Source organism: Streptomyces rubrogriseus (assembly GCF_027947575.1).
GTDB lineage: Bacteria > Actinomycetota > Actinomycetes > Streptomycetales > Streptomycetaceae > Streptomyces > Streptomyces rubrogriseus.
Genome location: NZ_CP116256.1, coordinates 4,769,407 through 4,825,031 on the forward strand (window position 1 = coordinate 4,769,407; position 55,625 = coordinate 4,825,031).

A 55,625-nucleotide genomic window follows, 5' to 3' on the forward strand; every position below is an offset into this window, starting at 1 on the left:
CGCCACGTGGCGCAGCTGGTACAGCCCGACGAGGGCGGCGGCCAGGGGCAGCTGGCCGTAGACGAGGTGGAGTACGTGGCCGCCGACCGGCTCGGTGGCCTCGACGAACCGGCCGACCAGCCACGAGGGGTTGCCCAGTGCCTGGTCGGCGGTGGCCACGTACGGGTCGAGCACCGTCTTGCGGGTCTCCGAGGTGATGAGCAGCCAGGTGTCGCCCGTCTTGTGCCCGGCCACAAGGAGCAGGCCCAGCCCGGCGCCTTTGAGCAGCAGGGCCCGTTCGCTGCCCGTGCGGCGCGTCACGGCGACGACCGCGCAGCCGAGGACCACCCACAGCGCGCCGTTGCCGAAGTTCGGGTCAGCGCCGACCGCCCAGCGCGCCAGCAGGAAGACGACGTCGATGCCGATCGCCGCGCCGGCCGCGACGAGGCGCTGGCGCCAGGTGAGCACCACCATCGTCAGGGCGAGACCGGCGTACAGCAGGGGCCCGGAGCGCGGGGAGAAGACCACCTCCCGCGCCTGGTTGGTGATCGGGCCCCGCACGCCGTAGTGGCGCGCGACGATCTCCAGCGCGATGAGGAAACCGAGGGTCACCACACCGGCCGCGGTCCACAGCACGGCCCGCGGCCGGCGCCACGCGGCGAACAGGGTGCCGAGGTCTCTTCGCGAGAGTATTCGTGTCGGTGTGGTCTTCACTTGTTGGCCCGTTTGCTAGGGGTCGGACGAATCGGTAGCTCGTACGGATCGTCACGAGCTCGAACATGCTAACGGCACCGCTTCGCCGACCCCCGGGCCCGCCGTCAGGCCGTGTGCTGGTATGCCGGGTAGGTCAGGTAGCCCGCGTCACCGCCCTGGTAGTACGTGGACTCGTCCACCGGTGCCACCGGCAGGCTCGTGCGCAGCCGCTCGACCAGGTCCGGGTTGGCGATGAAGCCGCGGCCGAAGCTGATGAGGTCGGCCCCGAGCCCGAGCCAGTGGTCGGCGTCCTCACGACCGGTCTGCTTGGGTCCCATCGGCAGCACCGGGTTCATGACGAGCGTGCCCGGCCACACGCGGCGCAGGGCGACCAGCAGGTCCTCGTCGGCGGTGGCCTCAAGGTGGACGTAGGCGATGCCGAGGCGCGACAGCTCGGTCAGCAGCTCGGTGTAGAGGTCGAGCACGTCGGTCTCCTCGACGCCCCAGAACGTGCCCGCCGGGGAGAGGCGGATACCGGTCCGGTCGGCGCCGACGGCCTCGACGGTCGCGGACACGGCCTCGACGGCGAAGCGGATCCGGTGGGCCACCGGGCCACCGTAGCGGTCGGTGCGCAGGTTCGCGTTCGAGGAGAGGAACTGCGAGATGAGGTAGCCGTTGGCGCCGTGCAGCTCGACGCCGTCGAATCCGGCGTCGACGGCGCGGCGGGCCGCTTCGGCGTAGGACCGGGCCTGTTCCGGCACTTCGGCGGTCTCCAGCGCGCGCGGCGTCGGCACGGGCTGCGGCCCGGTCGGCGTGAACACCTCCCCGACGGCCGGGACGGCCGAGGGGCCGACCGGCAGCATGCCCGTGGTGTCGGGGTGCGAGACGCGACCACCGTGCATGATCTGGGCGAAGATCCGTCCGCCGTTGGTGTGCACGGCGGCGGTGACGGGGCGCCACGCGGCCACCTGCTCGTCGGTGTGCAGCCCGGGGGTCCCCGGGTTGGACTGGCCGACCTCGTTCGGATGCACTCCCTCGGAGACGATCAGTCCGGCGGTGGCGCGCTGGGCGTAGTACGTGGCCATCGACGGCGTGGCCAGGCCGCCCCCGGCGGCGCGCACCCGCGACATCGGGGCCATGACCATCCGGTTGGGCAGCGTCAGGCCGCCGAGCCGGTAACTGTCGAAGAGGGACGTCATGTCAGGACTCCTTCGGTCCGCGGGCCCGGATCTCGGGCACGACGGCTACGCTAGAACCTGACACTGACGTCAGAGGCAAGTAAGTGTGCCGCGGATCACAGCAGGGAGCAGGACATGCGGATCGGGGAAGTGGCCTCGCGGGCCGGGGTCAGCGTCCGGTCGGTGCGCTACTACGAGGACCAGGGGCTGCTGGCCAGCACGCGCAGCGCCGGCGGCCAGCGCCAGTACACGGAGCACGAGGTCGAGCGGGTCCAGTTCCTCCAGCGGCTGTACACCGCGGGCCTGTCCAGCCGGACCATCGCCGAACTGCTGCCCTGCGTGGACGCGCCCAGCGAGGCCCATTCCGACGCCGCGCTGGAGCGCATGGCGCAGGAGCGGGACCGGCTGACCGAGCACATCGCCGACCTCGTCCGTACCAGGGACGCGCTCAACGCCCTGATGACGGCCGCCCGTGAGTACCGGGACGCCCAGTTTGCCTAATCACGTTAGGCAAGCTCATAATCTTGCCCGGCTGCCGGGTGAGCGATGCGGAGGACGGGTGTGGCTCGGGTAGGACTGACGACCGAGGGTCTGATCAGGGCTGGGGCCGAGACGGCCGACGAGATCGGCTTCGAGCGCACCACGCCGACGGAGCTGGCCCGGCGGTTCGGCGTCCGCACGGCGAGTCTGTACTCGCATGTGAAGAACGCCCACGAGCTCAAGACCGGGATCGCGCTGTTCGCCCTCGAGGAGCTGGCCGACCTGGCCTCCGAGGCGGTGGCCGGGCGGGCCGGCAAGGACGCGCTGACCGCGTTCGCGAACGTCTACCGCGACTACGCCCGTGAACACCCGGGCCGCTTCGCCGCCACGCAGTTCCCGCTCGACGCCCAGGCGGCGGCCGCCAGTGCCGGGGGGCGGCACTCCCAGATGTCACGGGCGATCCTGCGCGGGTACCGCCTGGCGGAACCGCACCAGACCCATGCCGTGCGGCTGCTGGGCAGCGTCTTCAGCGGCTTCGTCGGGCTGGAGGCCTCGGGCGGGTTCAGCCACAGCGCCCCCGACTCGCAGGAGAGCTGGACGGAGATCCTCGACGCGCTGGACGTCCTGCTGCGGACCTGGCCGACCACGTCCTGACCCGGCGCCGGGCAGGTGCGGCGTCCCCTTCGCGTCAGGACCGCGCGGCGGTGAGGGAGAGTGCGTACAGCGCCGTCGAGGTGAAGTCGTCCGCCGGTTCCACCGTCTGCCAGGCCCGCACGTCGTCGACGTAGCCGGCGCCGTGACCGTCGTACCGCGACCACGGCCCGCCCTCCGGCGCGAAGGAGCAGGGACGGCTCCCGTCGAAGGCGTCCTGCTCCTTCAGCAGGTCCGCGTCGTTGGGCCCGTTGACGACGGCGCCGCGCAGGATGTCGCCGCGGCCGGTGCGGCTCATCGCCAGGTTGGCGACCTGGTGCTGGAGGCAGTGCGGGTAGAGGTCGCCCGCGCCCACGACGAAGCTGGTGCCCCAGGCGTTGGCCCCGAAGACCCAGGCCCGCTGCTGGGCGGCGAAGTCGTCGTACCGGTGGTCGCCGGTGACGCGCGCGTACAGCTCGGCGGTCGCGAGCAGCCCGAAGGTGTTCGGCACCGCGTCGAAGTCGGTGGGTATGACGCCCGAGCGGAAGGGATCCTCGGCCGCGCGCTTTCGCCCCGCCTCCACCTGCCGCCGCAGTTCCGCCTCCAGGGCGGCCGCGAGGTCGGCGTCGGGGTCCGCCGAGGTGAGCACGTCGGCGTGGGCGAGGGCGCTGACGTCGGCGGGGCCCAGGGTGCCGCCGCGCTCCTCGCGCAGGGCCGCGCGGGCCCAGTCGACCGCCGCGCCGCGCCACCGCGAGGCGCGTGCGTCGCCCAGGGCGTGGGCGCCTCGGGAGAGTTCGACGGCCGCCCACTCCATGTCGTCGCGCCAGGAGTGCTCCTGGTAGTAGTCCGCGGGCACGGTGGTGACCAGGTTCCCCGCGTCCGGCCGGGTGTCCGCCCGCGCGTAGACGGCGGCGGCCTTGTCCAGCCACTCGCGGGCCTGTGCCGGATCGTCCTCGGCCCCGGTCTGCGCGGCGAGGGCGAAGGCCGCGGCCACCCGGCCCGCGAGGTTGGGGCTCAGGGGCTCCCCCGGTTCGTTGGCGCGGAAGACGGGCCGGTACTTGAGGAGGTAGTCCGGGTCGCCCGGTCGCACGGTGCGCCGGTCGTCCTGTTCGGGCAGCCGCCACACGTCGTGGTCGCCGCGGACCTCCTGGCCGCCCGACCCCAGCCCCACCTGGGCGTAGAGCGTGCCCGTCTCCCCGTCCCACATCCTGTCCAGCCAGCTCAGACCGTGCCGTGCCTCCTCCCGCAGTCCGGGCACCGCCGGTGTGTCGCGGACGGTGCTCAGCATCTGTGCCACCACGTAGGACGTCGTGTGCGTGAACTTCAGGAAGTCGCCCGCGTCGAACCAGCCGCCCGACACGTCCACGGGCCCGCCGACCTCGGCCGGCGGGCCGGTGCCCGCCGGCTCGTAGACGCGCGCCCGCTCGTCGGTCAGGTGCGAGGGCTCCCGCCCGGTCGCGTCGGCCAGTACGTCCCCGCCGTCCCGCTGGGTGCCGAAGAAGCGCACGCCGTCCGCGCGCAGCGGGTCCAGCAACTGCCCCGCCGGCGCCACCCGGAAGCGGACCTCGGGCTCGCCGCCCGCGCCGACCAGGCGCAGCCGGTAGGTGCCGGTGCGGTGCAGCGAGGAGAGGTCGATGGTGCGCACCGCCGTGTACGTGTCGTTCCAGCCGCCGAGGGAGGGCCCGAGGTCGCCCTGCCCGGCCGTGTCGCCGCGCTCGTCCAGGACCTCGAACCCGGCGTCCGCCAAGGTGTCCCGGTCGCCCATGACATAGGCGAGCTTCTTCTCACCGGCCAGGTAACCGGCCTGGTTGACGCGGATGGCCGCCGGCGCCTCGCCGCCGTCCCCGGAGCACGCGGTGAGGCAGCAGGCCGCCAGGACGGAAGCGGTCACGGCCGACACGGAGCGGGCCGACGATGAGAGGAAGCGGTTCATGGCGGACAGTCTGGTCGATGGCACCACCGCGGCGGGGGCCGAGGTGGTGACCGGGGGCGGGGCGGGGAAGTGGACGTTTGTGCGGGATAGGCTCTGATCCGCCAGCCCACCCGGACCGCCACAGGAGGAGTCGGCCATGGGCCAGAAGGATCCGCGGGAGGCACCGGCCGCCCAGGACACGGCCGAGCGACTCCGGGCGATCGGCGACGAGTTGTCGGACCGCTTCTACGAACGGGCCGACGTCGTACGGACGCTGCTGGTGACGCTGCTGGCCGGTCGGCACTCGCTGATCCTCGGCCCGCCGGGAACCGCGAAGTCCGAGCTGGCCAGGGAACTCACGGGCCGGATCGTGGGGGCGTCCTACTGGGAGATCCTGCTCTCCAAGTTCACCGCGCCGACGAGGATGTTCGGGCCGGTCGACGTCGCCGCGCTCGCTCGCGGCGAGTACCGCCAGGTCTACGAGGGGCGCGCCACCACCGCGCACGTCGCGTTCATCGACGAGATCTTCAAGTGCTCCACGGCGGCGCTGAACGAGACGCTGGGCTACCTCAACGAGCGGATCTACCACCCCGAGAGCGGCGGTGAGCCCGTCCGCTGCCCGCTCATCGGCGCCATCACGGCGAGCAACGAGCTGCCCGACGGCGAGGACTCGGCCGCGATCTACGACCGGCTCCTGGTGCGGATCGAGGTCACGTACCTGGAGGACCCCTCGAACTTCGCCGCTCTGGTCCGCTCCGCCGTCAGCCGCCCGGCCACGCCGAAGCGGACCACCGTGGACCTGGCCGCGCTGCGGCACGCCGTGGCCGAGGCCGTTCCCGCCGTGGAGGTGCCCGACGGGATCGTGGACGCCGTGTGCACGCTGCGGGCCGCCCTGCGCCGCAAGGAGCTGATCGCCTCCGACCGCCGCTGGCGGCAGGCGGTGGGCCTGCTCCAGGCGTCCGCGTACCTCGACGGACGTCCCTCGGTCGCGGAGAGCGACCTGTCGGTGCTGACCCACGTGCTGTGGAACTCCCCCGCCGAACGGCCGACGGTCGAGCGCGAAGTACTGCACCTGGTCAATCCGGACGCCAAGGAGGCGCTCGACCTCGCCGACACCATCGAGGAGCTGGAGACCCAGCTCGACGCCATGGCCGGGCAGTCCCGCGAGGCGCTGAGCGAGTGGGTCATCAAGAAGGCCCACAACCAGCTGGCCATGGCGGGCAAGCGGCTGGAGCGACTGCGCGCGGAGGCGGTGGGCGCGGGCCGCTCCACCACCGCCATCGACCGGGTCACCGGCCGCCAGCGCGCCGTCCGCGCCCGGGTGCTCACCGAGGCCCTCGGGGTGGACGCGAGCACGGTCCAGGCCCAGCTCTGAGCACCGCGGCGGACGGCACCATGGACGAGGACACGGCCACGGGCACGGGCACCGACACGGGCACGGCCACGGACACGGGCACGGCGAGGGACGCGGACACGCACGGGGGCGGAACAGCGAGCCGGCTCGACGTGCTGGCGGACCGCGCCGGAACGTGGCTGGCCCGGTCGGGCGCCGCCCCCGCGCGGCACACCGGGGCCGTGGCCGCGGACCGTTTCGACCGCATGGCCTGGCGCGACACCTACGAGCAGTCGCCCGCGCTGCGCGAGCTGGCGGGTGACCTGGGCGAGCACCACGCGCACACGGCCGACCTGCTCACCGACGTCTTCCTGGCCGCCTACAAGACCGCCCCTCGCCTGCGCGAGCCCGCCGAGCTGGAACCCTCCCGGCTGGTCAACCACCGTCTCGTCGCCGCGCTGCTGGAGTCTGCGGACTTCGCCGAGCTGCACCGGGAGACGGCCGGCGACCCGTACGCCGCGGCCATGGCCGTGCTCGCCCAGGGCAGCGCGCTGCGCCGGATGCTGGAGGACTCCCGGCCCGCCCGGGACCGGGACGAGCGGGCGGAGCGGGCCCGGCGGGAGGCCGAGGACGCGGCGGACGCCGTCGCCGAGGCGCTCCGGCAGGCCGCCGACGAGGCCGGCGAGGACGGCACCGTGCCGGGACCCGCCGCCGACGCCGTACGGCGGGCGGTCCGGGAGGCCGACGCCGCCGGGAGGCGGGCCGCTTCGGACGCGGCCCGGTCGCTCGCCGCGGCGGTCCCCGGCGTCCGTGCCGCCGCGCGCGGTGCGGTGGCGAAGTCGGCGGCGGCCGCGCGGGAGGAGACCGCGCTCATGCGGGCCTGGGGTGTCGGTTCCGGCGAGCTGGAGCGGATGCCGTTCGACGAGCGCGCCCGGCTGGCCGAGCGGCTGCGCACCGGACGGCTCGCCGAGTGGGCCGAACTGATCGGCCGTTTCCGGCAGATGGCCGAGGGCGAACGCGCGCGCAAGGTGCAGAACGCCACCGGGGAGCTGATCGGGGTCACGCTCGGCGACGACCTCTCCCGGGTCATCCCGTCCGAGCTGGCGAACCTCGGACTGCCGGAACTGCGGGCGGTGTTCGCCGCCCGCTACGCCGCCGGGGAACTGATGCTCTACGACAGCCAGGGGGAACAGGCCACCGGCCGGGGCGCCGTCATCGCCTGCGTGGACACCTCGCACTCCATGTACGAGGCGGGGCCCGGCGGCATCACCCGGGAGGCCTGGGCGAAGGCGTGCGCCCTGGCCCTGCTGGACCAGGCCCGTCACGCGGGGCGGGACTTCGTCGGCATCGTGTTCTCCGCCGCCGACCGGCTCCGTGTCTTCCGCTTCCCGGCCGACCGGCCCGCCGGTCTCGCCCGTACCCTCGACTTCGCGGAGACCTTCCTCGGCGGCGGCACCAGTTACGAGCGGCCCCTGTCGGCGGCGGGCGAACTGCTCGAGGCGGAGTTCGACGACGCCGCCCGCACGCGCGGCGACATCGTGATGCTCACCGACGACGACTGCGGTGTCACCGAGACGTGGATGCGGGGCTGGAACGAGGCCAAGCGCCGGCTGGGCTTCCGGGTCTTCGGCGTGGGGGTCGGCTCCCCGCGCGTGGCGGCGGCCGGCTCGGTCCTCGAGGCCCTGTGCGACAACCTCCGTTCCGTCGAGGACTTCACCGACGTGCACGCCGCCGCCGACCTGTTCCGCGTCATCTGAGCCGGCCGCCCGGCCCGGCCCGCCCGGCCGTCACGGCAGTCGGGCCGACCCGGCCCGCGGACCTCACGGCTTGCGCGCCACCGCCCCGTACATCGCGATGTCCTCGTCCCGGATGCCCTGCTCGCCGGTGCCGTCCGGATGCCACTTGTGGACCTGGACGATGCCCGGTGCGACCAGCTCCAGCCCCTCGAAGAACTCGTGCGCCTCGTCGATGGTCCGCAGCCGCATCGGCATGTCGCGCGCCGCGTACTCGCGCGCGACCCGGCCCACCTCCTCGGGGGCGAACTCGGCGGTGCCGATGGTCATGGCCAGGTAGCTTCCCGCGGGCAGCGGCTCCAGGAGGCGGCGGACGATGCCGACCGCGTCGTCCTCGTCCAGGACGAAGTGGACGATGGCGATCACGGTGAGCGCGACGGGCTCGCCCAGGTCCAGTGTCTTGCGGAACTCGTCGGATTCGAGAACGGCTTCGGGACGCTGGAAGTCCGCCTCGACGTACGTCGTCCGGCCCTCGGGCGTACTGGACAGCAGCCCCTGGGACAGGGTGAGGACGATGGGGTCGTTGTCCACGTAGACCACGCGTGACTCGGGGGCCACCGACTGCGCTATCTCGTGCAGGTTGGGCGAGGTGGGGATGCCGGTGCCGATGTCGAGGAACTGGCGGATCCCCGCCTCCTCGGCCAGCCAGCGCACCGCTCGGTTCATCCAGTCCCGGTTGGCGCGCATGTGCACGGGCAGGGCGGGCCATTCCCCGGCCATCGCGTCCCCCGCCTCCCGGTCGGCGGGGTAGTAGTCCTTCCCTCCCAGGATGTAGTCGTAGATCCGCGCCGAGTGCGCGTGTTCGGTGTCGATCCGGTCGGCCGGCCATCCGCTGTCGGACATCGTTCGCCTTTCTCCGTGGGGTCGTGCGGTACGGGTGGAAGTCCTCACAGCTCCTTGCGCAGCGCGCCGAGGAGTTCCTCGGTGCCTCGGGCCGGCACCGCCTGGGCGCCCAGCCGGTCCAGGGCCTCGCGGTGGACCACCACGTCGTCGCCCTTGTCCAGGTAGACGGCGCCCACCAGGCCGCCCAGGTAGACGATGTCGGGAAGTTCGGGGGCCCGGAACCGGAAGAGGTCGAACGCGCCGGCCCGCATGGCGGGGTGCGGGCCCGCGGCGAACGGCATGATCTGGAGCGTCACGTGGGGCAGCCTGCCCACCTCGATCAGATGGTCCACCTGCTGCCGCATCACCTCGGTGCCTCCGACGGGCCAGCGCAGGACCGTTTCGTCCATCACCACCCACAGGCGGGGCGGACAGGAGCGGGTGAGGATCTCCTGGCGCCGCATGCGCAGCGCCACCCGCCGCTCGGTGTCGACCGAGGAGGCGTGCGGGTTGCCGGCGCTCAGCAGGGCCCGCGCGTAGGCCGGGGTCTGCAGCAGGCCGTGCACGAACCCGGCCTCGTAGGCGCGGATGTGCAGGGCCGCCTGCTCCAGGCTCAGGTAGGCCGCGAACCAGTCCGGCATGACGTCGCGGTAGGTGTGCCACCAGCCGCGCTTGTTCGCCTCCCGCGCCGACTTCAGGAAGGTGTCGATCTCCTGCTGGTCGCGGACACCGTAGATCTGGAGCAGCTTCTCGACGTCCGGGAGGCGCAGCCGGGCCACCTTCGCCGCCTCGAGCCGGCGGATCGTGGAGTGGCTCACCCCGATCGCCTCGCCGGCCTGCTCGAAGGTGAGACCGGCGCGGGTGCGCAGCTCCTCCAGCTGTCTGCCGAGGATCATCCGCAGCACGGAGGGTGCTCCGCCCCAGTCGGTCTCCGCGGTCACACCGTCTCCCCTTCGCCGTCCCGCGCCCGGGCCCGGACACGCCAGTCTGTCACGGGCTCAGGCCCGCCGCAGGAGCATGCATCCAGTCAGCTGCAATTTTCAACTTGCCGGTTGCGCAGGGTTGTTGACGGATGACACAGTGGCTTCACCGCCCCCTGCGATTCCCGACCCCTCACCCGGACCGTCCTGCTGGAGACCTGACACCCACCCATGGGGCGATCTCGCCTGACAACGTTCTCCTGCCGTCCGTAGCGGCCAAAGGACCACCCCCCATGGACCTGCAGCACACCCGTGATCCACGTCCGTCCGCAGCCACCGTCCGTGACCGCCCGTGCCCGTCCGGCGCCGCCGCCCGCCCGCCCCGCCGACGCCGACCGGGCCCGGCCCCGCTCAGTCTCCCCGCCGGGCTCCGCGCCGACCTGGGGCATGACGCCGTGGGCACCTCGGCGTCCCACGGCGAACACGTCCTGGCCCGCCTTCCGCGTGCGGGCTGCGTGTTCGCCGACGAGGGGCGCTGGTGGTGGATCGTGCCCTCCGGATCCGACATCGGGATCGCGTGGCCGTCCGGCACCCACTACGTCGTCGGCGACCCGTCCTGGACCCGGCCGCGGCCGGGCGGCGGCCGCCCGGCCGGTCCGCGGCTGGTCCACGGCCCCGACGGCGAATCGCCCTACACCGCGCCCCTCCCGCTGTACTTCCTCGTCTGCGGGCTCGCCGGAGTGGCGCCGCGCTGGTCCCTGGCGCCCTGAGCGGGTTCGCCCCGCGGTCCGGCGCGAGGTCCCTATTCGAAGAACTTGAGACTCCAGCCGATGTCGCTGGTGGGGCCCGGGACGTTGGCCCGGCTGTAGGTGGTCCCGCCCCACCAGCAGAAGGTGCCGGTGTACCAGTACCGGTTCTCCCACGAGTACGGCGTCCCCTTCGCGACCGCGTGGAACATCAGGGGGAACCTGGGGCCGGCGGGCGGGCTCGTGGCGATGTCTCCGTCGAGCAGGACGAAGCTGTGGTGACCGGGCCCGTCGACGTACAGGGTGGGGTCCCAGCCCGCCATCATCGTGGCGCGGTGCGACCCGAAGAGGCAGCCGTTGGACTTGTACCAGTCCCACACGTACGTCGGGTCGCCGCCGGCCCGCAGCCGCAGGTCGGCCAGGCAGTACTGGTCGCTCCAGCTGCCGTTGGCGGAGTAGGCGATGTGCAGCTGACCGTCGGGGTCCTTGACGGGCTCGGGCCCCTCGTTGATGAACGGGTTGCCCACCACCCGCTCCCAGCTCTCCCTCGGTTGCGAGATGACGTACCGCGCCCCGGTCGGTGTGGTCGGGCCGCTCATCCGCGCGATGTAGAGGTTCTGTTCGACGTTGGTGTCGCCGGCCCAGCCCGACCAGACGAACCACCGCTGCCCCTCGAAGGTGAACAGTGTGCCGTCGATGGCCCACTTGTCGTCCGGCAGGGCCAGCTCGCTCTCGGCCGTGTAGCCGCTGTCCGCGGCGGTGGAGCTGATCACGTACATCCGGTGGGCCGCGCCGCGGCCGGCCGTGAAGTAGATGTAGTAGCGGCCGCCGTCCCGGACGATCTCGGGCGCCCACACCTCGCCGCGGCCACGCGCGTCCGACCAGACCTGGCGGGCGGGCGCCGCCGCCAGCGCGGCCGTGGACGCGGCCCGGCGTACGGCGATGCCGCCACCGGTGGACTGCACCGAGACGTAGGTGTCGCCGACCCGGATCACGCTCGGATCGGCGGCCCGCAGCGCGGTCCGGTCCGCCTGCGCGGACCCGGCGGAGGCCACCAGGAGCAGGAGGGCGAGGAGGGCACCGGACACCAGGGAGGCGACGGTGCCGCGAACGCGGCGGGAGAGCTTCCAGGTCCCGTTCGGCGGGCTTCCGGTCAGGGGCGGCATGTCCCTCCGCTTCCACGGGCCGTGATGTACATCGATGGAAGGTGGCAGCGGCTCCAGGATCGTAATTGACGGCGAACATGTCAATGAGCGGACCGCAACGCCCCCGGTACGCACGGCATCCGGCGGGTACCGCCTTCCCCCCGCTTCACCTTCCGAACCTGGAGCGCCTTCTTCCGATTGATCTCGTTCAACTAGTTGACATGCACAGGGAAGGACTACAACCCTGCAAGTCCCCCCACACCAAGGAGGACCGTGTGCTTTCCCCACGCAAGCTGACGGCGTCCCTGGCCGTCGCGGCGTCGATCGGCGCCGTGGCCGTCGTAGTCGGGCCGGCCGAACCGGCGTCGGCGGTACCGGACACCATCCCGCTCACCCTGAAGAACGACTCGGGCAGCGCCGAACAGGTCTACGTCTACGTGATCGGCACCGAACTCGCCTCGGGGCAGCAGGGGTACGCCGACGAGAGCGGCGCCTTCCACGCCTGGCCGGCCGGTGGCGCCCCGCCCGTCCCGGCGCCCGACGCCTCGTTCGCCGGCCCCGCAAACGGCGGGTCAAAGACCGTTCAGCTTCCGAAGTTCTCCGGCCGGGTCTACTTCTCGTACGGCAAGAAACTCGACTTCCGGCTCGCCGACGGCGGCCTCGTGCAGCCCGCCGTCCAGAACGCCGACGACCCCAACCACGACACGCTGTTCAACTGGACCGAGTACACGCTCAACGACTCCGGGCTGTGGATCAACTCCACCCAGGTGGACATGTTCTCGGCCCCCTACTCCGTCGGTCTGACCGCGGGCGACGGTTCGACCAAGCAGACCGGTTCGCTGAAGCCCGGCGGGTACAAGGCGGTCGCCGACGGGCTCGCCCAGCAGGGCGGCGGCTGGGAAGGGCTGGTCCAGACCCGGGGCGACGGCTCGCCGCTGCGGGTCCTGGCCCCTGGACACGGCGTCGGCTCCGGCGACCTGCCCGCCGGCGTGCTGGACGACTACATCGACCGCGTCTGGAGCAAGTACGCCTCCGAGACGCTGACGGTGACGCCGTTCAAGGAGCAGCCGGACACGAAGTTCTTCGGCAGGGTGAACGGCGACAGGATGGACTTCACCGACGGCAGCGGCGCGGTGGTGACCTCCTTCGAGAAGCCGGACTCCGACTCGGTCTTCGGCTGCTACAACAAGCTCGACGCCCCCAACGACCAGGTGCGCGGCCCCATCTCGCGGACCCTGTGCGCCGCGTACAACCGCACCACGCTGCTCACCAACTCCGAGCAGCCCGACGCCGACGCCTCCGGCTTCTACCGGGACGACGTGACCAACCACTACGCCCGTCTCGTGCACGCGCAGATGCGGGACGGCCAGGCGTACGCCTTCGCCTTCGACGACGTCGGCAACCACGAGTCGCTGGTGCACGACGGCGACCCCAAGGACGCGGCGATCACGCTGGAGTCCTTCGACTGACCGGGCCGGCCCCACCCGCGCCCGAACCGACGCACCACCTTCCCCCCACCCCCGTGCCCGCTCCCGCCCCGTGGGAGCGGGCCCACGAAAGGGAGAGACATGGCCTCCCCACGACTGCTCCGCAGTTGCCTGCTCGCCACCCTGTCCGCCACCCTCGTCGCGGCCGCCGCGGTGACCCCCGCCCAGGCGGAACGCGGTCCGGAGACCGCCGCGGCGGTGACGTTCTCCGACACCTTCGACGGGCCCGCCGGATCGGGCGTCGACGCCTCCAAGTGGCAGCTCGAGACCGGCGACAACGTCAGCAACCACGAGCGGCAGTACTACACGTCCGGCACCGACAACGCGAAGCTCGACGGCCAGGGCAACCTGGTGATCGAGGCCCGCCGCGAGAACCCGGGCAACTACCAGTGCTGGTACGGCACGTGCGAGTACACCTCCGCGCGGCTGAACACCTCCGGCAGGTTCACCGCGACCTACGGCCACGTCGAGGCCCGGATGAAGATCCCGCGCGGGCAGGGCATCTGGCCCGCCTTCTGGATGCTGGGCCAGGACATCGGCGAGGTCGGCTGGCCGAACTCGGGCGAGATCGACGTCATGGAGAACGTCGGGTTCGAGCCGTCCACGGTCCACGGCACCATCCACGGCCCCGGCTACTCCGGCTCGGGCGGCATCGGCGCGGCCTACACGCTGCCGAACGGCGAGGCGTTCGCCGACGCCTTCCACACCTTCGCCGTGGACTGGGCCCCGGACCGGATCACCTGGTCGGTCGACGGCAACGTCTACCAGACCCGTACACCGGCCGACCTGGGCGGCAACGCGTGGGTCTTCGACAAGCCGTTCTTCCTCATCCTGAACCTCGCCGTCGGCGGCTACTGGCCCGGCGACCCCGACGGCTCGACCGCCTTCCCGCAGCAGCTGGTGGTCGACGAGGTGAAGGTGACCACGAGCGACGGCTGACGACCCTCGGGCCCGGCACACCCGGAACCCGCAGCGGACCGCGGTCTTTCCGAGACCGCGGTCCCCGGGCCGCCCGACCCCGGTCAGGGGGACGTCGTCCGGGCGATGTCCGCGGCCGGGGCGTCCTCGTCCGGGGCCGCCGGGGGCGGGAAGATCAGATCCTCGAGCGCGTCCGCGGCGAACAGGAAGGCCATCATCACGACTGGTAGAAGCAGCGCGAGCAGAATCACAGGACCTCCCGGTGGGTCGGTCTGTGGGCTTCGTGGCCCGGCTTCAAGGATGGGCCCGAATGGCCGAACCCGCACGGCGGGAGCCGACGAAGCCGCTATGCCGCGGACAGCACCCCGGGTGATCCTTTGGCCAGTCGTTCACGCATATGCAGAACGAATGTGCGGCGCCACCTCTGCCCACGGCATGCCGTTGAGTACGTATGGAACCTCCCATCGAGATCGACCACAGCGCCGTCGAGGACTGGACCATCGTGGAGATCCGCGGAGAGGTGGACGTGTACACCGTGCCCGTGATCAAGCAGTACATGATCGAGCGACTCGCGGACGGTCACCGTCGGTTCGTCGTCGACCTGCGCGCGGTGGCGTTCATCGACTCCATGGGCCTGGGCGTGCTGGTCGGCGCCCTCAAACGGGTCCAGTCGGTGCACGGCGAGCTGAAACTCGTCATCACGGACGCCAGCACCAAGCAGCTCTTCGCCCTGACCGGCCTGCGGCACGTCTTCCCGATCTACGACTCGGTGTACCAGGCACGCCGCACGTCCTAGGTACCGGCCGCCTGCCTCGGCCCGGCCGGCCGGTCCGGCCGGTCCGGCCGGGTCGCCCGGTCCAGCTCGATGAGGACCGAGTGGTACGCACGGCCGGTCGCGCGGTCCATGCCGATCTCGCACATGCGGTTGGCGGACAGGTGGGCGTCGTAGGCGCGCGAGGTCACCTCCGCGGCCTCCTTCGCCGTCGCCGACGCCGTCAGCTCCTTGTGCAGCATGCCCCGGTCCCCGGCGAAGGCGCAGCACCCGGCGTCGTCCGGGACGACGACCTCGTCGGCGACCGCCTCGGCGACCGCGCGGAGCTGGTCGACGTCGCCCAGGTGCTGCATCGAGCAGGTCGGGTGCAGCACGGCCGAACCGGTGGTACGGCGGATCGTCAGCCGCGGCAGGAGCTCCTCGGCGGCCCACACGACGGAGTCGATCACCTTCAGGCGCCCGTGCAGTTCCCGGTTGGCGTGGGTGAGGTGGGGGACGACCTCGTGCTGGATGCCGAGCGTGCAGGAGGAGGCGTCGACGACGAGCGGGAGCCGTCCGCCGTCGGTCCAGGCCCAGGCGGCCTCGACGACGCGGTTGGCCATCACGGTGTTGCCGTCCGCGTAGCCCTTGGAGTGCCAGATCGTCGAGCAGCAGGTGCCCGCCACGCCGTCCGGGATCCACACCGGCCGGCCGGCGCGGGCCGAGACGTCGACCACGGCCTGCTGGAGCGACGGGATGCCGTCGCCGTCCGGGCCGGCGAAGATCCGGTTCACGCAGGCCGGGTAGTAGACGGCGCTCGCGCCCGCCCGGGAGGTGGACGGCGCGGTGCGGGCGGCGGCGCCCGGGATCTCCGGCAGCCACTCGGGCACCAGATCGGGGCGTACGGCCTTGCGGGCCAGGCCGGTGGCAGCGGTCAGCAGCCGGTCGGCGATCTTCTCGGCCGCGCCGACCGCGAGGCGGGCCGACGCCTCGACGGTCTTGAACCGCTTGGCGGTGAGTGCGGCGATCCGTTCCTCGCGCGGCGAGTGCCTGCGGTGGCGGAAGTCCCTCATCATGGCGCCGGTGTCGATGCCGACCGGGCAGGCGATCGCGCAGGTGGAGTCGCCCGCGCAGGTGTCGACGGCGTCGTAGCCGTAGGAGGCGAGGAGCTGTTCCTCCACCGGTGAGCCGTCCGGTTGCCGCAGCATCTCCCGGCGCAGCACGATGCGTTGGCGCGGGGTCGTCGTCAGGTCGTGACTGGGGCAGGTGGGTTCGCAGAAGCCGCACTCGATGCACGGGTCGGCGACGGGCTCGATGCCGGGGATCGTCTTCAGTCCGCGCAGATGGGCCCTCGGGTCCCGGTCGAGGACGACGCGGGGGGCCAGCACGCCCTCGGGGTCGATCAGCCGCTTGAGCCGCCACATCAACTCGGTGGCCCGGGGCCCCCATTCCAGCTCCAGGAAGGGCGCGATGTTGCGTCCGGTGGCGTGCTCCGCCTTCAGCGACCCGTCGAACCGCTCCACGGTCATCCGGCAGAAGTCGTCCATGAACGCGGCGTACCGGTCGACGTCGGCGGGCTTCGACGCGTCGAAGGCGAGCAGGAAGTGCAGGTTGCCGTGGGCGGCGTGACCGGCGACGGCGGCGTCGAAGCCGTGCTGCGCCTGGAGGCCGAGCAGGTCCTCGCAGGCGTCGGCCAGCCGGGAGGGCGGCACCGCGAAGTCCTCCGTGATCAGGGTGGTGCCCGCCGGGCGGGAGCCGCCGACCGCCGTGACGAAGGCCTTGCGGGCCTTCCAGTAGCCGGAGATCACCTTGGCGTCGCGGGTGAACCCGTTGGTCACCGAGGCGACCGGCGCGACCAGTTCGAGGCGTTCCACGACCCGGGCCGCCGCCTGCTCGAAGGCCGCCTGCGCCGCCTCGTCGGGGGCCCGGAACTCCACCAGCAGCGCCGCCGTCTCCCGCGGCAGACCGGCCCAGTCGGCCGGTACCCCCCGCACGCTCACCGAGGCGCGCAGCGTGTTGCCGTCCATCAGCTCGACGGCGAGGGCCCCGGCCTCGTTGAACAGGGGGACGGCCGCCGCGGCGGCGGTCAGCGAGGGGAAGAAGAGCAGGCCGCTGGAGACCCTGCGGTCCAGCGGCAGGGTGTCGAAGACGACGTCGGAGATGAAGCCGAAGGTGCCCTCGGAGCCGACCATGAGACCACGCAGGATCTCGACGGGCGTGGCGCCGTCCAGGAAGGCGTCCAGCCGGTAGCCGTTGGTGTTCTTGATCTCGTACTTGGCGCGGATGCGGGCGGTGAGTTCCGGGTCCGCCTCGATCTCCGCCTTGAGCGCCAGCAGCCCCGCGCACAGCTCCGGCTCGGTGCGCGCCAGCGACTCGTCCGCGTGCGGGTCGGCCGTGTCGACGACGGTGCCGCCGGGCAGCACGAAGGTCAGTGAGGCGAGGGTGCGGTACGAGTTGCGGGTGGTGCCCGCGGTCATGCCGGAGGCGTTGTTGGCGACCACCCCGCCGACGGTGCAGGCGATGGCGCTGGCCGGGTCGGGCCCGAGGATCCTGCCGTACCGGGCGAGGGTCGCGTTGGCCCGCACGACCGTGGTGCCGGGCCGGATGCGGGCCCGCGCGCCGTCGTCCAGCACCTCGATACCCGTGAAGTACCGCCGCACGTCGACCAGGATGTCCTCACCCTGGGCCTGGCCGTTGAGGCTGGTCCCGGCGGCGCGGAAGACGACCTGGCGGCCGTGGTCGCGCGCGTACGCCAGCACCGCGGCCACGTCCTCGATGTTCTCGGGAAGTACGACGACCTGCGGCACGAACCGGTAGGGGCTCGCGTCGGAGGCGTACTTCACCAGGTCGGAGACCTTCCACCGGACCTTGTCGGGGCCCAGCAGAGCGGTCAGGCCGGCCCGCAGCGGCTCGGGGGTACCCGTGGCCCCGGCGTCGGGCACCCGGTCGGCGGACGCGGCACGGTGCGTGCCGGGACGGAGGGTTTCCGGCTTGGGCTCCAGCAGGGGCATGACGTTCGACTCCCACACGATCTCGGTCGGTGCTGATCAGCGTACGACTGCGGTGCCCGCCGGCCCCGGCGGGACCGGCGGGCACGGAAGGTCAACCGGGCAGGACGGGGCCCGGGCCCTTGCCCTGGCGCTGGCCCTGGCCCTGGCCCTGGCCCGGCAGCAGGGCCACCACGTCGATCTCCACGAGGATGTCCATCAGGTCGGACCCGACCGTGGTGCGCACCGGGCAGGGCTCCTCGAAGAACTCGCGGTAGGCCGCGTCGTACGCGGCGAAGTCCCGCCGGAGGTGCTGGAGGTGCGCCGTGACCTTCACGACGTCCCGCGGGGACAGGCCCCGCGCGGCCAGGACCGCGCCCACGTTGCGCAGCACCTGGGTGGTCTGTGCCCCGACGCCCTCCGGTACGGCGCCCGTGACCGGGTCCTGGGGGCCGAAACCGGCCGTGAACAGGAACCCGCCCGCCGCCACGCCCTGGGAGTAGGCACCCGCGGGACGGGGCGCCCCGTCCGTCTGCACCGCCTGCTTGCCGTTCGGCTCGCTCATCCGGTCAGGTCACCGTCCCGCTCGTTGACGCCCGCGTAGTGGCGGAGCCTGTCCTCGTCCACGCTCACGCCCAGGCCCGGTCCCGAGGGCACCCGCAGCCGGCCGTTCTCCAGGTGCAGCGGCTCGATGATGTCGTCCGCGTGCAGGTAGTACATGCTGTCGATGGCCCGCGACAGGACGGGCGTGCTCGACACGACGGCCAGGTGCGCGGCCGTGGCGATGCCGAGTTCGCCACCGCTGTGCAGGTTCATGCCCAGGCCGAATGTCTCGCAGTGCGCGGCGAGCGCCTTCGTCGCGGCGATGCCGCCCCACTTGTAGACGTCGCCGTGGATGACGTCGACCGCGTTCAGGCGCATGGCCGGGGCGAAGTCCTCGAAGCGGACGACGCACATGTTGGTGCACAGCGGGATGCGTACCTTGGCCTTCACCTGGGCCATGCCCTCGATGCCGACGCAGGGGTCCTCCAGGTACTCCAGGTCCAGTTCCTCGAGGGCGATGCCGGCCCGCACCGAGTCGGGGACCGACCAGGCGGCGTTCGGGTCGACCCGCAGGTTCACGCCGGGCAACGCCTCGCGGACCGCGCGCAGGATGGCCACGTCGCCCGCGCAGTCCTTGGTGCCCTTGAGCTTGACGGCGTCGAAACCGCCCTCCTCGACGACCCGCACCGCGTGCTCGGCCATCGCCTTCGGCAGGTCGGCGGGGGTCGCACCCGGCGCGTCGGCGCGGGTGATCAGCGCGGTGATCGGGACCTCGTCGCGGACGGCGCCGCCCAGCAGGTCGGTGACGGACTGGCCGGTGGCCTTGCCCATCGCGTCCCAGCAGGCGACGTCGACGGCGGCGATCGCCGCGTATCCGAGGTAGCCGTAGAAGAAGGGCACCATGTGCTGCTTGCGGTGGAAGCCCTCCAGTGCGAACGGGCTGGTCCCGACCAGGTCCGGCACCATCCGGCGCACGATCGCGGCGACCGGCGCGCCCCACATCGTCTCGCCCCAGCCCTCGACGCCCGCGTCGGTGCGCACCCGCACGACGGTACGGGTCTCCCCGGTCTTGGTCTCGAAGGAACTGGTGAAGGGGTTGACGAGTGGCAGGTTCACGACCCACACGTCGACGTCGGTGATCTTCATTTCTTCTCCTCGCATCATCGGGGTCACCGGCTCGCCGCGTCGAAGGCCCGGATCGCGCGGGCCAGTCCCCGCGCCCGGTCGTCCAGGAGCCGGCCGCCCCGGTCGGCGTCGGCGCCGGAGGCGTCGTCGGTGGAGCCGTCGACCCGCTCCCACTCGCCGTGCCGCTCGACGGTCAGGCCGGGGTGGGGCGGGTGGTCGAACAGTGGGGGCGGTTCGACGGGGGTACGGGCCGGCACGGGGGTGCGCACCAGGCCGGGGTGGGCGGCGAGCATGAGGGACGTCTCGAACCAGCCGGCGTGACCCGGGGTGACGTCCGGGCGCCCGGCCTCGTCCTCGCCCGCGGTGAGGGTCCAGTAGGAGCAGGCGGCGACCGTTACCCGGGCGCGCAGTGCGAACCGCTTCACGGCGAGCCGCATGATCTCGTCGTTGCCGCCGTGGCCGTTGACGACCATGATCCGGTGGTAGCCGCTGGTCACGAGCGAGTCGAGGACGTCGTCGAGGACGGCGCCCAGGGTCGCCGCGGAGAGCGAGACGGCCGCCGCGAACAGGTGGTGCGGACTGTGCCCGAAGGGCAGCGCGGGCAGCCGCACGATCTCCGGCACGGAGAGTTCGGCCGACTCGGGGGACTCGGGGGCCTCGCGGTCCAGGAGGTCCAGTGCCCGGTCCACCACCTCCTCGACCAGGAGGGTGTCGGTTCCCATCGGCAGGTGGCCGGCGTGCTGCTCCTGGGAGCCGACGGGCAGCAGGGCGATGCCCCGCTCGCCGGCCCGCCGCACCTGTCGCCAGGTGAGTTCGGTCAGTCTCGATTGGCTCACGGTGCTACCTCTCCGAAACGGGGCCATGGCAGAGTCGGCGCATGGTCCACGAAAGTTCTCCGCTGCGACTGGTCCCCGAGGCCGCGCGGCAACCGGCCGCTCCCGCGGCACCGCGCCGGCTGGGAGCCGTCGAGCTGGTGCCCGGCCGGGTCACGGCGGCCGTACTGTCCATGGGCGGCCGGGTGCTCGACCGCACCGAGGCGTCGTACGACGCGGCCACCGCGACCCCCGCGGACATCGACGGGGCGCTGGCCGGGGTGGCCGGTGTCTTCGCCGCCCACGAGGTCCAGGGGATCGGCGTGGCCGCCGCGGGGCTGGTGGACCCCGGCACGGGACTGATCCTGGAGGTCAACGACGTGCCGGCGCTGCACGGCTTTCCGGTGACGGAGCGGCTGGGCACCCTCACCGGCGCCGGGGTGCACCTGGAGCACCGGGCGCGGCTCCAGGTGCTCGGCGACCGCTGGTTCGGCGCGGGCCGGGGGCGGCGCACCTTCGCCTCGGTCTCGACCGGCGAGGTGCTCGGGGTGGGTGTCCTCTACGACGGTGAGGTGATGGCGCCGCCCGGCGGGCGCAGCGGCGCGCACATGACCGTGTCGGCCAGCGGCGAGCGCTGCACCTGCGGGAACCGGGGCTGCTGGAAGACCCTGGCCACGACCGGCTGGCTGCGGTCCCGGGCGCGGGCCGCGGGGCTCGGGGCGGCGGTGTCGCTGGCCGAGCTGGTCGGCAGCGGGGACCCGCTCGCCGGGCGGGTGGTGGACGAGTACGCGCACAACCTCGCCCTGGGGCTGGTGAACGTGCAGCAGCTCTTCGCGCCCGGCCTGTTCATCCTGCACGGTGAGGCCCGTGAGGGCGGTGAGCGCTTCCGCACCGTGGTGGAGGAACGGCTGCGGGACGCGGTCGCCTTCGCGGGGGCCGAGCAGCCGCGGGTGCTGGTCGGCACCGCCGCGGTCGACGACGTGGCGCTGCTCGGCGGGGCGGGTCTGGTGCTGTCGCACCTCTAGCGTGGGGCGGTTCATCGGCTCGCTTCGTCCGTCGGTTCGTCCGTCGGTTCGTGCGTCGGTTCGTGCGTCGGTTCGTGCGTCGGTTCGTGCGTCGGGGCGGACGCGCGTGCCGCGGCCCGCCGGCCCCGGCGCGGGTCGAGGACCGGTACGGCGTCGAGGAGCTGCCGGGTGTAGGGATGGCGCGGGGTGCGCAGCACCGCCGCCGCCTCGCCGACCTCGACCAGGCTCCCCCGGCTCATCACGGCGACCCGGTCGGCCACCTGCGCCACCACGGCGAGGTTGTGCGAGACGAAGACGTAGGTGAGGCCCAGCCGCTGTTGCAGGTCCGCCAGGAGGTCGAGGACGGTCGCCTGCACGGAGACGTCCAGGGCGCTGGTCGGCTCGTCGAGCACCAGCAGCCGGGGGTGGAGCGCCAGGGCCCGCGCGATCGAGACGCGCTGGCGCTGGCCGCCGGAGAACTCGTGCGGGTAGCGGTCCTGGATGCCGGCGTCCAGGCCGACGGCCTCCAGGAGTTCCCCGACCCGCTGCCGGTTGCCGGCCCGTGCGCGCCGTCCGCGTGCCTCGGGGTCGTGCGTGACCAGCGGTTCGGCCACGATGTCGGTGATGCGCATGCGCGGGTTCATGCTGGAGTAGGGGTCCTGGAGCACGACCTGCATCTGCCGTCGTACGCCGCGCAGTTGGGAGGCGGTGAGGGCGGCGAGGTCCTGCCCGTCGAAGCGCACGCTTCCGGCGGTCGGTTCGAGGAGTCCGAGGAGCAGCCGGGTGAGGGTGGTCTTGCCGCAGCCGGACTCGCCGACCAGGGCCATGGTCTCGCCCTCGCGGACTTCGAGCGACACGTCGTCGACGGCGACGTTCGGGCGCCTGCCGCCGAACTCCTTGCGCAGGCCGTCGAGTTCGAGAAGGGGCCCGGCATGTGTGGGCGTGGCCGTGGGGGCGGGGGTGTCGGTCGCGTCGGTGCTCATGCCGCCTCCAGTCGAGGGGTGGCCGCCAGGAGCCTGCGGGTGTAGTCGTCGGCCGGGCGGTCGAAGACGTCGAGGACGTCGCCGGTCTCGACGACCTTGCCCTGGTTCATGACCACGACCCGGTCGGCGGTCTCGGCGACGACCGCGAGGTCGTGGGTGATGAGTACGACGGCCATGTCGTGCTTGTGCTGGAGCGTGACCAGGAGGTCGAGGATCTGGCGCTGCACGGTGACGTCCAGGGCGGTGGTCGGCTCGTCGGCGATGAGGACGCGGGGGCGGGCCACCAGCGCCGTCGCGATCATCACGCGCTGGCGCAGGCCGCCGGAGAGTTCGTGCGGGTACTGGCGGTAGCGCAGGGCCGGGTCGGGGATGCCGACCTCGTCGAGGGCCGCCAGCGCGGCCTCCTTGGCCTCGGCGCGGGACATGCCGGTGTGGTGCCTGAGGACCTCGGCCACCTGGGCGCCCACGCGCTGGAGCGGGTCGAGGCAGGTCATCGGGTCCTGGAAGACCATGGCGATGTCGCGGCCCCGGACCCGGCCGAGTTCCTTCTCGGACAGCCGCAGCAGGTCGCGTCCGTCGAAGCGGATCTCGCCGCTCGTGTAGACGCACGGCGGGCTCGGGTTGAGACGCAGGACGGAGAGCGCGGTGGCGCTCTTGCCGCTGCCGGACTCCCCCACCACGGCGAGGGTCTCGCCGGCCCGGACGTGGAGGGAGACGTCCCGGACGGCGTGGACGACGGAGCCCGCCAGCTGGAAGTCGACACTGAGGCCGTCGATCTCGAGGAGCGGTCGCTGGTCGGCGGGCCGCCGGGGCGTGTCCCCCGTGGGCCGGCCGGGGCCGGTGGTCGGTCGGTCGTTGGTCATCGGCGGTAGGCCTTCGGGTCCGCGACGTCCCGCAGGGCGTCGCCGGTGATGTTGATGGCGAGGGAGGTCAGCATCAGCGCGATGCCGGGGAAGACGGCGACCCACCAGGAGGTGCCCAGGTAGAGCTGGCCGTCGGCGAGCATGCCGCCCCAGGTGACCGTCTCCTTGGGGACGCCCAGGCCGAGATAGCTGAGGGAGGCCTCGGCGACGATGGCGGCGGCGACGTGCAGGGTGCCGATGGTGGCCAGCGGCGCCATCACGTTGGGCAGCAGGTGGCGGCGCATGATGGTGACGTCCGTGACGCCGATCGCGCGGGCCTCGGTGACGAAGTCGCGGGTGCGCAGCGACATCACCTCGGAGCGCACGACACGCGCGTAGGAGACCCAGCCGGTGAAGCCGAGCACCACGATCACGACCCACAGGCCGGAGCCGAGGAAGCCGACGACGGCGAGGGCCAGCAGGAGGGAGGGGAAGGCGAGCTGGACGTCGGCGAGCCGCATGAGGGTGCGGTCGGCCCAGCCGCCGAAGTATCCGGAGGCGAGGCCCACGACCGTACCGATGACGCCGGCGAGCAGTGCGGCGCCGGCGCCGACGAGCAGGGAGACCCGGGTGCCGTGGACGACGCGGGAGAGCATGTCGCGGCCGAGCTGGTCGGTGCCGAGCAGGTGGGCGCCGCTGCCGCCGTCCTGCCAGGCGGGGGGTCGCAGCCGCAGCAGGAGGTTCTGCGCGTTGGGGTCGTAGGGGGCGATCAGCGGGGCGAACAGGGCGGCGAACAGCAGCAGTACGAGCACGGCGAGGGCCAGTACGGCGAGCTTGTTGCGCAGCAGGCCGCGCAGGACGACGGAGCCGGAGCCGGAGCCGGAGCCGCTGGACGGCTTCTTGTCCGGGGTCACGTCGGTCGCGGCCGGTGACATGACGGTCATCGGGACGTCCTCACCCTCGGGTCGAGGAAGCTGTAGGAGAGGTCGACGAGCAGGTTCACCACGACGAAGGTGGCGGCGAAGAACAGGACGGTGGCCTGGACGAGCGGGAAGTCGCGGTTGGAGATCGCCTCGACGGTCAGCTGGCCCACCCCGGGCCAGGAGAAGACCCGTTCGGTGAGGATCGCCCCGCCGAGCAGGTTGCCGACCTCCAGGCCGACGACGGTCACCACCGGCAGCGAGGCGTTGCGCAGTCCGTGCCTGAGCACCACCTGCAGCGGCCCGAACCCCTTGGCGCGGGCGCTGCGGATGTGGTCGGAGGACAGGACGTCGATCAGCGAGGAGCGCAGCAGGCGGGCTACGACGGCGACGGAGTACACGGCGAGGGTGACGGCGGGCAGCACCAGGTTGGCGATGGTGCCGTAGCCGGAGGCGGGCAGGGCCCGCAGCCAGACGGCGAAGACCAGGATGAGCAGGATGCCGACCCAGAACGGCGGGGTGGACTGGCCGAGCAGGACGCCGGTCATCACGGTCTTGTCGGTGCCCCGGCCGCGGCGCATGGCGGCGACGATGCCCGCCGGGATCGCGACGACGAGGGTCACCGCGAGCGCGGCGGCGGCCAGTTCGATCGTGGCGGGCAGCCGGTCGGCGAGGATCTCGCTCACGGGCTGGCCGTAGACGAGGGAGTCGCCGAAGTCGAGGTGGAGCAGTCCCCACAGGTAGTCGAGGTACTGGGCGAACAGGGACTGGTCCAGGCCCAGGGAGTGGCGCAGCACCTGTTCCTGTTCGGCCGTGGCGTCCGGCGGCAGCAGGATCTTCACCGGGTCGCCGGACAGGCGGACGAGGAAGAAGGCGACGGTCGCCGTGCAGAACAGCACCAACAGGGCGGTGAGCAGGCGCTTGAGCACCCCTCGCAGGGGGCCCGTCCGGTCCGTGCGGCGGGCCGGGGCGGCCGCCGGGGCGGGTGGTTTGTCGAGGGTGAGGGCGCTCATCGGGAGACCTCCGCGCTCTCCATCGAGAGGACGCCCGCGGCTCCCGGCGTCCAGCGGGGCCGGTCGTTGCGGGCGATGATGTTGTCGATCTGGTAGAGGAAGACGAAGGGTGCTTCCCGGCGCATCAGCCGTTGCAGGTCCGAGAAGGCCGCTTCGCGCCGGCGGGGGTCCTCGGAGAGTTCCTCGGCGTCGATGAGGCGGTCGGCCTCGGCGGAGTGCCAGCGGCTCTGGCGGCGGTCGCTGCGCACGTTGGACTGGACGATACTCGCGCCGTCCATCGTCCAGACGGTGCTGGCGGCGAGGTAGATCGGGCCGAGCGCGCCGCGGTTGTCGGAGGTGAGGCGGGCCGAGTAGGTGCCGGGGTCGAGCAGGTTGACGCGGGCGTCCACCCCGGCCCTGGCGAGGAGTCCGGACAGGGCCTCGGCGACGTTGGCGTCGACGTTGGAGGCGGTGAGCGTGGTGGAGAAGCCGTGCGGGTGGCCGGCCTCGGCGAGTAGTCGCCGCGCGGTGTCGACGGAGCGGGTGAAGGGCTTGACGGCGGGGTCGAAGCCGAAGGAGCCGCGCGGGACGAGTGCGGGCGTCTCGGTGGCCTTGCCGCCGAGCACGGCCTTGATGAGCAGCGGGACGTCGATCGCGTGGTTGAGCGCCTGGCGTACCCGGCGGTCCTGGAGCGGGCCGTTCTCCAGGGTGTTCAGGGACAGGTAGGCGGTGCGGATCCCCGTGTAGCCGTCGATGGTGATGCCGCCGTAGCCGTCGAGCTGCTGGGCGGCGTCCGGGGTGAGCCCGGCGACGAGGTCGACGCCGCCGCTCTGCAGGGCGGCCAGGGAGGACGAGGCGTTGGGGGCGGGGCTGAAGACGAGCCCGTCGACGGCCGGGCGTCCGTTCCAGTGGCCGTCGTAGGCCCGCATCCGCAGTTCGTGGTCGCGCTGCCAGCTCGTGAAGGTGAAGGGGCCGGTGCCGACGGGGTGGTCGGCGAAGGCCGCGTCGCCCACGTCGGCGAGGTGGCGGGGCGGTACGACGACGCCGCCGAACAGGGAGAGCTTGGCGGGCAGGATGGGGTCGTGCACGGTGGTGTGGATGTCGACGGTGAGCCGGTCGACGACGGTGACACCCTTGACGAAGCGCAGCTCGACGATGGGTGACTTGGTCGCCGGGTCGAGCAGTCGCTCGATGCTGAAGGCCACGGCGCGCGCGTCGCACACCTCGCCGTTGTGGAAGGTCACCCCCGGGCGGAGGACGAAGCGCCAGGTACGCGCGTCGGTGGCCTTCCAGGAGAGGGCGAGCCTGGGGTGCAGCCGGTTGTCCCGGCCGCGGGTGGTGAGGGTGTCGAACATGTTGATCAGGACGTTCATCGACACCATGTCGCCCTGCTTCTGGGGGTCCAGCGTCTTCGGGTCGCCCGTCTGGGAAACCCGCAGGACGTTGCCGGCCCGGTCCGCGGCGGCGGTCGTGCCGCACGCGCTCAGGAGCGCGGGAGCGCTGAGCGCTCCGAGCAGCAGACCACCGGTCCGCAGGACCCGGCGTCGGCTGGGACGGCTGCGGTCCACCGTGCGCCCCTGAAGATTTCGTTCCATTGAACAACACCTCCGTTCCGTCAGATGGAATGCGGTTGGGTTAAGCTAAGCGACATGGTGAAAGCGGTCAACACCCGGTCGGTCGACCAGGAACTCGTGAAGGGCCCCGTCGACAAGGCGATGGAGGTGCTCGATGCGCTCGTCCAGCCCGGCGGACCCCACCGGTTGGGAGAGATCGCGCGCCGCACCGGACTGACCAAGCCGACCGTCCACCGGCATCTGCGGACCATGGCGGAGTACGGCTTCGCGGAACCCGCCGAGGGCGGCAGCTACCGCCCGGGGCCCCGGCTGCTGGGGCTGGCGGCGGCGGCCCTGAGTGACAGCCGGGTGCTGGAGCTGACCAGGCCCGCCCTCGCCGACCTGCGCCGGCGCACCGGTCATGTCGCGTTCTACGCGGTGCGCCACGCGTCGGACGCCGTGTACCTGGAGCAGTCGGAACCGGCCCGTGAGTACCGGATGGGCACCCGGCCCGGCCACCGGTCGCCGCTCCACACCTGCGGCGTGGGGCTCGCCATGCTCTCCGCGCTGCCCGCCGGGGAGGCCGAGGCGGTCGTGGACGCACCGGACCTGGAGGCGCGCACGCCGAGCACGCCCACCGACCCGGCCGCGCTGCGGGCGGTGCTCGCGCGGGCCGCGCTGTGCGGCTACGCCGTGGACGACGAGTACGACGAGGCGGACGTGCGGTCGGTGGCGGCTCCCGTGCTGGACGCGGAGGGCCGGGCCGTGGGTGCCATCGGCATCGCGGGACTGATCTTCACCCTCGACCCCGGCAGTGTGGAGGTGTTCGGGCCGATGGTGCGGGCCGCCGCGCGCACGGTGTCCGCCGGGCTCGGCGCACGCACCCCCGTACTCGGCGTGGTGGACACGGTACGGGGAGGCGAGGAGGCGTGAGCGCCCTGGCCGAACTGCTCACCGAAGGACGGGAACAGCGGATCTTCTCCGGCGCCGCCTGGTCCGTCGGGGGCCCCCGGGGGCCGCTGGACCGGGGCTGGACCGGTACCCGCCGCTGGGACGGACCGCCGCTGGACGGCGACGACCTGTGGGACCTCGCCTCGGTCACCAAGCCGATCGCCGGTCTCGTGGTCATGGCGCTCGTCGAGCGCGGCATGCTCGGCCTCGACGACACCGTGGGCGCATACCTTCCGGACTACCGGGACGGCGACAAGGCGGAGCTGACCGTGCGTCAACTCCTCACGCACACCTCGGGGATACCCGGCCAGGTGCCGCTGTACCGCGATCACCCCACCCGTGCGGCGCTGCTGGAGGCGGTACGGCTGCTGCCGTTGACCGCGGAGCCCGGCACCCGCGTCCAGTACTCCTCGCAGGGCTTCATCGTCCTCGGCCTGATCGCCGAGGCGGCGGCCGGGGAGCCGCTGGACACGCTGGTGGAGCGGCTGGTGTGCGCGCCGCTCGGTTTGCGCGACACCGTCTTCCGGCCGGACGCCGGGCGCCGGGCGCGGGCGGTGGCCACCGAGGACTGCCCCTGGCGCGGCCGCCGGGTGGTGGGCGAGGTCCACGACGAGAACGCGGTGGTGCTCGGCGGGGTCGGCGGGCACGCGGGCCTGTTCTCCACCCTGGCGGACATGGAACGGCTGGGCGCCGCCCTCGCTGCCGGCGGCCGGGGCCTCCTGCGGCCCGAGACCTTCGCCCTGATGACGGCCGCCCACACGGACGGCCTGGCGCTGCGGCGCGCCCTGGCCTGGCAGGGCCGCGACCCGGTCGGCTCCCCCGCCGGGGAGGTGTTCGGCCCGGAGTCGTACGGCCACACGGGCTTCACCGGCACCAGCCTGTGGGTCGACCCGGCCACACGACGGTACGCCGTGCTGCTCACCAACCGGGTGCACCCGACGAGGACGGGCGACGGGATCGTCGCCCTGCGCCGGGCGTTCCACGACGCGGCCGCCGTGCTGCCCCCGGTGGCTGCCGGGGGCCGCCACGGTGTGGAATGAGCCGGTGAACTCCTCCGCACCGGGCGCCGAGCGCCCCGAACGCGCCCGCCCCGCCGCCCAGAGCCTCACCGGTGTCGGCCTCGCCGTCCTCGACCCTGCCGGACGGGTGCTGCTGGGGCTCGGTCACGACGGACGCTGGGAGCTGCCCGGCGGCAAGGTCGACGCGGGCGAGGACTTCGAGGCGGCCGCCGCCCGGGAGTTGGCGGAGGAGACCGGGCTCGTGGTGGCCCCCGCGGAGGTGCGGGTGCTGGCCGTGCTCGTCGACGGCGTGGGCGGGCTGACCCGGGTGACGGCGGCGGCCGTCACCGGGCGGGCGGCCGGGGCGCCCCGGGTCACCGAGCCGGACAAGATCGAGCGCTGGGAGTGGTTCACCCGCGAGTCGCTCCCGTCCGCGCTGTTCCCGCCGTCCGCCTCGGTCCTGGACTGCCTGTGGCCCGGGGCGGAGCGGCGGGGTGCGGACGGAGTCCGGCACTATGCGGTGGCCGCTCCCGCCGTGAAGGGCAGCACGAGCCGGGACGGGTGCGCCGCGTCGCGGTAGATCGCCCCCGGCAGCGGTTTGTGCACCGCGGTCCCGGCGCGGGACGGGAACCCGCGCCGTTCCGCCACGTCCATTGACATGAACGCGCTACGGCGCAACGCTGAGAGCGCTCTCAGAATCGGTACGGACCAATTCCCCCACACCCGCACGGAGGTGGAGAGTGCTCTCCCGACTCGGACACCGTCTGCTCGCCGTGGCCGCGGCGGCAGGCCTGACCGGCGCCCTGCTCTCGTTCGGCGCCGCGCCACCCGCGGACGCCGCGGTGCCCGCCACCATCCCCCTGAAGATCACCAACAACTCCGCCCGTGGCGACGCCGTCCACATCTACAACCTGGGCACCTCGCTGACGACCGGCCGGCAGGGCTGGGCGGACGAGAACGGCACCTTCCACGCCTGGCCCGCCGGCGGCAATCCCCCCACTCCCGCACCGGACGCGTCCATTGCCGGACCGGCCGCGGGACAGACCAAGACCATCCGGATCCCGAAGCTGTCGGGACGCATCTACTTCTCCTACGGCCAGAAGCTGGACTTCCGGCTCACCACAGGCGGCCTGGTCCAGCCCGCCGTGCAGAACCCTAGCGACCCGAACCGCAACATCCTCTTCAACTGGTCCGAGTACACGCTCAACGACGGCGGGCTGTGGCTGAACAGCACCCAGGTCGACATGTTCTCCGCGCCGTACACGGTCGGCGTGCAGCGCGCCGACGGCGGCGTGACCAGCGCCGGACAGCTCAAGGCCGGTGGCTACCGCGGGGTGTTCGACGCGCTGCGGGCCCAGCCGGGCTGGGGCGGGCTGATCCAGACCCGGCCCGACGGCACCGTACTGCGGGCGCTGGCACCGCTGTACGGGGTGGAGACCGGGGCGCTGCCCGCGTCGGTCATGGACGACTACATCAACCGGGTCTGGCAGAAGTACGCGACGACCACGCTCACCGTCACGCCCTTCGGGGACCGGCCGGACACCAAGTACTCCGGGCGCGTCTCGGGCAACGTCATGAACTTCACCAACACCTCCGGCGCGGTCGTCACCAGCTTCCAGAAGCCCGACGCCTCCAGCGTCTTCGGCTGCCACCGGCTGCTGGACGCTCCCAACGACCAGGTGCGCGGGCCGATCTCCCGCACGCTCTGCGCCGGCTTCAACCGCTCGACGCTGCTGAGCAACCCCAACCAGCCCGATCCCTCGGCGGCGAACTTCTACCGGGACTCCGTGACCAACCACTACGCCCGGATCATCCACGAGCGCATGGCCGACGGGAAGGCGTACGCGTTCGCCTTCGACGACGTCGGCAACCACGAGTCGCTGGTGCACGACGGCAACCCGGCCGAGGCCAGGCTCACGCTCGCCCCGCTCGACTGAGCCGGCGGCGGGCACGCGTCCGCCCCCGTCCTCGGCCGGTGCGGTGGAGGAGGGGGGCGGAACACGGGTGCGGCGCCCGGCGGGGCGGGCTGTCGGGTACCGCACCGGCCCGGTCAGGCGCCGGGCAGTACGCCGGTGCGGGCGACCTCGGAGTACCAGCGGGCGCTCGCCTTGGGGATGCGGGTGCCGGTCGGGTAGTCGACGTAGACCGCGCCGAAGCGCTTGCTGTAGCCGTGCGCCCACTCGAAGTTGTCCAGCAGGGACCACAGGAAGTAGCCGCGCACGTCCGCGCCGTCCAGGATGGCCTGGTGGACGGCGGCCAGGTGACCGCGGACGTAGGCGATCCGGGCGGGGTCGTTGACCCGACCCTCGGGATCGGCGTAGTCGTCGAAGGCGGCGCCGTTCTCGGTGATGACCAGCGGCAGCCTCGGGAAGTCGGCGGACAGCCGGCGCAGCAGGTCGTACAGGCCGGTCGGGTCGACGGCCCAGCCCATGGCGGTGGTGTCGCCGGGCGGCTGGTGGAAGGCGACCCGGTCGGCTCCCGGCCAGGGGCTGTGGGAGCTGTTGCCGTGCCCGTCGGACGTGTGGGCGCCGCTGCCGTCGGTCTCGGAGACGACGGTGGGCGTGTAGTAGTTGACGCCGAGGAAGTCCAGCGGCTGGTGGGCCTGGCGCAGGTCGCCGTCCTGCACGAAGGACCAGTCGGTCAGCTCTGCGGTGTCCTTCAGCAGGTCCTCCGGGTAGGCCCCGTTCAGCATCGGGCCGGTGAAGACCCGGTTGGCCAGGGCGTCGATCCGACGGGCCGCGTCGGCGTCGCCCTCGCTGCCGGTGAGCGGGCGGACGTGGTGGATGTTGAGGGTGACGGAGACCTGGGCGTCGGCGCGGACCCGTTCACGCAGCGCCTGGACGGCCAGGCCGTGCGCCAGGTTGAGGTGGTGGGCGGCGCGCAGCGCGGCGACCGGGTCGGTGCGGCCCGGCGCGTGCACACCGGAGCCGTAGCCGAGGAAGGCACTGCACCAGGGTTCGTTGAGGGTGGTCCAGGTCTTCACCCGGTCGCCGAGGGCGTCGGCGGCAAGGGCGGCGTACTCGGCGAACCGCTCGGCCGTGGCACGCTCGGGCCAGCCGCCTGCGTCCTCCAGTTCCTGGGGCAGGTCCCAGTGGTAGAGGGTGGCGACGGGCTGGATGCCCTTCTCCAGCAGCTCGTCCACCAGCCGCCGGTAGAAGTCCAGGCCCTTCTGTACGGCGGGGCCGCGGCCGGTGGGCTGGACCCGGGGCCAGGCGAGGGAGAAGCGGTAGGCGCCCAGGCCGAGTTCGGCCATGAGGGCGACGTCCTCGCTCCGGCGGTGGTAGTGGTCGGTGGCGACGTCACCAGTGTCACCGTTGCGGACCCGGCCGGGGGTGCGGGCGTAGGTGTCCCAGATGGACGGGGTGCGGCCGTCCTCCGCGGCGGCTCCCTCGATCTGGTAGGAGGCGGTCGCGGAGCCCCAGAGGAAGTTCTTGGGGAAGGTGCGGGCGGCGTTCGGGGCGGACGGGGTCTGCTGTCCTGCGGTGACCACGTAAGTCCTTTCGGGTGGGGGTGCTTGGGGCGGCGGGGCGGCGGGTCAGCCCTTGACGGCTCCCGCCATGATGCCGCTGACGATCTGGCGGCCGAAGACGATGAACATCGCCAGCAGCGGAAGGGTGCCGAGCAGCGCGCCGGCCATGATCAGCGACTGGTCGCGGACATAGCCCGCACTGAGCTGGGTGAGCGCGACGGGGACCGTCGGGTTGGTCATGTCGAGGACCACGAACGGCCAGAAGAAGTCGTTCCACGCGTGCACGAACGTGATCATGAACAGGACGGCCATCGCGGGCCGCGCGATGGGCAGCACGATGCTGAAGAAGATCCGCAGCGAGTGCGCCCCGTCCACGCGTCCGGCCTCGACGAGCTCGTCCGGCAGCGCCTCCGTCAGGTACTGCCGCATGAAGAACACGCCGACCGCGCTCACCAGCGTCGGGAAGATGACGGCGGGCAGCTGCTGCGACCAGCCCAGGTCGGCCATCATCATGAACAGCGGCACGACGGCGAGCTGCGGCGGCACCATCATGGTGCCGATCACCAGCATGAGCAGGGCGTTGCGCCCCTTGAACCGCAGCTTGGCGAAGGCGAACCCGGCGAGGGTGGCGAACAGCACCGTGGACAGGGCGATCACCCCGGCCACGATGAGGCTGTTGACCATGGCCTTGCCCATCGCGGCCTCGTCCCAGGCCCGGGCGAGGTTGCTGAACAGGTTGGGACCGGGCAGGAACGGGGGCGGCGTCTGGCTGACCCGGGTGTTGTCGGTGGACGCGGCCACCATGGTCCAGTACAGCGGGAAGATCGACAGGATCGCCATGACGGCGAGCAGCACGTAGGCGAGCGGGCCGGCGTGGTGCTGGCGGCCGGCGCGCTGGCGCAGCAGCCGGCGGCCACCGCGGCCGGCCGGTTTCGCGGCGGAGGTCCGGGCCGGGGCGTCGGTCCGGGCCGGGAGACTTTGGGTGGTCATCGCGACTCCAGGTCAGGACGTGCGGGAGCGCAGGCGCTTGATGACGCGCTGCACGACGAAGACGAGGACCAGCAGCATGAACATCGCCCAGGCGACGGTCGCCGAGCGGCCCATCTGGTAGTTCTTCCAGCCCTCCTCGTACAGGAGCAGGCCGAGCGTCTGGTACTGGTTGTCCGCGCCGCCGGTGACACCGTTGGGCCCCTGACCGAAGATCAGCGGCTCTCCGAAGAGCTGGGTGGCGCCGATCGTGGAGAGCACGATGGTGAAGACGATGGTGGAGCGGATCCCGGGAATGGTGACGTGGATGAACTGCTTCCACCGCGAGGCGCCGTCGAGCGAGGCCGCCTCGTAGCGGTCGGCGGGGATGGCCTGCATCGCGGCCAGGTAGAGCAGCGCGTTGTAGCCGGTCCAGCGCCAGATGACGATGGTGGAGATCGCGACCTGGGCGGGCCACTTGTCGGCCTCCCAGTCCACCGGGTCGATCCCGACCGAGCCGAGCGCCCAGTTGATCATGCCGAAGTCGCGCTCGAAGATCATGGTGAAGACGAGGGCGGCCGCGGCGACCGAGGTGGCGTACGGGACCAGGGAGGCGACCCGGAAGAACAGCGAGGCGCGCATCCGGTAGTTGAGCAGGTGCGCCATGCCGAGCGCCATCATCAACTGCGGCACCGTGGAGATGACGCCGATGGTGATCGTGTTCTGCGCCGCGTTCCAGAACCGCGAATCCCCCCACAGCTCGACGTAGTTGTCGAACGCCACCCACTCCATGACATCGAGGGTGGCCAGCTCCACGTCGTGCAGGGAGATCCACGAGGTGTAGATCAGCGGGTAGAAGCTGAACGCGGCGAAGATGATGAAGAACGGCGCGACGAACGCGTACGGGGCGCCCTTGATGTCGAGCCGGTGCCAGAGCGCGCCGCGCCGCCGTGCGGTGCCCTCGCCGCCCGGGCGGGGAGAGGGCCGCGGAGGCTCGTCCCCGGCCAGGGCCTTGGTGGTGGAGGTGGCCACCGGACTTCCTTCCTGAGTGCGGTTGGGTGAGCCGGGCGCCGGGCCCGCCGGCCAGGACCTGATCCTGGACGCGGGCGGGCCCGGTCGGCCTCGGGAGCGGAGAGTCAGCCGACCGCCTTCTCGATGCGCTCCCCGGTGGTCTTCCACGCCTCGTCACGCTTGGCGTCGCCCTGCTCGATCAGGGCCAGGCCCTGGGAGAAGGTGTCCTTGATCGTGCCGTCCTTGCGGCCGAGGACCTGCTTGTCCGGGATCTCCTGGGCGGCGGCCCCGAAGATCTGCCCGATCGGCGCGCCGCTGAAGTACTCGGACTTGGCGTTCTTCACCTCGGGGCTGTCCAGTGCCTCGCGGGAGGACGGGATGTTGCCGATCTCCTTGAAGATGTGCGCCTGCTGCTCGGGCGCGGTCAGCCAGGCGACGAGCTTCCTGGCCTCCTCCTTCACCGGGCTCTGCTCGACCACGCCGAGGAAGGAGCCGCCCCAGTTCGCGCCCTTGGGGGCCTTGGCGACGTCCCACTTGCCCTTGTTCGCGTCGCCGGCCTTCTCGCTGATGTGGCTGAGCATCCACGCCGGGCACACCGCGGTGGCGAAGGTGCCGTTGGCCAGGCCCGGGTCCCAACCCGGCTGGAACTGGCGGAGCTTGGCCGTCAGACCGTCCTCCGCCGCGTCGGCGGCGAGGTTCCACGCCTCCTTGACGGCGGGGTTGGAGTCGTAGATCAGCTCGCCCTTGTCGTCGTAGTACTGCTCGGGGTAGCCGTAGACCATGGCGTTGAACAGGCCGCTGGCCGCGTCCATGTAGGCGACGTCACCGCCCTTGAAGCCCTTCTTGAAGTCGCGGCCGACCTCGACGTACTTGTTCCAGTCGCCCGCCCACAGCTTGGCGACCTCTTCGCGGTCGGTGGGCAGCCCCGCCTTCTCGAAGTAGTCCTTGCGGTAGCAGACGGCCATCGGGCCGATGTCGGTGCCCAGGCCCAGCACCTTGCCGTCCTTGGTGCTGATCTGGGACTCCTTCCACGGCAGGAAGTGGTCGGTGCCGGGCACGTCGGAGAAGTCCGCGAACTTGTCGGCCTGGGTCTCGGTGATCTCCTTGGCCCGGCCGATCTCGATGCCCTGGATGTCCTTCAGGCCCTTGCCCGCGGCGAGCCTGGTCTGCAGGGCGGTGTAGTACGTCTGCTCGTCACCGGCGATCTCGGCCTTGATGTCGACGTTGGGGTTCTCCTTCTCGTACTGCTCGAGAAGGCCGGTCTCCTTGATGCCCATCACCCCGTACATGCCCATGGTGATGGTGACCTTGCCGTCCTTCTTGCCACCACCGGTGGCCGAGTCGTCACCGCTGCTGCAGCCGACGACGAGCGCGAGCGCGCCGACGGCCGCGGCCGTCGCCACCGCCTTTCTGCGCAACGAACCGAGAGTGCCCATGGATCTCCTCCTAGCGACGGCGCTGACACATCGGAGTGACGAGTTCTGCGATGACTACTGCGATGGCTACAGCGGCTACAGCGATGAAAGACAGCGGCTCGAACAAAGGGTGGGAACGTGCCCAATTTTGGTGGGCACGTTCCCACCGGCGACTCGAAGACTCGTGGGAAGGGGACCTGTCTGTCAATAACTTGAAAGCAACTTGTCGCAACCGCCCCTGCGCCGCGTTCCCCTCCCGGAGACCGGGGGGTGCTCCGCCGACCGCGGCGTCTGTCAGAATTGCCGCAGGTCACCTCCGCGGTAGGCAGCGCCGCCGCGGCCGCCGAGGGGGGAGTACATGACCGGCAACCGCCGTCCAACGATCAAAACGGTCGCCGCCCGCGCCGGCGTGGGCCGCACCACGGTCTCCCGTGTCGTCAACGGCTCGGAGCTGGTCAGTGCCGATGCCCGGGAGCGGGTGCTTGCGGCGATCAAGGAACTGAACTACGTTCCCAACTCGGTCGCCCGCGGCCTGGTGACCAACCGCACCAACGCCGTGGCCCTGGTGATCCCGGAGTCGGAGAGCCGGCTCGGTTCGGAGCCGTTCTTCGCCGCGCTCATCCGCGGGGTCAGCGGCGCCCTCGCCGAGAGCCGCACCCAGTTGCAGCTCATGCTCGTCCGCGACCAGGCCGAGCGGGACCAGTTGACCGAGTCGGTCGCGACCCGCCGGGTGGACGGCGTACTGCTGGTCTCGGTGCACTCCGAGGACCGGCTGCCCGGCATGCTCGAGGAGATGGGCCTGCCCACGGTGCTCGCCGGCCGCCGCGACGCGGGCGAGCGGCTGAGCTACGTCAACTCCGACAACGCCGGCGGGGCCGCCGCCGCGGTGCGGCATCTGCTGGGCGGCGGACGGCGCCGGGTCGCCACCATCACCGGGCCGCTGGACATGGACGTCGGCCGCAGCAGGCTCGCCGGCTGGCGCGCCGCGCACCTGGAGGCGGAGGTCCCCGTGGAGGAACTCCTCGTCGAGGCGGGCGACTTCACCGAGGAGGGCGGCGCGAACGCCATGCGTTTGCTTCTTGAACGCGTCCCGGACCTGGACGCCGTCTTCGCCGCGTCCGACCTCATGGCGGTCGGCGCCCTGGCCGAACTTCGCCGGCAGAAGCGGCAGGTGCCCGGGGACGTGGCCGTCGTCGGCTTCGAGGACTCCGTCCTGGCCCGCCACACCAACCCGCCGCTGACGACGGTGCGTCAGCCGGTGGAGGAGCTGGGGCGCACCATGGCCCGCATCCTCACCGACATCACGCAGCACGGTGCGCCGCGGCAGCAGATGACGCTGCCGACGGAGCTGGTGGTGCGCGAGTCGTCGTAGGCCCCGGCGCCCACCGCGGGAGCGGGCCGGGCCCCGGTCGGCCGGAGCCACGGCATGTCGGGGCTCCGGCCGCCGCGGGCGGCGCGACGTGCCATCGGTGCCCGCCGGGGCACGGCACGGGCGGGCGTACCGGCCGCGCGGTGGGATCATGGGTGCCGGGCGAACATGCGCGGGACCGAGGAAGTGGCGGGTGGTCATGGGGGCCGGCTGGGAGTGGGACGAGACGCTGTTCTCCGGTACCGCCGCCTTCTACCGGCGCGGGAGACTCCCGTACGCCCCCGGCCTGGCCGACGTGCTCGCCCGGGTGCTGGACCTGGACGGGCGTGGCCGGCTGATCGACCTGGGGTGCGGGCCGGGGACGGTCGCCCTGTCTCTGGCCGGCCTCTTCGGCGAGGTGGTCGGGGTGGATCCGGACGCGGAGATGCTCGCGGAGGCGGCCAGTGAGGCCGCGCGGCGGAAGGTGACCGGAAAGGTGCGGTGGGTGCGGGCACGGGCCGAGGAACTGCCTGCGGGGCTCGGTGACTTCACGGTCGCGACCCTCGCCCAGTCGTTCCACTGGATGGACCGCGAACGGGTGGCGGCGACCGTCCGGGGCATGCTCCGGACGGACGGCGCGCTGGTGCACGTCTCGGACCTCAAGGGAGAGAGCCGGACCACCGACGGACTACCGCACCCTCCGGTCCCGCACGCGGCGATCGACGCGCTGGTCAGGCGGTATCTGGGACCGGTCCGCCGGGCCGGCCGGGGGCTGCTGCCGCGCGGGACGGCCGCCGGTGAGGCCGCGGTGCTCGCCGGAGCGGGGTTCGCCGGCCCGTACCGGCACGTCGTGCCCGGTGGGCAGGCGATGGTGCGCACGGAGGACGACGTCGTCGCCGGGGTGTTCTCCATGTCGTTCTCGGCCCCGCACCTGTTCGGCGCCCGGCTCGCCCTGTTCGAGGCGGATCTCCGCCGGATGCTGAGGGAGGTCGCGCCGTCGGGTCGCTTCTCCGTGCGCCAACCGGGTACCGAGGTGTTCGTCTGGCCGCGTGGGGCGGACTGAGCGAGATCGCCGGGGGCGGCTCGCGGGGGACGGCGGCACGGGCCGGGGGTTCGGCACGGGCCGGGGGTTCGGCACGGGCCGGGGGTTAAGGGGTCAGCACGATGCGTCCGAAGACCTCACCCGCGTCCATCTTCCGGTGCGCCGAGGCCGCCTGGTCCAGGGGCAGCACCTCGTGCACGACGGTCTCGAGCTCCCCGCGGCCCGCGGCGGCGAACTGATCGGCCCGCACGGCCCGCAGGCCGGCCTCCGGGACGGTGGCGGCGCTGAAGGTGGCGAACGACATCGACTTCTGGAAGGACGCCATCAGACGCGTGCCGAAGTCCGCCGGCGGCTGCCCCGCGACGGCGCCGACCACCACCATCCTGCCGTTCGGCGCGAGCCTGTTGAAGAAGTCGGGCAGGTCGGCTCCGGCGACGACGTCCACGATGACGTCGAAGTCGCGGGGAACGTCCGCGCCGCCCTCGCCCGAGCGGTCCAGGACGTGGGTCGCGCCCAGCCCGCGCAGCCGTTCGCCGCGGGCGGCCGACGACGTGGTGACCGCCACCGCGGCGGCACCGGCGCGTGCCGCGAGCTGGACCGTCATGATGCCGATGCTGCCGGCCGCACCGCGCACCAGCACGCGCTCGCCCGCGGTGAAGCGGGCGTGGGCGAGCCCGAAGTGCGCCACCACCCCGGCACTGCCGAGCGTCACCGCGTCCCGTGCGGACAACCCCGAGGGGAGCGGGAGGATGTCGTCGGCCGGGGCGGTCGCCTGTTCGGCGTAGCCTCCGCCCACGCCGGTCTGCGCCCACACGCGCCGGCCGGTCCAGGCGGTGTCGACGCCCGCGCCGACCGCCGTCACGGTGCCGACCACCTCGCCGCCGGGGACGTGCCCCTCCTGGAATCCGTAGGCGGCGAGCGCACCGCTGCGGATGGCGACGTCGGCACCGCTCACGCCGATCGCCTCGGTCGCGACCAGCACCTGTCCCGCGGCGGGCGCGGGGGCGGGAAGGTCGACGACCTCCAGTCCCCCGGGGCCGCCGAACGTCCGGATCGCCACTGCCCTCATCTGCCACTCCTTGCTCGCCGATGCCGTGCCCTGCGCACTGAGGCCCTGCTCGCCGGGACGTTAACGGACGCCGCCGTCCGCTTCGCTAAAGTGAGAGCGGTGACCGACCATCTGCCTCACCCGCTGCGCTCCGACGCCCGGGACAACCGCGAGCGCATCCTCGACGCGGCCCGCGCACTGTTCGCCACCGAGGGGTTGCAGGTGCCGATGCGGGAGGTGGCCCGGCGGGCCGGTGTCGGGCCGGCCACGCTCTACCGGCGCTTCCCGACCAAGCGGGAGCTGGTCACCGAGGCGTTCACGGACCAGCTGCGGGCCTGCCGCACGATCGTCGACGAGGGCCTGGCCCACCCGGACCCCTGGGCCGGCTTCTGCCTCGTCGTCGAGAAGACCTGCGAGCTGCACGCGCGGCACCTCGGCTTCACCGAGGCGTTCATGGCGGCGTACCCGGAGGCGATGGACTTCGCCGCCGCCCGCGCGTACTCGCTGAGGGCCGCCGGTGAACTGGCCCGCCGGGCCAGGGAGGCCGGCGGTCTGCGCCCCGATTTCGTGCTGGACGACCTCATCCTCATGATCATGGCGAACCGGGGCATCCACGCCCTGTCGACGGCCGCCCGCGTCGCGGCCTCCCGGCGCTTCGCCGCGCTGGTGATCCAGGCGTTCCGGGCCTCTTCGGAGCACACGCCGCTTCCCCCGGTGCCACGGCTGGCGCCCGTGTGAACCCGACTGGCCCAGTACGCGTCCGGTGAGCGTTTCCCCCCGGGCCTCCGTTCGTTGGGACGGGCATGATCAAGAAGCTCGCCTGTGTCTCCGTCATGGCCACCGCTCTGCTGGTCTCCGCTCCCCTCGCCGAGGCGGCTCCCGGGCCCGGCCCGTCCGCCGGTGTTCCGGGTGGTCCGCTCCTGGACGGTCTCCTCGGTTCGCTGGAGGTGGGGCATCCGGCCACCTCTGCGCAGTCGCTCCTCCCCCAGGGCATCCTCGGCGGCTGAAACGCACGGGGCGGGAGGGGGCGGTCGCGCACTGTCGCCCCCTCCGGACGGCAGACTCGTCAACTTCACCCGGAACGAGCCGAGCCCTCCCGACGCCGGCTCCTGATTCCACGAGGAATACGCGGGCGAGCGGCTCGTCACCGTCGCGGAGATCGTCCGGCACGTCCGGCACACCCGCACCGGGCTGCTCGCGGTAGCGGGGCCGCTTCGGGGAACCCGGTGTCCAAACACCCCAGGAAAGCGGCACACGACATGTATGACCAGACGCGCGCACAGCAGCCCGCGGACCAGGACCAGCACCGCGCCGGGCGCCGTCCCGCGGCACCGGAGACGCTCCTGCCGCCGGCGGAACGGGACGCGGTCCTGGACCGTCTTCGCAAGGCCATCAACACCTTCGCCGACGCTCCGCACGAGGCGCTCGAGGAGGCGGAGGGCGCCTTCGACGACGCCGCCGCCCAGCTCGCGAGCGCTCTGGCGCAGCGGCGTCTTGCCCTGCGCGAGAGCTGGCGGGAGCAGGACCCCGAGACGCATGCCGAGGAACTCCGGCTCGCCCTGCGGCAGTACCGGGAGATCACTCAGCGGCTGATCCGTACGTGAGGTCCGCGTCGTTGGCGCAGCGGAAGCCGAGGTTGCCGGACGAGGAGTCCGGGGTGTTGGAGGAGCGGGCGGCGACCCGGTAGCGGTTGCAGTAGGAGTCGTGGCACAGGTAGGAGCCGCCGCGCAGGACCCGTGTCGTCCCGGTCCCGGGGCCGTGCGGGTCTGCGGCGGGCGATTCGGCGTAGTAGGTGGGCGAGAACCAGTCGGAGCACCATTCCCACACGTTGCCCGCGGTGTTCCACAGGCCGTGGCCGTTGGGCCGGTAGGACTTGACCGGTGCGGTGGTCAGGTGCCCGTCCTCGGCCGTGTTGACGTGGGGGAAGCGGCCCTGCCAGATGTTGCAGCGCCACCGGCCGCCCGGGGTCAGCTCGTCGCCCCAGGCGTAGCGGCGGCCGGCCAGTCCGCCGCGGGCGGCGTACTCCCATTCGGCCTCGGTGGGCAGGCGCTTGCCGGCCCACCGCGCGTAGGCGGTGGCGTCGTTCCAGGAGACGTGGACGACCGGATGGTTCTGCCGGCCGGTGATGTCGGAGCGGGCGCCCTCGGGGCGGCGCCAGTGGGCGCCCCGCACGTTGATCCACCAGGGGGCGCCGGCGGCGTTGCCGAGGACGTCGGCGTCCGGGGCGGCGACGACCAGGTGGAAGACGGCCGAGGAGCCGAAGCGTTCGGCGTCGGTCACATGGCCGGTCGCCTTGACGAAGGCGGCGAACCGGGCGTTGGTGACGGCGGTCTCGTCGATGTGGAAGGGCCGCAGGAGCACCGTGTGCACGGGTGTCTCGCCGTCGGCCGGATATCCCTCCCCGAAGGCGTCCCCCATCGCGAACCCACCGCCCGGCAGGCGCACCTGGCCGCGGGTCGAGCGCGGTCGGGCGGCGGGCCCCGGCTCCGCGGCGGCCGCGGCGGCCGCGGCGGACGGGGCGGCCACGGCGACAGGTGCCGTCGCGGGAGCGCAGCACGGGCGGTGAGTACGGGTCACGGGTCCTCGAATCGATCGCGTGCGTGTGCCTGCTAGGCCTTGTACGTGGACTCGTCGAGCCCGCTCAGGGTCGGGTCGTGGCCCACCTCGCCGACGTCGTACATCGATGTCATCCAGTGGTAGAAGTTGTCGCCGCGTTCGCGCAGGACGTCGTAGAGCCGGCGCATCATGCGGCCCCGGACCTCCGCCTGCTCCGGGTGGGAGTAGACGTTCTGCAGTTCGTCCGGGTCGGTGTGCAGGTCGTACAGCTCGTTGACGGAGTCGGGGTTGACGACGAGTTTGTACCGGTCCTCGCGCAGCATGCGCTGGGGGTAGGGGAAGTGGTGGCCGTGGAACTCGCAGACGATGTCCTCGTCCCACGCCACCGTCTCGCCCCGCACCAGGGGCAGCAGGCTGCGCGAGTCGACGGCGGGTTTCGGGTCGAGGCCGGCCAGTTCGAGGATGGTGGCGGTGCAGTCGAGGAGGCTGACGAACTCGTCGCGCACCTGGCCGCCGGGTGCGCCCGGGACCCGGAGCAGGCCCGGTGTGCGGTAGATGTCCTCGTACATCGCGGGGCCCTTGTCGTGCAGCCGGTGCGAGCCGGTGAACTCCCCGTGGTCGCAGGTGAAGAACACCGCCGTGTCGTCCACGAGGCCGAGCCGTTCCATGGCCGCCATGACGCGGCCGATCTGCCGGTCGATGAGGGCCACGTAACCCCAGTAGACGGCGATGAGCTTGCGGGTGGTCTCGATGGGCATCGTGTCGAAGGTCCAGTGCGCGCTGTAGTTGCGCTGGACCGGGGGTTTGCCCTCGAAGGTCTCGGACACCGACCGGGGCAGTTCCACGTCCGCCGGGTCGACCAGGTCGAAGTACTCGTCCGGGAGGATGTAGGGCAGGTGCGGTCCGAAGAAGTGCAGGGCCAGGAAGAAGGGCTGGTCGCGGTCGTGCGCGTCGGCGGCGTAGCGCTCCAGCCGCTCGATGGCGCGGGTGGCCAGGTAGTGCTCGAAGGTGGCCTCCACCGGCTGGTGCAGGCGGGCGGCGAGCAGGTTCCCGGGGCCGCCGTTCGGGAGGGTGCCGCGGACACGGTCGCTGATCTCGTACGGCGGCAGTCCGCGTTCGTCGAGGTAGGCGAGGTAGTCCGGGTGGTCGACGGGGTTGTGCCAGCCGGGCAGTTGGGGGCCGTCGAAGCCGTAGTCGGCCGCGGTGCGGCGGTTTCCGGCGTGCCACTTGCCGAACAGGCCGCAGTTGTAGCCGTGTTCGCGCAGGGCCCGGGAGAAGGCGAACTGGTCCTCGGCGAGGTCCTCGAGGTAGCCGACGTTGCGTTCGTGGTTGGCGAGGAGCTTGTGCCGGAAGGGTGCCTGGCCGGTCAGCAGGCTGGCGCGGGCCGGGGTGCAGATGGCGGTGGGGGTGTACCAGCGGTCGAAGCGGGTTCCCGTGGCGGCCAGTTCGTCGAGTGCGGGGGTGTGGGCCAGCGGGTTGCCGTAGGCGCCGAGCGTGTCGGTGCGGTGCTGGTCGGTCATGAGGAAGAGGATGTTCTTCCGGGACGCCCCGGCCTGGGGGCCGGTCTGCGGACCGGGCTGGGCGCCGGGCTCGTTCGCTCGTGTCACTTGCCCGCTCCCGTGAAGAGGTCGCCGGTGTAGTAGGACTTCGGGTCGGCGGGCTTCTCGAGTTTGCCGGCGTCGACGAAGTAGTCGTTCATGCCCTCGAGCCACTTGACGACGGTGCCGTCCCGGGTCAGCTTGTCCAGCTCCTCCACGCTGAGCACCTTGTTGTTCGCGGCGTCCGCCTTCACCTGCTCGACGGGGATCTTCAGCTTGTCGGCGGTCAGCTTGATCGCCTCGTCGGTGTGCTCCGAGCGGAAGGTCATCGCCTCGCGCAGCACGGCGAGGACCTTCTTGGTCTTCTCCGGCTGGTCGGCCACCACCTTGTCGCCCGCGACGAACGCCGTGGGGAAGGAGACGTCCTCGGCGAAGTCGCCGTTCTTGGCGAGTTCGACCAGGTCGGGGACCTGCTTCTTGATCGTCGCCGCGGCCGGGTACCAGAAGCCGGCGCCGTCGACCTGCCCGGAGGAGAAGGCGGAGACGATGGTGGACGGGTCCATGGGGACGACCTTCAGGTCCTCCTTGGTCATCCCGGCCTTCTCCAGGGCGAGGGTGAGGATCATGTCGCCGGAGGTGCCCTCGGGCACCGCGACCGTCTTGCCCTTGAGCTGCTGCATCGAGGTGATGCCCGGCTGGGCGAGGACGCGGTCGGAGTTGCCCAGGGTGTTGATGGCGACGACCTTGGCCTGCCCGGAGGCGGGGAGCCACATGGCGCCGGGGCCTATGTAGCCGAAGTCGAGGTTGTCCGTGCCCAGGGCCTGGATCTGGAGCGGCCCGTTGGTGAAGACCTTGGCGTCGGCGGACAGCCCGTGCTTCTTCCACAGGCCCTCGGCCTCGGCGATGGCGATCAGGCTGGCGCCGTTGAAGTCGTTGATGTATCCGAAGCGCACCTTGTCCGACGAGCCGCCGGAGGACGAGCCGCCGCCGCATGCGGCGAGCAGCGCCATGGCGGCCACGCCGGCCAGGGTGGTGGTGAGGCTTCTGCGGGTGAGGACGGGTGACATGGCGGTGGGTCCCTTCCGGGTCATGACGTCGGGGAGTGGGAACCGGAAAGGGCGGCGGTGCGGCCTTCCTGGTGGTAGACGGAGTGCCACACGCGGTTGCGCAGTGCGGCGAACTCGGGGCTGAGCCGGAAGGCCTCGTCGCGCTCGATGACGGGGTCGACGTCGACGACGTCGTAGACGCGCCCGGGACGGGCGGCCATCACGACGACGCGGTTGGCCAGGAACACGGCCTCGTCGACGTCGTGGGTGATGAACAGGACCGTGCGCCTGTCCTGGCTCCAGGTCTTCAGGAGCTGCTCCTGGAGCTTGACCCGGGTGAGCGCGTCGAGGGCGCCGAAGGGTTCGTCCATCAGCAGGATCGAGGGGTCGACGGCGTAGGCGCGGGCGATGGCGCAGCGCTGGCGCATGCCGCCGGAGAGGGTCTTGGGGAGCGCGTCGGCGAAGCGTTCCAGGCCGACCAGTTCGATGAAGTGCTCGGCCCTGGCGCGGCGTTCACGCTTGGGCACTCCTGTGGTCCGGAGACCGAACTCGACGTTCTGACGTACGGTCAGCCAGGGGAAGAGGGCGTACTGCTGGAAGATGACGCCGCGCTCGGGCCCGGGCCCCGAGACGGGTGCTCCGTCCACCAGGGCGCGGCCGGAGGTGGGTGTCTCCAGGCCGGCGAGGATGTTCATCAGGGTGCTCTTGCCGCAGCCCGAGGGGCCGACGACGGTGACGAACTCGTGGTTCGCGATGTCGAGGCTCACGTCGTCCAGGGCGGTGAAGGTCTCCCGTCCCAGCGAGAAGGTCTTGGTGACGTGCTGGACGGAGATCTTGGCGGGTGTGCTGGTCATCGGCGTTCCTGCCATCGGGTGAGCCGGCGTTCGGCGAGGAGGAGGACGCGGTCCATGAGGAGACCGAGGATCCCGATCGAGATGAGCCCGACGAAGATGGTCGGGAGGTCGTAGTAGAGCTGGGCGTTCTGCATGCGGTAGCCGAGGCCCTCCTGGGCGGCGATCAGCTCCGCGGCGACCAGGGTGGCCCAGGCGGAGCCGAGGCCGACCCGCATGCCGACGAGGATGAAGGGGGTCGACGCCGGCACCACCACGCGGGCGAAGATCGTCGCGTCGCCGGCGCCCAGCACCCGGGCGGCGTTGATCAGGGTGCGGTCGACGTTCACCACGCCCTGGAAGGTGGAGATCACACAGGCCAGGAACGCGGCCAGGAAGATGACGAAGATCTTCGGGGTCTCGTCGATGCCCATGGCGACCACGGCCAGCGGGATGATCGCCAGCGGCGGGATGGTGCGGAAGAACTGGATCCACGGCTCGATCAGTCCGCGCAGGATGCCGTACCAGCCCATCAGGAAGCCCACCGGGACGGCCACGGCCGTGCCCAGGCCGAAGCCGACGAGGACCCGGGTCAGGCTGGCGAGGGCGTCGTCGGCGAGCGTCCCGTCGCTGATCAGGGTGGAGGCGCGGTCGACGACCTCCGGCGGTGTCGGCAGCTTGAAACCGGCGGACGCGAGGGCCCACCAGAGGGCGATGCCGAGTGCGACGGACACGGCGTTCAGGACGAGGGGCAGTCCGCGCCTGCCGGAACGGGAGCGCTCCGGCGCGGACTCGGCGGCGTCCGCCGGGGTGTCTGCCGGCACGGCGCCTCCCGCCGTGCCGTCGCCCGCCTCGGCCCCGGGCGAGGCCCCGGGCCCCTTCTCGGGCCGCGGGTGCCGCTGGTCGGCACTCCGCTTGTCAAGGACGGACATGGGCGGCTCCTTCGGTGGCGGAGTGGGGTGCATCGGAACGGCCCTTCACGTCGGCGGTTTCGGGATACCTCGCCAGGAGGGGTGAGCTGTGGAAGACCGCGGCGAGCGCGCCGATGGCGCCGTCGTCGTCGGAGAGCCGGGCGGCGGCTACGGCGGGTCCCGCCGACGCGGTCGGGAAGATCTCGGCGGAGAGGGTGGCGGCGACCTGTTCCACGAGTACGGGCGCCAGCCGGGTGATCTCGCCGCCGATGACCACCTTCGCCGGGTTCAGCATCATGGTCGCGGCGCCGACCACCCGGCCCAGTGCCCCCGCGGCCTCCCGCAGTACCCGGTCCACGACGGGGTGGGCGCGGCGCACGGCGGCGGCGAGGTCGTCGAGGTTCTCCAGGCGCAGACCGAACTCCCAGCAGGCGGCGAGGATTCCGGGCACCGAGGCCACGGTCTCCAGACAGCCCCGCTTGCCGCAGCGACAGGGGCGGCCCGCCGGTTCCACGGTCACGTGTCCCAGCTCGCCGGCCAGCCCGGACGAACCCGTCACCAGCTGGCCCCCGACGACGAGTCCGCCGCCGACGCCGTCCGACAGGCGTACGTAGACCAGGTCGGCGACGCTGTCGGCGCCGCTGATCGCCTCGGCGAGGGCGGCCAGCCGGGTGTTGTTGTCGACGATGACCGGTGCGTCGAAGCGTTCGGCGAAGGCCACGTCGACGCCCTCGGGTGCCGGGCGCAGCACGGTGGTGCCCGCGGTGGCGCGCGGCCAGGCCGCCCCCTCCGGAGCCGGGTAGGGACCGGGTACGCCGATGCCGATGCCCTGCAGCGCCCCGTAGTGGACCCCGGCCTCGCCGCTGAGCCGGTCGACCAGTTCCAGGGCCAGTTCCGTGCGGGTCGGCCAGGTCGCGGTGTCCTCGTACCGGACGGAGCCGGAGACCATGATCTCGTGCGAGGCGTCGGCGACGACGACGTGGACGCGCCGGTGTCCGAAGTCGACGCCCATGAACTGCGCCGACGCCGGGTCGAGCGCCAGCCGTTCGGCCGGCCGCCCGCTGCCCTCGCGGCGGGAGGCGTCGGTGTCGACGACCACGATGGCACCGCGTTGCAGGAGGTTGCCGGTGATCTCGGACAGGGTGGTGCGGGACAGGCCCACGACCCGGGCGATCTCGCCGCGGCTCATGGCGCCGTTCTCCTGCAGCGCACGCATGACGCGCTCTTCGTGGGTCCGCCTGACCAGTGCGTGCACTCCGCTGGGCATCTGCATGCCGGTCAAGGTAGGGAGGCTCGATTATTCCGTCAACACTCCGACAGAAAGACGCAATGAAGTGTTCACAATGCCAGGTGGGCAGCGTCCCGCGCCTGGGGGTCGGGAGCGATTATTCGTCCGCCCTGTTGACGTAAATGTGCGGGCGTTCGCATGCTGTGCGCCATGCCCCCGTCATGCGGCCGCTGTGCCGCGCCTCGGTTCCCGGACGGGGACGACGAAGGAGAACCCGACTGATGACCGATGCCGAGTACGGACTCCCCCGACGATCCCTGCTGGCCGGCGCCGCCGGTGCGGGAGCGGCGTTCGCCCTGCCCGCGAGCGCCGCACAGGCGGCGCCCGCGGCGGCGCCCGCGGCGGCGCCCGCGGACGCCCCGCAGACCGGGGCGGAGCGGCGGCACCCGCGCAACTGGCCCGACCCCGAGCCGTACGGCGCCGCGGACACCCGGGCCGACCTGTGGCCGCGCGAGGACAACTCGTTCGTCCTCCCGCTGGAGTTGCGCCCTCGTGACCAGGAGCGCGGCACCGTCTGGATGCGGGACACCTACGTCAACTGCTTCGTCGTCGACGGCCGCCCGCTGTACGTCGCCACGGGAACCACCCGGGTGCCCGGGCTCGAAGCCGCCGGCCCCTGGAACGACGGCATCTTCGTCTGGCTGGCCCCCTCCCTCGAGGGCCCCTGGCGGCTGGCCGACACCACCGGCATCCGGCCCGGGGCCGAGCGCGGCAAGGTGTGGTCGCCCGAGTTCGCCGGGGAGAACCGGCCCGGCCGCACGGTCGTCGCGCCCTGGCAGGAGTACTGGCACGACGAGCAGTTCGGCAAGCGCGGCCAGGCCTGGGCGCCGGAGCTGCACTACTTCCGCGACACCTGGTACCTCGTCGCGTGCATGGGCGACCACTCCCGCAAGGTCGGCTCGTTCATGCTGGTGAGCGAGGGCGGCGTCGAGGGCCCGTACCGGCTGGTCGAGGGCAACCTGGACAAGCCCTTCGGCGACTCGTTCATCGGCGGTCCGAAGTTCATCGAGCCCGGCGCCTACCACCACATCGACGGCGGCCTCTTCTCCGAGGGCGACGACGCGTGGCTCGTGCTGCACAACGACCTGTACGCGAAGTTCCGGGACGACATGGAGGACATCGTCACGACGACGGACCTGCCCCGGTTCCGGCAGACGCCCTACTCCCCGGAGCCGTACCTGGAGGGTGCCTACGTGTTCAAGTACCGGGGCAAGTACCACCTCGTCCACGCCGCCTGGGACCGGACGTCGGTCAACGCCGACGGCACCGTCCGCCAGGCCTACGACGTGCCCGCCGCGGGGCGCGTGCAGTACCAGTACGACGCGGTCGTCGCCGTGGCCGACCGGTTCGAGGGGCCGTACTCGAAGCGGTACACGGCGGGGGTCGGCGCCGGTCACAACAACTTCTTCGTCGACCACCGGGGCGGCCTGTGGGCGACGTACTTCCTGAACCCGGCCGCCGGCTACTGGTCGGGGGCCTCGCGCGTCGCGGAGTCCGCGGTGCCCGGTGTCGTACGGCTGGAGTGGACCGGTCCGGCGGACGGCCGGCTGTACGTGAAGCGGGGGTCCGGGGGACCCGGCAACGGGCACTGAGCGGCGGTCCCCGTCCCGCCACGCCCTCGCATGCCGTCGGGGCGGGACGGGCGTAGTGTCCAGATATGGGTGATGTTCGGGGCGGCCGGCGTCGGGCGGCCCGGTCGGCGCGGACGCGGGCGGACGGCTGATGGACTCCGCCATGGCGGCCGTCGTGCGGGCGAGCGGTGCGTTCGGAGGGATCCTCTACGCACTGCCGCCGGGCGAGGACGCCGTGTGGCAGGTCCTGGTCACGGGGGTCCCCCAGGAGATGGCCGCACCGTGGCGGCGGGTCGGGCTGACGGATCCGATGCCCGTGGCGGACGCCGTCCGCGAGCACCGCCTGGTGTGGGCGGGCGGCCGGGAGGAGATGGCGCGGGAGTATCCGCGGCTGGCGCTCGTCCTGCCGTACGACTTCTCGCTGGCGGCCGCCCCGCTGGTCTCGGGCACCGCCCTCAGGGGCGGGCTGGTGCTGCTGTGGCCCGGGAACCACCCGGCGCGGCTGAGCGCCGGGGAACAGGACGTCATCCGGGCGGGCTGCCGCCGCCTGGGCGACAGCCTCCAGCGGGCCATCGACCGCGGCGAACCGCTGCGGCCGCCGGAGCGGCCCCGGACCCTGCCGCCGGCCGCCCCGCGCACCCCCTCCCCCGCCGAGGCGACCGCGCTGTCCGCCTTCGTGGACCGCCTGCCCGGCGGTTCCTGCGCGCTGGACCTGGAGGGGCATCTGACCTTCGTCACCCCGGGGGCGGCCGAACTGCTCGGCGTCGACCGGTCCCTGCTGATGGGCGCCCTGCCGTGGGAGGCGCTGCCCTGGATGGACGTGCCGCACGTCGAGGACCGCTACCGGGCGGCGCTGGTCAGCCGCAGGCCGCAGGGCTTCACGGTGCTGCGCCCGCCGAAGACGTGGCTGACCTTCGAGCTGTACCCGGACGCCACCGGCCTGAGCGTGCGCATCACCCCCGGCAGCCCGGACGCGGACACGCCCCCGTCCCGGTCGGTACAGGCCTCGGGCCCCAGCCGTGCCACCGTGCTCTACCACCTGATGCACCTGGCCTCCACCCTGACCGAGGCCGTCAGCGTGCAGGACGTGGTGGAGCAGACCGCCGACCAGCTGATGCCCGCGCTCGGAGCGCAGGCCATGGTGGTGATGGCCCCGGCGGACGGCCGGCTGAAGATCGTCGGCCAGCGCGGCTACCACCCGGAGCTGCTGAGGCGCTTCGACGGGGCGCCGCTCACCACGGCCATCCCCGGCGCCGACGTCATGGCCACGGGTGTCCCGGGGTTCTGGACGACCTTCGAGGAACTCCACCATGCCTACCCCGCCATGACGCACGAGGACGGCATGGCCGCCTGGGCCCTGCTGCCGCTGATCGCCTCCGGCCGCCCCATCGGCTCGCTGCTGCTCTCCTACCGACGGCCGCACGTCTTCCCGCCCGGCGAACGGGCCGCCCTCACGTCGCTGGCCGGTCTGGTCGGGCAGGCCCTGGACCGCGCCCGCCTCTACGACGCCAAGCACCACCTCGCCCACCGCCTGCAGTCCGCCCTGCTGCCGCACACCCTCCCCGACGTGCCCGGTCTGAACGTCGCCGCCCGCTACCTCCCGGCCGCCCGGGGCCTGGGCATCGGCGGCGACTTCTACGACGTCATCCGCCTCGACGAGCACACCGCGAGCGTCACCATCGGCGACGTGCAGGGGCACAACGTGGACGCCGCGGCGCTCATGGGGCAGGTCCGCACCGCCGTGCACGCCAACGCCACCGTGGGGGCGCCCCCCGGCGACGTGCTGGCCCGCACCAACCGTCTGCTCACCGACCTGGACCCCGGTCTGTTCACCAGCTGCGCCTACGTGCACCTCGACCTGGCCACGCACCGCGCCTGTGTGGCGCTCGCCGGGCACCCGCCCCCTCTGGTGCGCCACGCCGACGGGCGCGTCGAGACCCTGCGGGTGCCGCCGGGTCTGCTGCTGGGCATCGAGCCGGACACCGTGTACCCCTCGCTGGAGTTCCCGCTGCCGCCGGGCAGCGTGCTCGTCCTGTACACCGACGGACTGGTCGAGGCGCCCGGGGTGGACCTGGACGACGCGATCGCGGCCCTCGCCGGTCTCGTGGAACACGGCCACCCCGGCGACCTCGACGCCATGGCCGACATCCTCATCCGGCACGCGCCCACCCCGGGCGACGACATCGCCCTGGTCCTCGTCGGTCCCCGCGCGTCGGCGCCGGGGCACTCCCGGGGCCGATCGATCGTTTTCAGGGACAAGAAGGACGAACGCCGGTCGACGCGGGCCGGCAGCGGAGGAGAAGACCCTTAATGAAACACCAGAGGGTGCGCGATCTGATGAGCGACGCCGTGGTCCGCGTGCAGCGGGGCACACCGTTCAAGGAGATCGCCCACCTGCTGCTGGAATACGACATCACGGCGGTGCCGGTCGTCGACGAGGAGAACCGCCCGGTGGGGGTGGTGTCGGAGGCCGACCTGCTGCAGAAGATGTGGGGCGGGGAGCCCGACGGTTCTGCCGAGCACGCCGAGTGGTCACGGGCCTCGACGGGCAAGGCGGACGCCACGGACGCGGCCGGGCTCATGACCTCGCCCCCGCTGTGCGCCCTGGAGAGCTGGAGCGTCGTGGACGCCGCCCGGGTGATGGCACGGCACCGCATCAAACGGCTGCTGGTCGTCGACGGGGACGGGCGGCTGGCCGGGGTGGTCAGCAGGAGCGACCTGCTGCGGGTGTTCCTGCGCACGGACCGCGCGATCCGCACCGAGATCATCGAGGAGGCCCTGGTCAAGGCGCTGGGCCTGGCCCCCTCGTCGGTGCAGGTGGACGTGGCGCACGGCCATGTCGTGCTCAGCGGCCGGCTCCCGGACCATGTGTCCGCACCGCTGCTGGAAGAGCACTGCCGGAGCGTGGACGGCGTCGTCGCCGTGGAGTTCAGACCGGCCGGCGAGGCCGACGCCGAGGGTCCGGCGGCCGTCGGCTCCTGAGATCCCGCCGGCCGGCGGACGCCCCGCCCGTGCCCGACTCCCCGGGGAGGGGAGGCGGGCACGGGTCGACGCACTTGGCAGCGTGAGACCTGCCCAGCACTTGGCAGCGTGAGACCTGCCTAACAGTGTTCGACTTTTGATGGTCCATCAGTCCGCGGCGCCCTAGGCTCGCGGCCATGCCCACAGAGCGACACACCACCGCCGCTCCCGTCTCCCTCCGCGAGCGGCGCCGGACCGCCGCGGCGCGGGAGATACTCGACGCCGCCGAGCAGCACATCGGCGAACACGGTCCCGCCGCCCTGTCGCTGCGCGCGGTCGCCCGCGGCCTCGGCATGACCGTGCAGGCGCTCTACCACTACTTCCCGAACCGCGACGCCCTCGTCACCGCCCTCATCGCCAAGGCGTACGGCGAGCTGTCCGACGTGTTGCAGGCCGCCGCCGACAGCGGGCCCGCGGACCCCGCCACACCCCGTCCGGTCGCGGTGGCCGAGGCCTACCGAGGCTGGGGCGTCGCCCGTCCCGAGCACTTCCAGCTCCTCTACGGGACCCCGCTGCGCTACTACGCGGCGCCCGCCGAGGGCCCGACCACGCAGGCGGTCCGCCGGATGGCCGCGATCTTCCAGCGCGAGCTGTTCGCCGGCTTCACCCCGGCGCAGCTCGCCGCGGCCGAGGTCCCCGCGCTCTCGCCGCCCTACCGGGAGCATCTGGAACAGCTGCCGATGCACGCCCAGGGCGATCTGCCACCCGCCGCGGTCTCCCTCTTCCTGAGCGCGTGGGGGCACGTGCACGGCCTGGTCGTCCTGGAGGTGTTCGGGCACACCGCGTTCCTGGGCGACCATCAGGCGGAGGTCTTCCGCACGTCGGTCCGGATGATGCTGGAGGACCTCCACCGCCGGATCCCCGCCGCCTGAGCGAGCCCGGCCGTCAGGGGCGCGGGGCTGCCTCCCGGCCCTCGCGCGAGGGGCCGGGGGCGGACAGGGCCTCGATCTCGGGGTGGTCGCGCAGGGCGGCGATGACCGCGTTCACCGCGGCGCGCTGCGGGGCGCCGCGCCGCACCACGACGGCGACGTTGCGGTGCACCGGCGGGCTCAGCCGCCGGGTGACGACGGCGTGGTCCGCCGTGACGGCGAGGGCGGGCAGCAGGGCGATCGAACCGGTCGTCTCGACGTGCCGCAGCAGCATGAGGTAGTTGCTGAACCGGCAGGCCACCCTGGGTTCGAACCCGGACTCGCGGCACAGCCGCACGGTCAGGTCGGCCATGTACGACTGCGGCCGGTCGCAGGCCCAGGTCTCCTCCTTGCACGCCGCGAGGTCCACCGCGGCGCGGGCGGCCAGCGGGTGGCCGTTCGGGAGCACCAGGAGGACCGGGTCGCTGCCGAGCGACATCACGTCGAGGTCGGTGCCCCACGTCAGGCCCGAGTAGTCGGTGGTGGTCACGATGACGTCGGCCTCGCCGGAGCGCAGGGCGGGGCCGCTCTCGTGCGGTTCCATCTCGACGAGTTCCAGGCGCAGGTGCGGATGGGTGGTGGCCAGCCGGTTCGCCGCCGGGACGGCGAGGCTGTAGATCGCGCTCTGGAACACGGCGAGCCGGACGGTGCCGATGGGCTCGTCGTTCAGGGCGCGCAGTTCGGCCTCGGCGTCGGCCATCCGGTCGAGGATCTCCCGGGCCCGGCGGGCGAGCAGGAGTCCGGCCGGGGTCAGCCGCACCCGTCGCCCGGTCCGCTCGATGAGCCGGCACCGGGTCTCGGTCTCCAGCACCGCCAACTGCTGGGAGACCGTCGACGCGCTCAGGTGCAGCGTGTCGGCGACCGCGCGGACGGTACCGAGCGTGTCGAGCTGACTGAGCAGGTGCAGTCGTCCGGAGTTGAGCACGGAGCCGATGGTACGGCGCACCTTGGCCGTCTGTACGGTTCTGACGTACAGAAGCGTCGAATCTGTGCGATGGACACGTGCAGCGGCCTGTCCCTACCGTCGGTCGCATGCCTTCCGAGACTTCCGGCGCCGACCTCGGGCGCCACCTGATCCGCTACTCCGGCCACGCGCCCTTCTCCCCGGAGGTCGTCGTGCGCGCCGCGGGCACCTCCGTCTTCACGGAGAGCGGCCGTGAGCTGCTGGACTTCACGTCCGGTCAGATGAGTGCCATCCTCGGGCACTCCCATCCGGCGATCGTCTCGACGGTGCGCGAGCAGGTCGCGCACCTCGACCACCTGCACAGCGGCATGCTCAGCCGCCCGGTCGTCGAGCTGGCCCGCCGGCTCGCCGGCACCCTGCCCGCGCCGCTGGAGAAGGCGCTGCTGCTGACCACCGGGGCGGAGGCGAACGAGGCCGCGGTGCGGATGGCGAAGCTCGTCACCGGCCGCCACGAGATCGTCTCCTTCGCCCGGTCCTGGCACGGCATGACCCAGGCCGCCGCGAACGCCACCTACAGCGCCGGGCGCAAGGGCTACGGTCCCGCCGCGCCGGGCAACTTCGCACTGCCGGTGCCGGACCGCTACCGGCCCTCCGTCGTCGGCGCGGACGGCGAGCTGGACTGGCGCCGCCAACTGGACCTGGGTTTCGAGATGATCGACGCCCAGTCGGTCGGCAGCCTGGCCGCGTGCCTGGTCGAGCCGATCCTCTCCTCGGGCGGCGTCGTCGAGCTTCCGCCGGGCTATCTCGCCGCCCTGGCGGAGAAGTGCCGTGAGCGCGGGATGCTGCTGATCCTGGACGAGGCCCAGACGGGGCTGTGCCGGACCGGCGACTGGTACGCCTTCGAGCACGAGGGTGTCGTCCCGGACATCCTCACCCTGTCCAAGACGCTGGGCGCGGGGCTGCCGCTGGCCGCCGTGCTGACCAGCACCGAGATCGAGCAGCGGGCGCACGAGCGCGGGTTCCTGTTCTTCACCACCCATGTCAACGACCCGCTGCCCGCCGCGGTGGGCAACACCGTCCTCGACGTCCTGGTCCGCGACCGGCTGGACGAGCGCGCCCGCAGGCTCGGCGCGGTGCTGCGGGAGGGCCTCGACAAGCTCGCCGCCCGCCACGAGGTGGTCGGCGACGTCCGGGGCCGGGGGCTGCTGCTGGGCATGGAGCTGGCCGGCGACCAGGTGCTGGGCGAGGGCGGCGCGGACCGGCTCGGCGCCGCCGTCACCCGGCGCTGCTTCGAGCTGGGGCTGCACATGAACATCGTCCAGCTCCCGGGGATGGGCGGGATCTTCCGTATCGCGCCCCCGCTGACCGCGAGCGACGACGAGATCGCCCGCGGCGTGGCCGTCCTCGACCAGGCACTCACCGACGCCGCCGGAGCACTGTAAACCCGAAGGCCCCGGTGTCCTGGGGGTACCGGGACACCGGGGCCGGGTGCGTGCGCGGGTGGGGGTGCGGGAGGGTCAGACTCCGGCCGTCTCCGGCTCGCGGGCGGGCTGCGCGGGTGCGGCGGTGTCGCCGAGTTCCCGGTGCAGCTTCTCGCCCTCGACGTCGACGTTCGGCAGGACGCGGTCCAGCCACCTGGGCAGCCACCACGCCTTGGTGCCGAGCAGGGCGAGCACCGCGGGCACGATGGCCATGCGCACCACGAAGGCGTCGAAGAGCACCGCGATCGCCAGGCCGAAGCCCATCATCTTGATCATGGCGTCGTTCTCCAGGATGAAGCCGGAGAAGACGCTGATCATGATGATCGCGGCGGCCGCGACCACCCGGCCGCCGTGGGTGAAGCCGGTGGTGACGGACTCGGCGGCGGACTGTCCGTGGACGTACGCCTCCCGCATGCGGGTGACGAGGAAGACCTCGTAGTCCATGGCGAGGCCGAAGACCACGCCGATCATGAAGATCGGCATCATCGACATGATCGGGCCCGGCTGGTCCACGCCGAACACGTCGGCGAGCCAGCCCCACTGGAAGACCGCGACCACCGCGCCGAGCGCCGCGGCCACCGAGAGCAGGAAGCCCAGGGCCGCCTTCAGCGGGACGAGGACCGAGCGGAACACCAGCATCAGGAGCAGGAAGGCGAGTCCGACGATTAGCGCCAGGTAGGGGATGAGCGCGTCGTCCAGGGTCTGCGAGAAGTCGATCGTCATCGCGGTCGCGCCGGTGACCAGCATGGTCGCGCCGGTGTCGGCCCTGATGTCG

51 protein-coding genes and 1 pseudogene (2 of these 52 only partly in view) are annotated in these 55,625 nt (G+C 72.4%); 23 read left to right on the forward strand and 29 right to left on the reverse strand.

What is annotated here, in order from left to right; translation table 11 throughout:
* Together Sru02f_RS21835 and Sru02f_RS21840 are read right to left on the reverse strand one after the other, a co-directional pair.
* Positions 1 to 693: the 5' portion of a phosphatase PAP2 family protein gene (locus Sru02f_RS21835; protein WP_109032339.1), read on the reverse strand. The gene continues 675 nt to the left of window position 1, outside the view; 693 of the gene's 1,368 nt are visible here — the first part of the coding sequence; its start codon is at positions 691 to 693; its stop codon lies beyond the left edge, outside the window.
* A gap of 104 nt (positions 694 to 797) precedes the next feature.
* Positions 798 to 1,871, reverse strand: a complete 1,074-nt coding sequence (locus Sru02f_RS21840; protein WP_109032338.1) for an alkene reductase — start codon at positions 1,869 to 1,871, stop codon at positions 798 to 800.
* Between the two features lie 114 nt (positions 1,872 to 1,985).
* Between Sru02f_RS21840 and Sru02f_RS21845 the strand changes: the two genes are divergently transcribed.
* Both Sru02f_RS21845 and Sru02f_RS21850 read left to right on the forward strand, forming a co-directional pair.
* Positions 1,986 to 2,351, forward strand: coding sequence for a MerR family transcriptional regulator (locus Sru02f_RS21845; protein ID WP_109032337.1), 366 nt, complete (start codon positions 1,986 to 1,988; stop codon positions 2,349 to 2,351).
* A gap of 60 nt (positions 2,352 to 2,411) precedes the next feature.
* Positions 2,412 to 2,984, forward strand: a complete 573-nt coding sequence (locus Sru02f_RS21850; RefSeq protein WP_109032336.1) for a TetR/AcrR family transcriptional regulator — start codon at positions 2,412 to 2,414, stop codon at positions 2,982 to 2,984.
* A gap of 34 nt (positions 2,985 to 3,018) precedes the next feature.
* Here the strand turns inward: Sru02f_RS21850 and Sru02f_RS21855 are convergent, their stop codons facing one another.
* Positions 3,019 to 4,893, reverse strand: a complete 1,875-nt coding sequence (locus tag Sru02f_RS21855) for a glycoside hydrolase family 9 protein (RefSeq protein ID WP_167469559.1) — start codon at positions 4,891 to 4,893, stop codon at positions 3,019 to 3,021.
* Between the two features lie 136 nt (positions 4,894 to 5,029).
* Between Sru02f_RS21855 and Sru02f_RS21860 the strand changes: the two genes are divergently transcribed.
* Positions 5,030 to 6,247: an AAA family ATPase gene (locus Sru02f_RS21860; RefSeq protein WP_109032334.1), complete on the forward strand. Its 1,218-nt coding sequence runs from the start codon at positions 5,030 to 5,032 to the stop codon at positions 6,245 to 6,247.
* Between the two features lie 20 nt (positions 6,248 to 6,267).
* Complete coding sequence (locus Sru02f_RS21865; protein ID WP_109032333.1) at positions 6,268 to 7,962, forward strand: vWA domain-containing protein; 1,695 nt, start codon at positions 6,268 to 6,270, stop codon at positions 7,960 to 7,962.
* A 63-nt stretch (positions 7,963 to 8,025) separates the two neighbouring features.
* On the opposite strand, the gene Sru02f_RS21870 is transcribed toward Sru02f_RS21865, so the two are convergent.
* Complete coding sequence (locus Sru02f_RS21870; protein WP_109032332.1) at positions 8,026 to 8,841, reverse strand: SAM-dependent methyltransferase; 816 nt, start codon at positions 8,839 to 8,841, stop codon at positions 8,026 to 8,028.
* Positions 8,842 to 8,885: 44 nt separating this feature from the next.
* Complete coding sequence (locus tag Sru02f_RS21875; RefSeq protein ID WP_109032331.1) at positions 8,886 to 9,761, reverse strand: helix-turn-helix domain-containing protein; 876 nt, start codon at positions 9,759 to 9,761, stop codon at positions 8,886 to 8,888.
* Positions 9,762 to 10,033: 272 nt separating this feature from the next.
* Between Sru02f_RS21875 and Sru02f_RS21880 the strand changes: the two genes are divergently transcribed.
* Positions 10,034 to 10,510, forward strand: coding sequence for a hypothetical protein (locus Sru02f_RS21880; RefSeq protein ID WP_167469558.1), 477 nt, complete (start codon positions 10,034 to 10,036; stop codon positions 10,508 to 10,510).
* Between the two features lie 32 nt (positions 10,511 to 10,542).
* Here the strand turns inward: Sru02f_RS21880 and Sru02f_RS21885 are convergent, their stop codons facing one another.
* Positions 10,543 to 11,652, reverse strand: coding sequence for a glycoside hydrolase family 43 protein (locus Sru02f_RS21885; protein ID WP_109032329.1), 1,110 nt, complete (start codon positions 11,650 to 11,652; stop codon positions 10,543 to 10,545).
* A 254-nt stretch (positions 11,653 to 11,906) separates the two neighbouring features.
* Between Sru02f_RS21885 and Sru02f_RS21890 the strand changes: the two genes are divergently transcribed.
* Both Sru02f_RS21890 and Sru02f_RS21895 read left to right on the forward strand, forming a co-directional pair.
* Entirely contained in the window at positions 11,907 to 13,100 is a 1,194-nt protein-coding gene (locus tag Sru02f_RS21890) for a glycoside hydrolase family 64 protein (RefSeq protein WP_109032328.1), read from the forward strand.
* Positions 13,101 to 13,199: 99 nt separating this feature from the next.
* Positions 13,200 to 14,051: pseudogene (locus Sru02f_RS21895) on the forward strand (glycoside hydrolase family 16 protein); the annotation flags it as partial.
* A gap of 89 nt (positions 14,052 to 14,140) precedes the next feature.
* On the opposite strand, the gene Sru02f_RS21900 reads toward Sru02f_RS21895, so the two are convergent.
* Positions 14,141 to 14,287: a hypothetical protein gene (locus Sru02f_RS21900; RefSeq protein WP_109032326.1), complete on the reverse strand. Its 147-nt coding sequence runs from the start codon at positions 14,285 to 14,287 to the stop codon at positions 14,141 to 14,143.
* Between the two features lie 200 nt (positions 14,288 to 14,487).
* On the opposite strand from Sru02f_RS21900, the gene Sru02f_RS21905 reads away from it, so the two are divergent.
* On the forward strand, positions 14,488 to 14,832 hold the full coding sequence (locus tag Sru02f_RS21905) for an STAS domain-containing protein (RefSeq protein ID WP_109032325.1): 345 nt from the start codon (positions 14,488 to 14,490) through the stop codon (positions 14,830 to 14,832).
* Here Sru02f_RS21905 and Sru02f_RS21910 read toward each other — a convergent pair.
* The 4 genes from Sru02f_RS21910 to Sru02f_RS21925 all read right to left on the reverse strand — a co-directional run bounded on the left by Sru02f_RS21910 (position 14,829) and on the right by Sru02f_RS21925 (position 20,278).
* Positions 14,829 to 17,798: an FAD-binding and (Fe-S)-binding domain-containing protein gene (locus Sru02f_RS21910; protein WP_109032324.1), complete on the reverse strand. Its 2,970-nt coding sequence runs from the start codon at positions 17,796 to 17,798 to the stop codon at positions 14,829 to 14,831. The genes Sru02f_RS21905 and Sru02f_RS21910 overlap by 4 nt on opposite strands.
* Positions 17,799 to 17,889: 91 nt before the next feature.
* Positions 17,890 to 18,339 (reverse strand): RidA family protein, encoded by a 450-nt coding sequence (locus Sru02f_RS21915; protein ID WP_109032323.1) that lies wholly within the window; start codon positions 18,337 to 18,339, stop codon positions 17,890 to 17,892.
* Complete coding sequence (locus Sru02f_RS21920; protein WP_109032322.1) at positions 18,336 to 19,463, reverse strand: mandelate racemase/muconate lactonizing enzyme family protein; 1,128 nt, start codon at positions 19,461 to 19,463, stop codon at positions 18,336 to 18,338. The genes Sru02f_RS21915 and Sru02f_RS21920 overlap by 4 nt, the downstream gene beginning before the upstream one ends.
* Before the next feature lie 23 nt (positions 19,464 to 19,486).
* On the reverse strand, positions 19,487 to 20,278 hold the full coding sequence (locus tag Sru02f_RS21925; protein WP_109032321.1) for a creatininase family protein: 792 nt from the start codon (positions 20,276 to 20,278) through the stop codon (positions 19,487 to 19,489).
* 41 nt (positions 20,279 to 20,319) lie between these two features.
* On the opposite strand from Sru02f_RS21925, the gene Sru02f_RS21930 reads away from it, so the two are divergent.
* On the forward strand, positions 20,320 to 21,279 hold the full coding sequence (locus Sru02f_RS21930; RefSeq protein ID WP_109032320.1) for an ROK family protein: 960 nt from the start codon (positions 20,320 to 20,322) through the stop codon (positions 21,277 to 21,279).
* Positions 21,280 to 21,290: 11 nt separating this feature from the next.
* Here Sru02f_RS21930 and Sru02f_RS21935 read toward each other — a convergent pair whose 3' ends face one another.
* The 5 genes from Sru02f_RS21935 to Sru02f_RS21955 are packed head-to-tail and all read right to left on the reverse strand — an operon-like array spanning position 21,291 to position 26,590.
* On the reverse strand, positions 21,291 to 22,241 hold the full coding sequence (locus Sru02f_RS21935; RefSeq protein ID WP_109032319.1) for an ATP-binding cassette domain-containing protein: 951 nt from the start codon (positions 22,239 to 22,241) through the stop codon (positions 21,291 to 21,293).
* The gene (locus Sru02f_RS21940) at positions 22,238 to 23,104 is read right to left on the reverse strand and encodes an ATP-binding cassette domain-containing protein (protein ID WP_109032318.1); all 867 of its coding nucleotides are present in this window, start codon (positions 23,102 to 23,104) and stop codon (positions 22,238 to 22,240) included. The genes Sru02f_RS21935 and Sru02f_RS21940 overlap by 4 nt, the downstream gene beginning before the upstream one ends.
* Entirely contained in the window at positions 23,101 to 24,027 is a 927-nt protein-coding gene (locus tag Sru02f_RS21945) for an ABC transporter permease (protein WP_244941853.1), read from the reverse strand. The genes Sru02f_RS21940 and Sru02f_RS21945 overlap by 4 nt, the downstream gene beginning before the upstream one ends.
* Entirely contained in the window at positions 24,024 to 25,016 is a 993-nt protein-coding gene (locus tag Sru02f_RS21950) for an ABC transporter permease (RefSeq protein WP_109032317.1), read from the reverse strand. Before Sru02f_RS21950 ends, Sru02f_RS21945 begins: the two co-directional genes overlap by 4 nt.
* Positions 25,013 to 26,590: an ABC transporter substrate-binding protein gene (locus Sru02f_RS21955; protein WP_167469556.1), complete on the reverse strand. Its 1,578-nt coding sequence runs from the start codon at positions 26,588 to 26,590 to the stop codon at positions 25,013 to 25,015. The genes Sru02f_RS21950 and Sru02f_RS21955 overlap by 4 nt, the downstream gene beginning before the upstream one ends.
* Before the next feature lie 54 nt (positions 26,591 to 26,644).
* On the opposite strand from Sru02f_RS21955, the gene Sru02f_RS21960 reads away from it, so the two are divergent.
* The 4 genes from Sru02f_RS21960 (at position 26,645) to Sru02f_RS21975 (ending at position 30,434) form a co-directional block, all read left to right on the forward strand.
* On the forward strand, positions 26,645 to 27,481 hold the full coding sequence (locus Sru02f_RS21960) for an IclR family transcriptional regulator (RefSeq protein WP_109032315.1): 837 nt from the start codon (positions 26,645 to 26,647) through the stop codon (positions 27,479 to 27,481).
* Entirely contained in the window at positions 27,478 to 28,539 is a 1,062-nt protein-coding gene (locus tag Sru02f_RS21965; protein WP_109032314.1) for a serine hydrolase domain-containing protein, read from the forward strand. The genes Sru02f_RS21960 and Sru02f_RS21965 overlap by 4 nt, the downstream gene beginning before the upstream one ends.
* 4 nt (positions 28,540 to 28,543) lie before the next feature.
* Entirely contained in the window at positions 28,544 to 29,077 is a 534-nt protein-coding gene (locus Sru02f_RS21970) for an NUDIX domain-containing protein (RefSeq protein ID WP_109032313.1), read from the forward strand.
* Positions 29,078 to 29,237: 160 nt separating this feature from the next.
* Positions 29,238 to 30,434, forward strand: coding sequence for a glycoside hydrolase family 64 protein (locus Sru02f_RS21975; protein WP_109032312.1), 1,197 nt, complete (start codon positions 29,238 to 29,240; stop codon positions 30,432 to 30,434).
* A 113-nt stretch (positions 30,435 to 30,547) separates the two neighbouring features.
* On the opposite strand, the gene Sru02f_RS21980 is transcribed toward Sru02f_RS21975, so the two are convergent.
* From Sru02f_RS21980 to Sru02f_RS21995, 4 genes are all read right to left on the reverse strand, one after another.
* Complete coding sequence (locus Sru02f_RS21980; protein ID WP_109032311.1) at positions 30,548 to 31,987, reverse strand: GH1 family beta-glucosidase; 1,440 nt, start codon at positions 31,985 to 31,987, stop codon at positions 30,548 to 30,550.
* A 45-nt stretch (positions 31,988 to 32,032) separates the two neighbouring features.
* Positions 32,033 to 32,956 (reverse strand): carbohydrate ABC transporter permease, encoded by a 924-nt coding sequence (locus Sru02f_RS21985; protein WP_109032310.1) that lies wholly within the window; start codon positions 32,954 to 32,956, stop codon positions 32,033 to 32,035.
* Between the two features lie 12 nt (positions 32,957 to 32,968).
* Positions 32,969 to 33,964, reverse strand: a complete 996-nt coding sequence (locus Sru02f_RS21990) for a carbohydrate ABC transporter permease (protein WP_109032309.1) — start codon at positions 33,962 to 33,964, stop codon at positions 32,969 to 32,971.
* Between the two features lie 104 nt (positions 33,965 to 34,068).
* Positions 34,069 to 35,379: an ABC transporter substrate-binding protein gene (locus tag Sru02f_RS21995; protein ID WP_109032308.1), complete on the reverse strand. Its 1,311-nt coding sequence runs from the start codon at positions 35,377 to 35,379 to the stop codon at positions 34,069 to 34,071.
* Between the two features lie 337 nt (positions 35,380 to 35,716).
* Between Sru02f_RS21995 and Sru02f_RS22000 the strand changes: the two genes are divergently transcribed.
* Both Sru02f_RS22000 and Sru02f_RS22005 read left to right on the forward strand, forming a co-directional pair.
* A complete protein-coding gene (locus Sru02f_RS22000) occupies positions 35,717 to 36,730 on the forward strand; it encodes a LacI family DNA-binding transcriptional regulator (RefSeq protein WP_109032307.1) in 1,014 nt (337 codons plus the stop codon).
* A 196-nt stretch (positions 36,731 to 36,926) separates the two neighbouring features.
* Entirely contained in the window at positions 36,927 to 37,769 is an 843-nt protein-coding gene (locus tag Sru02f_RS22005; RefSeq protein WP_109032569.1) for a class I SAM-dependent methyltransferase, read from the forward strand.
* Positions 37,770 to 37,854: 85 nt separating this feature from the next.
* On the opposite strand, the gene Sru02f_RS22010 is transcribed toward Sru02f_RS22005, so the two are convergent.
* Positions 37,855 to 38,817, reverse strand: a complete 963-nt coding sequence (locus tag Sru02f_RS22010; RefSeq protein ID WP_167469555.1) for a zinc-binding dehydrogenase — start codon at positions 38,815 to 38,817, stop codon at positions 37,855 to 37,857.
* Between the two features lie 99 nt (positions 38,818 to 38,916).
* Between Sru02f_RS22010 and Sru02f_RS22015 the strand changes: the two genes are divergently transcribed.
* The 3 genes from Sru02f_RS22015 to Sru02f_RS22025 all read left to right on the forward strand — a co-directional run bounded on the left by Sru02f_RS22015 (position 38,917) and on the right by Sru02f_RS22025 (position 40,400).
* On the forward strand, positions 38,917 to 39,534 hold the full coding sequence (locus Sru02f_RS22015; protein ID WP_174855095.1) for a TetR/AcrR family transcriptional regulator: 618 nt from the start codon (positions 38,917 to 38,919) through the stop codon (positions 39,532 to 39,534).
* Positions 39,535 to 39,599: 65 nt separating this feature from the next.
* Positions 39,600 to 39,803 carry a hypothetical protein gene (locus Sru02f_RS22020; RefSeq protein WP_109032304.1) on the forward strand — a complete coding sequence of 68 codons (204 nt, stop codon included), beginning with the start codon at positions 39,600 to 39,602 and terminating at the stop codon, positions 39,801 to 39,803.
* A 252-nt stretch (positions 39,804 to 40,055) separates the two neighbouring features.
* On the forward strand, positions 40,056 to 40,400 hold the full coding sequence (locus Sru02f_RS22025) for a hypothetical protein (RefSeq protein ID WP_109032303.1): 345 nt from the start codon (positions 40,056 to 40,058) through the stop codon (positions 40,398 to 40,400).
* Here Sru02f_RS22025 and Sru02f_RS22030 read toward each other — a convergent pair.
* From Sru02f_RS22030 to Sru02f_RS22055, 6 genes are all read right to left on the reverse strand, one after another.
* On the reverse strand, positions 40,375 to 41,373 hold the full coding sequence (locus Sru02f_RS22030; RefSeq protein ID WP_109032302.1) for a formylglycine-generating enzyme family protein: 999 nt from the start codon (positions 41,371 to 41,373) through the stop codon (positions 40,375 to 40,377). The genes Sru02f_RS22025 and Sru02f_RS22030 overlap by 26 nt on opposite strands.
* A 32-nt stretch (positions 41,374 to 41,405) precedes the next feature.
* Positions 41,406 to 42,959 carry a sulfatase-like hydrolase/transferase gene (locus tag Sru02f_RS22035; protein ID WP_109032301.1) on the reverse strand — a complete coding sequence of 518 codons (1,554 nt, stop codon included), beginning with the start codon at positions 42,957 to 42,959 and terminating at the stop codon, positions 41,406 to 41,408.
* Positions 42,956 to 43,957, reverse strand: a complete 1,002-nt coding sequence (locus Sru02f_RS22040; RefSeq protein ID WP_167469554.1) for an aliphatic sulfonate ABC transporter substrate-binding protein — start codon at positions 43,955 to 43,957, stop codon at positions 42,956 to 42,958. Before Sru02f_RS22040 ends, Sru02f_RS22035 begins: the two co-directional genes overlap by 4 nt.
* Before the next feature lie 20 nt (positions 43,958 to 43,977).
* Positions 43,978 to 44,790 (reverse strand): ABC transporter ATP-binding protein, encoded by an 813-nt coding sequence (locus Sru02f_RS22045; protein WP_109032299.1) that lies wholly within the window; start codon positions 44,788 to 44,790, stop codon positions 43,978 to 43,980.
* Positions 44,787 to 45,590, reverse strand: coding sequence for an ABC transporter permease (locus Sru02f_RS22050; protein WP_109032568.1), 804 nt, complete (start codon positions 45,588 to 45,590; stop codon positions 44,787 to 44,789). The genes Sru02f_RS22045 and Sru02f_RS22050 overlap by 4 nt, the downstream gene beginning before the upstream one ends.
* A 94-nt stretch (positions 45,591 to 45,684) precedes the next feature.
* Positions 45,685 to 46,950, reverse strand: a complete 1,266-nt coding sequence (locus tag Sru02f_RS22055; RefSeq protein ID WP_164276927.1) for an ROK family transcriptional regulator — start codon at positions 46,948 to 46,950, stop codon at positions 45,685 to 45,687.
* Between the two features lie 236 nt (positions 46,951 to 47,186).
* On the opposite strand from Sru02f_RS22055, the gene Sru02f_RS22060 reads away from it, so the two are divergent.
* From Sru02f_RS22060 to Sru02f_RS22075, 4 genes are all read left to right on the forward strand, one after another.
* A complete protein-coding gene (locus Sru02f_RS22060; protein ID WP_109032297.1) occupies positions 47,187 to 48,557 on the forward strand; it encodes a family 43 glycosylhydrolase in 1,371 nt (456 codons plus the stop codon).
* Between the two features lie 130 nt (positions 48,558 to 48,687).
* On the forward strand, positions 48,688 to 50,847 hold the full coding sequence (locus Sru02f_RS22065; protein WP_109032296.1) for a SpoIIE family protein phosphatase: 2,160 nt from the start codon (positions 48,688 to 48,690) through the stop codon (positions 50,845 to 50,847).
* Positions 50,847 to 51,518: a CBS domain-containing protein gene (locus tag Sru02f_RS22070; RefSeq protein WP_109032295.1), complete on the forward strand. Its 672-nt coding sequence runs from the start codon at positions 50,847 to 50,849 to the stop codon at positions 51,516 to 51,518. Before Sru02f_RS22065 ends, Sru02f_RS22070 begins: the two co-directional genes overlap by 1 nt.
* A 176-nt stretch (positions 51,519 to 51,694) precedes the next feature.
* Positions 51,695 to 52,429 carry a TetR/AcrR family transcriptional regulator gene (locus Sru02f_RS22075; RefSeq protein ID WP_109032294.1) on the forward strand — a complete coding sequence of 245 codons (735 nt, stop codon included), beginning with the start codon at positions 51,695 to 51,697 and terminating at the stop codon, positions 52,427 to 52,429.
* A 13-nt stretch (positions 52,430 to 52,442) separates the two neighbouring features.
* Here Sru02f_RS22075 and Sru02f_RS22080 read toward each other — a convergent pair whose 3' ends face one another.
* Positions 52,443 to 53,390 (reverse strand): LysR family transcriptional regulator, encoded by a 948-nt coding sequence (locus tag Sru02f_RS22080; protein ID WP_164278301.1) that lies wholly within the window; start codon positions 53,388 to 53,390, stop codon positions 52,443 to 52,445.
* Positions 53,391 to 53,497: 107 nt separating this feature from the next.
* Here Sru02f_RS22080 and Sru02f_RS22085 point away from each other — a divergent pair, with 107 nt between their 5' ends.
* On the forward strand, positions 53,498 to 54,811 hold the full coding sequence (locus tag Sru02f_RS22085; RefSeq protein WP_109032292.1) for an aspartate aminotransferase family protein: 1,314 nt from the start codon (positions 53,498 to 53,500) through the stop codon (positions 54,809 to 54,811).
* A 75-nt stretch (positions 54,812 to 54,886) separates the two neighbouring features.
* Here the strand turns inward: Sru02f_RS22085 and Sru02f_RS22090 are convergent, their stop codons facing one another.
* Positions 54,887 to 55,625, reverse strand: partial view of an MMPL family transporter gene (locus Sru02f_RS22090; RefSeq protein ID WP_109032291.1) — the final stretch only. The gene runs 1,481 nt beyond the window's last position; only the last 739 of its 2,220 coding nucleotides appear in the window; its start codon lies off the right edge, out of view; the stop codon is at positions 54,887 to 54,889.

What these genes read in the sequence shown, in the direction of transcription:
- Sru02f_RS21910 (WP_109032324.1), bottom strand. Translation starts at nt 17,798, where the DNA reads ATGCCCCTGCTGGAGCCCAAGCCGGAAACCCTCCGTCCCGGCACGCAC.
- Sru02f_RS21905 (WP_109032325.1), top strand. Translation starts at nt 14,488, where the DNA reads ATGGAACCTCCCATCGAGATCGACCACAGCGCCGTCGAGGACTGGACC.
- Sru02f_RS21840 (WP_109032338.1), bottom strand. Translation starts at nt 1,871, where the DNA reads ATGACGTCCCTCTTCGACAGTTACCGGCTCGGCGGCCTGACGCTGCCC.
- Sru02f_RS21870 (WP_109032332.1), bottom strand. Translation starts at nt 8,841, where the DNA reads ATGTCCGACAGCGGATGGCCGGCCGACCGGATCGACACCGAACACGCG.
- Sru02f_RS22085 (WP_109032292.1), top strand. Translation starts at nt 53,498, where the DNA reads ATGCCTTCCGAGACTTCCGGCGCCGACCTCGGGCGCCACCTGATCCGC.
- Sru02f_RS21855 (WP_167469559.1), bottom strand. Translation starts at nt 4,893, where the DNA reads ATGAACCGCTTCCTCTCATCGTCGGCCCGCTCCGTGTCGGCCGTGACC.
- Sru02f_RS21960 (WP_109032315.1), top strand. Translation starts at nt 26,645, where the DNA reads ATGGTGAAAGCGGTCAACACCCGGTCGGTCGACCAGGAACTCGTGAAG.
- Sru02f_RS22025 (WP_109032303.1), top strand. Translation starts at nt 40,056, where the DNA reads ATGTATGACCAGACGCGCGCACAGCAGCCCGCGGACCAGGACCAGCAC.
- Sru02f_RS21915 (WP_109032323.1), bottom strand. Translation starts at nt 18,339, where the DNA reads ATGAGCGAGCCGAACGGCAAGCAGGCGGTGCAGACGGACGGGGCGCCC.
- Sru02f_RS22070 (WP_109032295.1), top strand. Translation starts at nt 50,847, where the DNA reads ATGAAACACCAGAGGGTGCGCGATCTGATGAGCGACGCCGTGGTCCGC.
- Sru02f_RS21935 (WP_109032319.1), bottom strand. Translation starts at nt 22,241, where the DNA reads ATGAGCACCGACGCGACCGACACCCCCGCCCCCACGGCCACGCCCACA.
- Sru02f_RS21995 (WP_109032308.1), bottom strand. Translation starts at nt 35,379, where the DNA reads ATGGGCACTCTCGGTTCGTTGCGCAGAAAGGCGGTGGCGACGGCCGCG.
- Sru02f_RS21845 (WP_109032337.1), top strand. Translation starts at nt 1,986, where the DNA reads ATGCGGATCGGGGAAGTGGCCTCGCGGGCCGGGGTCAGCGTCCGGTCG.
- Sru02f_RS21945 (WP_244941853.1), bottom strand. Translation starts at nt 24,027, where the DNA reads ATGACCGTCATGTCACCGGCCGCGACCGACGTGACCCCGGACAAGAAG.
- Sru02f_RS22000 (WP_109032307.1), top strand. Translation starts at nt 35,717, where the DNA reads ATGACCGGCAACCGCCGTCCAACGATCAAAACGGTCGCCGCCCGCGCC.
- Sru02f_RS22040 (WP_167469554.1), bottom strand. Translation starts at nt 43,957, where the DNA reads ATGTCACCCGTCCTCACCCGCAGAAGCCTCACCACCACCCTGGCCGGC.
- Sru02f_RS21940 (WP_109032318.1), bottom strand. Translation starts at nt 23,104, where the DNA reads ATGACCAACGACCGACCGACCACCGGCCCCGGCCGGCCCACGGGGGAC.
- Sru02f_RS22055 (WP_164276927.1), bottom strand. Translation starts at nt 46,950, where the DNA reads ATGCAGATGCCCAGCGGAGTGCACGCACTGGTCAGGCGGACCCACGAA.
- Sru02f_RS21880 (WP_167469558.1), top strand. Translation starts at nt 10,034, where the DNA reads ATGGACCTGCAGCACACCCGTGATCCACGTCCGTCCGCAGCCACCGTC.
- Sru02f_RS22010 (WP_167469555.1), bottom strand. Translation starts at nt 38,817, where the DNA reads ATGAGGGCAGTGGCGATCCGGACGTTCGGCGGCCCCGGGGGACTGGAG.
- Sru02f_RS22075 (WP_109032294.1), top strand. Translation starts at nt 51,695, where the DNA reads ATGCCCACAGAGCGACACACCACCGCCGCTCCCGTCTCCCTCCGCGAG.
- Sru02f_RS21950 (WP_109032317.1), bottom strand. Translation starts at nt 25,016, where the DNA reads ATGAGCGCCCTCACCCTCGACAAACCACCCGCCCCGGCGGCCGCCCCG.
- Sru02f_RS21985 (WP_109032310.1), bottom strand. Translation starts at nt 32,956, where the DNA reads ATGACCACCCAAAGTCTCCCGGCCCGGACCGACGCCCCGGCCCGGACC.
- Sru02f_RS21865 (WP_109032333.1), top strand. Translation starts at nt 6,268, where the DNA reads ATGGACGAGGACACGGCCACGGGCACGGGCACCGACACGGGCACGGCC.
- Sru02f_RS22020 (WP_109032304.1), top strand. Translation starts at nt 39,600, where the DNA reads ATGATCAAGAAGCTCGCCTGTGTCTCCGTCATGGCCACCGCTCTGCTG.
- Sru02f_RS21885 (WP_109032329.1), bottom strand. Translation starts at nt 11,652, where the DNA reads ATGCCGCCCCTGACCGGAAGCCCGCCGAACGGGACCTGGAAGCTCTCC.
- Sru02f_RS21930 (WP_109032320.1), top strand. Translation starts at nt 20,320, where the DNA reads ATGGTCCACGAAAGTTCTCCGCTGCGACTGGTCCCCGAGGCCGCGCGG.
- Sru02f_RS22060 (WP_109032297.1), top strand. Translation starts at nt 47,187, where the DNA reads ATGACCGATGCCGAGTACGGACTCCCCCGACGATCCCTGCTGGCCGGC.
- Sru02f_RS22005 (WP_109032569.1), top strand. Translation starts at nt 36,927, where the DNA reads ATGGGGGCCGGCTGGGAGTGGGACGAGACGCTGTTCTCCGGTACCGCC.
- Sru02f_RS21860 (WP_109032334.1), top strand. Translation starts at nt 5,030, where the DNA reads ATGGGCCAGAAGGATCCGCGGGAGGCACCGGCCGCCCAGGACACGGCC.
- Sru02f_RS21920 (WP_109032322.1), bottom strand. Translation starts at nt 19,463, where the DNA reads ATGAAGATCACCGACGTCGACGTGTGGGTCGTGAACCTGCCACTCGTC.
- Sru02f_RS22065 (WP_109032296.1), top strand. Translation starts at nt 48,688, where the DNA reads ATGGACTCCGCCATGGCGGCCGTCGTGCGGGCGAGCGGTGCGTTCGGA.
- Sru02f_RS22045 (WP_109032299.1), bottom strand. Translation starts at nt 44,790, where the DNA reads ATGACCAGCACACCCGCCAAGATCTCCGTCCAGCACGTCACCAAGACC.
- Sru02f_RS21955 (WP_167469556.1), bottom strand. Translation starts at nt 26,590, where the DNA reads ATGGAACGAAATCTTCAGGGGCGCACGGTGGACCGCAGCCGTCCCAGC.